Here is a 56,980-nt window from a genome sequence, read left to right on the forward strand (position 1 = left end):
CGGCGCGGCGGCGTCGCTCGAGAAGCTCGGCTCCTGGCGCACCAACGGCGCCTCGCCGGCGCGCATCAGCACGTCGTCGTGGTCGGACGAAAAGGCCCGTTCGACGCTCTTCTTGGCCTTGTGCTCCTGCCACTTGTTGTAGGAAAAAACGCCGACGATGAAAACGCCGCCGGCCGCCATTAAACTCAATTGGAGATCTGTCATGCTGCTTGTGCCTCGGAAGCGAAGTGGGCGGCGGACTCCATGTCCACCGCCACGATGCGCGATACGCCCTGCTCCTGCATCGTCACACCGATCAGTTGATTGGCCATCTCCATCGCAATCTTGTTGTGCGAGATGAAGAGGAATTGGGTATGTTCGGACATCCGTTTGACCATCCGACAAAAACGTTCTGTGTTGGCGTCGTCCAGCGGTGCGTCGACCTCGTCGAGCAGGCAGAACGGCGCCGGGTTCAGGCGGAACATGGAGAACACCAGCGCCGTCGCCGTCAGCGCCTTCTCGCCGCCGGACAGCAAATGGATGGTGGCGTTCTTCTTGCCCGGCGGTTGCGCCATGACCTGCACGCCGGAGTCGAGGATCTCGTCGCCGGTCATGATCAGGCGCGCCTGGCCGCCGCCGAAGAGGATCGGGAACAGCTCGGAAAAGTGGCCGTTGACGCGCTCGAAGGTGTCCTGCAACAGCTCGCGGGTCTCCTTATCGATCTTGTGGATCGCGTCCTGCAAGGTGTTGATCGCCTCGTTCAGGTCGGCGTTCTGGGCGTCGAGGAAGTTCTTCCGCTCGGACGCCTGCGACAGCTCGTCGAGCGCCGCCAGGTTGACCGCGCCCAGGCCGGCGATGGCGTTGCCCAGCCGGGTCACCTCGCCCTGCAGATAGGACGGTTTCAAATCGGGATGCAGCTTGCCGGCCAGCGCCGCCTCGTCGGCCGCCACCTCCAGCAACTGGGCGGCGAACTGCTCCTGGTTCAGGCGCGCGGCCTGCTCCTTGAGCTGCATCTCCATGATCTTGTCGCGCTGCGGTTGCAGGCTGCGCTCGGACTGCATGCGCGCCTCCTCGGCGCCGCGCAGCTGCTGGGTGATCTGGTCGAGTTCGTGGCGCGCGTCCGACAGCGCCGTCTCCTGCTCGGTGCGACGCTGCAGCAGGTCTTGCAGGCCGTCGGCGGCGGCGCCCGATTCCAGGTTGGCCAGCTCCTGCTGGCCGGCCAGCAGGCTGCCGGCCACTTGCGCCGCCTGGGTGGTGGCGGTGGCGATGCTGCGGCGCAGCTCGTCGATCTTGCTGCGCCCGCTCTTCTCGGCGAACTGCGCCTCCTGCGCCTTGCGTTCGAGCTCGCGCAGCGACTCGCGCGCGTCGGCCAGGCGCTGCTCCATTTGCAGGAACAGCGTTTGGCCGTCCTCGTGGGCGCCCTGCAAATCGCCGAGCGCCATGTCGAGCTGTTCGAACTTCTCCTCCGACTCCATCTTGGCCTGCATCTGCTCGGCCTCCTGGGCGGCGATTTCGGCCAGGTCGGCGGCGATCTGGCCGCTGCGCTGGTTGAAGCGGGCCTCGACCTCGGACAGCTTGACCACGTCGATCTGCAAGCTGTGCACGGCCTGGGTCAGGCTTTGGCTCTTGGCGCGCAGCTCGGCCAATTGGCGCGTGTTGTGCGACAGCGCCGCCTCGGCGCGCACCGAACGGGCGCGCGCCTCGTCGGCCAGCATCTGCTGGGCGCGCAACTGCTTGGTGAGGTTGTCGATGTCCTGCTGGCGACCGAGCATGCCGTCCTGCTCCGAGTCGGCGGCGTAGAAGCGCACGCTGGACTGGCTGATGACGTGGCCCTGGCGCGTGACGAAGCAGGCGCCGGCCGGCAGATTGCCGCGCTCGGCGAAGCCGGCGGCGGCATCCTCGGCCAGGTAGACGTTGTGCAGCCAGTCCTGCAGCAGGCCGCGCAGGCCGGGATCGTTCAGCTTCAACAGGGTCAAAAACGGCTTCAGGCCGGACGGCTCGGCGAGCGGCGCCGGCGCTGTGCTGGCCGGCGCGTACAGCGCCAGCTTGGCCGGCGGCGCGTCGTTGAAGAAGGCCTTGGCCCAGTCGATGTTCGACAATTGCAGCGCCGAGGTGCGCTCGCGCAGCACCGCCTCCAGCGCGGTCTCCCAGCCGGCCTCGATCTGCAGCTTCTGCCACAGGCGCGGCAGACCATCGAGCTCGTGTTTTTGCAGCCATGGCTGGACCTTGCCCTGGCTCTGCACCCGTTCCTGCATCTGGCGCAGCGCGTTCAGCCGCGCCTCCAGTTGCGCGTTGGCGGTCGTCTCGGCGTTGACCTGGGCCTGCGCCGCCTGGCGCTCCTGCTCCAGCAAGGGCTGCTGTTCCAGCGCCTCTTCCAAATGGTAGCCCTGCTCCTCCAGCGCCTGCTGTTTCTCCTCCAGTTGTAGCTTGAGGTTGGCCAGATGGCTGCTGTCGGGCAGGTTCAAACCGTTCTTTTCCTGCTGCAGGCGCTCGCGCCGCGTCGCCAGGCCGGACAGGATGTTCGAGGCGTTGCGCTGGTGCGCCGACTCCAGCTCAAGCTGCTGCTGCGCCTGCATGATGCGGCCGCGCGACTCGCTGCTGCGCTCCTGCCCGGCGCGCCAGGCGGCGTCCAGCGCCGGCAGCGACTCGGCCTTCTGCTCGGCCATCATCTGCGACTGCTCGACCTTGGCGGCCAGCTCCTCCAGATTGAACTCGGCCTCCTCGATCTGCTCGGCGTATTCCTGCGCCTGGTTCTGCCACTGGTCGCGCTGGGCGGCCAGGGTGGCCAGCTGGTTTTGCAGGCGGCTGCGCGACTCCAGCACGAACTTGATCTGCGCCTCCAGGCTGCCGATCTCGGCGTTGGTCTGGTACAGATGGCCCTGCGCCTGGTGCAGCCGGTCGCCGACGGCGAAGTGGGCCTGGCGCATCTGTTCGAGCGACAGCTCGACGTGGCGCAGCTTGGCGGTCTGCTCCTCCAGGTCGGTCTGGGCCTGCTCCATGTCGCGGAAGCAGCGCTTCTGCTCGCCCTCGGCCTCGTTCTTGCGCAGCAGCCAGAGCAGCTTCTGCTTCTCGTCCTGGTCGGCCTGCATGCTGTGGAATTTGTTGGCGACGACGGCCTGGGCTTCCAGCTTCTCCAGGTTGGCGTTCAGCTCGCGCAGGATGTCGTCGACCCGCAGCAGGTTCTCGCGCGTGTCGTTGAGCCGGTTCTCCGTCTCGCGGCGGCGCTCCTTGTACTTCGACACGCCGGCCGCCTCCTCCAGGAAGACGCGCAGCTCCTCCGGGCGCGACTCGATGATGCGCGAGATCATGCCCTGGCCGATGATGGCGTAGGCGCGCGGCCCCAGGCCGGTGCCGAGGAAGATGTCCTGGATGTCGCGCCGGCGCACCGGCTGGCCGTTGATGTAGTAGGTCGAGGTGCCGTCGCGCGTCAAGGTGCGCTTGACGGCGATCTCGGCGTACTGGCCCCACTGGCCGGCGGCCTTGCCGTCGTTGTTGTCGAACACCAGCTCGACCGAGGCGCGGCCGGCCGGCTTGCGGTGGGTCGAGCCGTTGAAGATGACGTCCTGCATCGACTCGCCGCGCAGCTCCGAGGCTTTCGACTCGCCCAGCACCCAGCGCACGGCATCGATGATGTTCGACTTGCCGCAGCCATTGGGACCGACCACGCCGACCAGCTGACCCGGCACCTGGAAATTGGTGGGATCGACGAAAGACTTAAATCCCGACAATTTGATGGAAGAGAGACGCACGTTGTTTAGGGTTCTACGCCAGGACTGGCCTTAGGGGAAAGAAAAGTGGCTAATCATACCATTTCATGGACCAAATCAGGCCAAAAACAGCCCAAACGCGCGCCCGGCCGGCGCCCCGCTCAGCGGCCGGCGTGGGTCAACTGCATCCGCCCCCACATGTGGCGCGTGAAGGGCTCGTCGCGGCCGGACAAATACAGCGCCAGGCCGGTCATCCACTCCTCGGTCGGCACCGGCTCCAGGCGCGGCGTCATCAACAGGATGGGCAGGCACAGCGCCACCAGCACCCGGCTCAGCGCCATCGACGGCACCAGGCTGGCCTGGCGGATGAAGACGGCGGCCACGGCCAGGCCGAGCAGGCTGCCGCTCACCACCTCGGACACCGAGTGGGCCCGCACCTCAAGCCGGGAGACGCCGATCAACAGCGCCAGCACCACGCCGGCCAGCACGGCCATGCGCTGCAGCGACGCGCCGGCGTGGCGCAGGGCCAGGTAGGCGGCCACCGGATAGACGGCGCCGGCGCGCATGGCGTGGCCACTGATGCCGCCGAACTCCAGCGACGCCGAGCCGATGCCCCAGCCGATGAAGGCCACCTTGGTCAGCACCACCATCGCCATGCCGAGGCCGAAGCAGCAGCACCAGGACAGCGTCAGGCGCCAGGATTTGCCGGCCAGCAGCCAGCCGGCGATGGCGATGCCCAAGGGACCGGTGACGGACAGGCCACCCAACACGCTCAAAAAATGCCACCAGTTCATAAGGTCCAGTAAGAAAATTGCCAACGGGCAGAAGATTGTCGATGCCGCCAAGCCGATTCCCGGCGTGTTTTTTGCGGCGCAGCATCATTGAACCACATCTTCCCGCATTTTACCGAATAGTGCGCGTGGGAAATGTTATTTTTGAAGGGCGACGGCGCCCCGGCCGCTCAGGCCGAACGGCGCGCGGCGGCCGGCTCGGCATCCGCATCGGCATCGGCGCCGGCATCGTTGCCGGCGACACCGGCCAGCGCCCGGCTCAGCGCCAGGCCGACCACGCCGTCGGCCCGCTGGACCTGCACGCCGTGCGCGCGGAAGCGCTCCTCCAGCGCCGCGCCGGCCATCGAAAACGCCTCCTGCCGCGTCGCGGTGGCGAAGATGTACAAGGTGCGCAGAGGGCTGATCCAGGCCAGCTTGACCTTGCGCCGGGTGCCGTCCGGCTGCTCGAAGGCCAGCCACATGCCGCGCGCCAGCGCCGCCACCTCGGCACTGGCCTCGGCCGCCAAGGCCGCCTCGGCGTCGGCCGCCGCCGTGTCGGCCGCCGCACCAAGCGGCGCGCCGCTCGACGCCGACGACGCGGACGATTCTGCCGATTCGGACGATGGCGACGCGCCCGACGAAGCCGACCAAGTCGCCGCTTGCGCCGCCGCTTGCGCCGACTCCTGCTCCGCCTGCCGCGCCGCGCGCCGCTCGGCCGACTGGCGCGCCGCCTGCATGGCCAGTTCGAGCTGGCGCTCGGCGCTGATGTCGAGCGGCGCGCGGACGATCGAGGCGTGGCACTCGGCCAGCTCGGCGAAGAACTGCAAGCGCTCGGCGTCGCGCCAATGAATGATGTCTAGCCATTTGTTGAGCGTGGCCAGCAGGTCGGGCAGCAGGCCGATCAGACGCTTGCGCTCGTCGGCGCCCAGCTTGGGCTTGACGCTCCAGATCAGCTGGTCCATCGCCAGGGTGGCGTTGCGCACCGCGCCCGGCTTGTCGTCCTCGACGCTGTAGGCGATGGTCAACACGTCGACCCATTTGTTTTCGAGGAATGCTTCGAGCACCGCCACCACTTCGCCGCTGCCCAGGCGCAGCGCCACCGCGCCCTTGGCCTGCTGGCCGGCCTGGGCCAGCTTCTCCTGCTTGAGCGCGGCGGCCACCGGCACCGCCAGCGCGCTGGCGGCGGCGCTCTCCTCGGCCCGCACCGAGGCCTCCAGCTCGTCGACGGCGGCGGCGAACACGGCACGCTCGTCGGCGTCGTCGCGGCCGACCCGGTCGACGCTGCGCCGCATCGCCTGGAACAGCGGATCGTCCGGACCACGGCGCCGCTCCCAACCGAGCCGCGACAACAGCTCGATCAGGCGCCGCGCCGGATGCTCCTCCTGGAAGAAGAAGTCGCGGTCGACCAGGGCCGCCTTCAACACGGGAATCTGCAGCAGGTGGATCAGGTCGCGGATCTCCTGGGCGATGTTCTGGTCGCCGAACACGGTTTCAAAGATCGCCGCCAGCAGGTCGATGGTGCTCTCGTCGGCGCGCGACAGGCTGCCGCGCGGCAGGCTGTCCTTGATGCCGGGCAGGTAGAACACCTTGGCCGAGCCGGCCTTGCGCTCGCTGCCGGCGGCGCCGGCGCTGGCGCCCGTTCCAGCGGCGCCGGCAGCGGCACCGTCCGCACCGTCCGCACCATCCGCACGATCCGCACAACCGGCACCACCGGCGCCGGCGACAAAGCCAGCGGCCGCCGGCAGCGGCATGGCGCGCTGCAGCTGCGCCAGATAACTGAGCAGCGGCCGCTTGGCGCCGGCCAGCGTCTGCCGTTGCGCGACGTGGTTGTCCTGGCCCGGATGGAAGCCCTCGGCGGCGCCCTGGCGCCACGGCCGGCCGCCGCCCGGAGGCAGGTTCGGCAGGTCGGGAATGCTCATGTCGAAGGCCTCGGCGAGGGCGTCGTCGTCGGCGCCGGCGGAGAAGAACTGGCGCAACTGCTGCGCCAACGCGGCCGGATTGGCGCGCGGCCGCGCCGCCGGACGGGCCGGCGCGTCGGTCTTGCGCTCGCGCGAGCCGTTCGCCGCGCCGGGCAACACGCCCTTGCGCTGCAACGCCAGGTTGAGGGCGTCGAGCATCGGCGCGAGTTCGAAGAACAGGCCGGGTTTGCACAGTGGCGTGAGCAGCTGGTTCAGATCGGCGTCGGGCGCGAACTCGGCCCAGCTGGCGTGCAGCGCCCGCATCAACACCTCGGGCCGGAACGGGTTCTGCCCGCCACGCAGGATGTCGCGCTCGAACAGGAAGGCCAGGCGCACGCTCAAGGTCTGCAAGGCGTCGGCGTGCAGCAGCTCGAAGGGCTTGCACAAGGTGCCCAGCGCCACCCGGTTGTCCATCTCCTCGTAGGGCACCAGGCCGAGCGGCTGGGCGCCCTGCTGGGCGCGCGCCGACGGCGCCGGCGCCAGCTGGGCCAGGTCCTGCCGCAGCGCGCGCTCGAGCGCGCCGTGGGCCAGGTGGAGGAAGGCGTAATTGCGGTTGCGCAGCAGGTTGCCGGCGCGGATGCGCTGCTGCAGCGTGCCCGGCTCGCCGTCGCGCGCGTCGATCAGGGCGCCGGCCAGCCGCGTCGCCAGCTCGGGCAGTTGGGCGTTGAGGTGGCTGGTGGCGATGCCGATCAACTCTTCGAGCAGGGCGTGGCGCGGCGAGACCGGTTTGGACGGCGTTGACGGCGCGATGCTCGGCGGGGAAGAAATCATGGTCGGCCTGGCGGCAGGTGAAGCGCCGCGTTCTGCTGGTTAAAGAAAAGACAAGGCGCGAAGGGAAAGCCGGACTGAGCCTTTATCGCTTCCCTCCATTTTCACACAGCGTTTCCACATGGCAATAGACAAAGTGAAACAATTGGCGAGATTTTGCCTTTTTTCTGCTTTGAAACACATTGCGCCAACACCGAACCACAGTTGACGCTGCACAAGAATCAAGCTTGCGCATTGCCTAAGATGACTAGCTGACAGTCCCTTTTCCTCTTTCCGATGAGGTCATCCATGCGTTTCCTGCACAATTTGAAAACCGCCCACAAGCTGCTCGCGGCGTTCGCCTTCGTCCTCAGTCTGATGGTCTTGCAGGGCGTCGGCTCGATGTCGCGCATGGCCGACCTCGACGAGGCCTCCGGCATCATTTCCGGCCGCTGGTTGCCGGCGATCATGACGGTGCTGTCGCTCAAGAACGACCTGCAGGAAGTGCGCAAATGGCAGTCGCAGCACATTCTGGCACGCAATGCCGAGGGCAGGGAAACCTACCGCGAGAAGCTGCGCGTCGGCATGCTCGCGCTGCGCGACAACAGCGCCCAGTTGACCTCCCAGCAGCAGGAGACCCAGACGCACGCCTACGCCGCCCGGCTGGAACAGCAGCTGGCCGAGATGTTGCAGGCGCAGACCACCTTGCTGGCCTTGTCGAACGAGGGTAAGACGGACGCCGCCGTCGAACTCTACAACGGCCCGATGCGACAAGTCTTCTTCGGCATCGCCGAGCAGATCGACAAGCTGGCCGCCTACAACCTCGACGGCAGCCAGCAGGCGGCGCGCAACGCCAGCGAACTCAGCAAGCAGGCCCATCTGATCACCACCGCCCTGCTGGTCGCCAGCACCGTGCTGGGCGCCGTGCTGGCGCTGTGGCTGGCCAGCTCCATCGTCGGCCCGCTGCGCGAGGCGGTGGCGATGGCGCGGCGCATCGCCGGCGGCGACCTGAGCACGCGCATCGGGCCGCAGCCGGGCAACGAGAGCGGCCAGCTGCTGCTGGCCATGCAGGAGATGAACGACAGCCTGCTGTCGCTGATCGGCGAAGTCGGCCGTGGCACCGGCGTGATCGGCGACGCCGCCGGCGAGATCGCCAGCGGCAACCAGGACCTGTCCGACCGCACCGAGCAACAGGCCGCCGCGCTGGAGCAAACCGCCGCCTCGATGGAACAGTTGACCGCCACCGTGCGGCAGAACGCCGAACACGCCGGCCAGGCCAGCGCGCTGGCCGACGCCGCCTCAACGGTGGCCCAGCGCGGCGGCGCCGACGTGCTGCAGATGGTCGGCACCATGGCCTCGATCAACACCGCCTCTAAGAAGATCGTCGAGATCATCGGCGTGATCGACGGCATCGCCTTCCAGACGAATATTTTGGCCCTGAACGCGGCGGTCGAGGCGGCCCGCGCCGGCGAGCAGGGCCGCGGCTTCGCCGTCGTCGCCGCCGAGGTGCGCGGCCTGGCCCAGCGCAGCGCGGCGGCGGCGCAGGAGATCAAGGTGTTGATCGACGATTCGGTCGGCCAGGTGGTGCACGGCACCGAGCTGGCCGACAAGGCGCGCGCCACCATGGAGCAGGTGGTCGGCGGCGTGCAGCGGGTCACCGCCATCGTCGGCGAGATCGCCCTGGCCAGCGCCGAGCAGACCGACGGGCTGGCCCAGGTGCACCAGGCGATTTCGGCGATGGACCAGACCACCCAGCAGAACGCCGTCCTGGTCAGGCAGGCGGCCGCCGCCGCCGGGGCCATGCGCGAGCAGACCGAGCGCCTGGGCGAGTTGATCGCCGTGTTCACCGTCGCCGACGGCGCGGCGCCGGCGCGGCGCCGGCCGGACGTGCCGCTGGCGCCACGGCGGCCGGCGGCGGACGGCCAAGCGGCGCCGGGCCGCCTGCTGCCGCCGCCCGGATGGGACACCGAGGGCGAAAGCCTGGGCCACGCCTGAGCGCCGGCGCCACGGCGCCACGGCGCCGCCCTCGGCGACCCAGGCCGACCTCAAATCGACCTCGAATCAACCTCAAATCAACCCCAGGTCGACCTCAAATAGCCGCCAGGTCGCGCTCAAACCGCAGTCAAATCGCCGTCAGATATTGGTGACGCGGATACCCTTGGGCGGCGTGAAATCCTTGACGGCGTCGATCAGCCCCACCCCCAGCGCCTCGGTGGCGGTCAGGTGCAGGTCGGAATAGGCGTGCACCCGCCAGTGCTCCTCGCTCAGTTGCACGTGCTCGCGCAGGATCTGCTCGGTGCGCGCGTCGTCAGCCTGCAGGCCTTCGACGATGATGCGCAGCGCGTCCGGCCGCGCGCCGTGCGGCGCGCTGGCGTGCGACTTGTGCACCATGAAACGCGCCGTGTCGCTGGCGTGGCGTTGCCCTCCGGCAAGATAAAGAATCACCGCGATCGACGCCACCGCGCCGGCGTTGTAGGTGACCACCTTCAGCGGCAGCTTGCTCAGGTAGTTGTACAGGCAGATGCCGTCGCTGACATAGCCGCCGTTCGACTGGATCAGGATGTGCGCCGTCTCGACGCGGTCCTCGCTCATGTCGGCGACGGCGTCGAAGACGCGCCGCACCATGTCGCTGTTGACGTCGCCCGCCAAGGTAAACCAACCCTGCCCCGCATATATCGCGTTCTCTTCGCCCATGGTGCCACCTACTTAATTGGATGAATCATTCTAGCAAAGAAGCGCGCCGCCGGCCGCCCCGGTGTGCCTGTACAGTGCGCTAGCGCGCCGCCTCAAGATTGACAGGATGGCCCTTCTGACATATATTCCCGAGTCTTGATCGGGAGAGGGCAAACTCGCGTTGCCGCCGAAGGGGCACTACCCAAAAACTCTCAGGCAAAAGGACCGATCAAGGGACCGGCGCGCATCGTTTGCGGTGCGCCATCCGGCTCAACTCTGGAGAGCGGCCGCGGCACACGCCGGCGGCCCACCGAAGGGGCGCACGGGATTCATCCCGTAATCTCTCAGGTACCAAGGACAGAGGGGTCTGCGATCATTGTGGAAAAGGCTGCTTCAGCTCTTCCTTGCATGTTCTGTTAACCCCTTTTACGTTTGGACCGAGGAATTATGACGCTCAAAGCCACCCCACTCAACAACGCCCACCGCGCCGCCGGCGCCCGCATGGTCGACTTCGGCGGCTGGGACATGCCGGTCAACTACGGTTCGCAGATCGAGGAGCACCACGCCGTGCGCAGCGACGTCGGCATGTTCGACGTCTCGCACATGTGCGTGGTCGACCTGGTCGGCGACAACGTCCGCCCCTTCCTGCGCGGCCTGCTGGCCAACAACGTCGACAAGCTGCAGGCCAGCGGCAAGGCGCTGTACTCCTGCATGTTGAATCAACAGGGCACCGTGATCGACGACCTGATCGTCTACTTCATCAACGAGAGCTGGTTCCGCCTGGTGGTCAACGCCGGCACCGCCGAAAAAGACATCGCCTGGATCGCCGCGCAAAACGCCGCCACCAACAGCGGCGTGAGCATCACCCAGCGCCGCGACGGCGCCATCGGCGACAGCATGGCGCTGATCGCCGTGCAGGGTCCGAACGCGCGCGCCAAGGTGTGGCAGGTGCTGCCCGAGACCCAGGCCGCCTCGGCCGAGATCAAACCCTTCAACGCCGTCATCGTCAAAGACACCGCCTTCGGCGAAGTGATGGTGGCGCGCACCGGCTACACCGGCGAGGACGGCTTCGAGCTGGCCTTCCCGGCGGCGCAGGCCGAGGCGCTGTGGAGCGCGCTGGTCGGCGCCGGCGTCAAGCCGGCCGGCCTGGGCGCACGCGACACGCTGCGCCTGGAAGCGGGCATGAACCTGTACGGCCAGGACATGGACGAAAGCGTCAACCCGCTCGACGCCGGCCTGGCCTGGACCATCGACCTGGTGTCGCCGCGCGACTTCATCGGCAAGGCCGCGCTGGTGGCGCTGGGCCAGAACGCCCAGTTCGTCGGCCTGATCCTGCGTGAAAAAGGCGGCGTGCTGCGCGCCCACCAGAAAGTCGTCGTCGCCGCTTCGGACGCCGTCGGCGAGATCACCAGCGGCACCTTCAGCCCGACCATGCAGCAGGCCATCGCGCTGGCCCGCGTGCCGCTGGGCGTGGTCGTCGGCGACACCGTCCAGGTCGAAATCCGCGACAAGAAGCTGGCCGCCTCGGTGGTCAAGCTGCCGTTCGTGCGCAACGGTAAAATCCTCGCCGTCTAAGCGTGCGGGAGACGCGCGGCCGCGGCGCGGCCGCATAAATACGCTGCATAGTCATGCCGTAGAAGTATCAATACAATTAATAATTAAGAACACTTACCCTCTGGAGCCACACATGAATATTCCTGCAGACCTGAAGTACACCGAATCCCACGAATGGGTACGTCTGGAAGCCGACGGCAGCGTCACCGTCGGCATCACCGAGTTCGCCCAGGACGCGCTGGGCGACATCGTCTTCGTCGAACTGCCGAAGGTCGGCCAGGACTACGCCGCCGGCGCCGACGCCGCCGTGGTCGAATCGGTCAAGGCCGCCAGCGACATCTACGCCCCGATCGCCGGCCAAGTCATCGCCGTCAACGAGGACGTCGCCGCCACCCCCGAGTCGATCAACGCCGACGCCTACTCGGCCTGGCTGTTCAAGCTCAAGCCGAGCGACGCCGGCGCCATCGACGGCCTGCTCGACGCGGCTGCCTACGGCAAGACCACCGCAGCGTAAGCACGCACCAGGCCAGCCTTCGCGCTGGCCTTTTTGCTGTACGCCCCCTCCCTGCCGAGCGCCCCGCGCGCCGGCGCAGCACTTTTTTGGCCCTGACAAATCATGACCCGCACCAGCCTGACCCAACTTGAAGCCCGCGATGCCTTCATCGCCCGCCACATCGGCCCCGACGCAGCAGAACAGGCGGCGATGCTGTCGACCCTCGGCTACGCCTCGCGCGCCGCGCTGATCGACGCCCTCGTCCCCGCCAACATCCGCAACCAGGGCGCGCTGCCGCTGGGCCAATACTCGCAGCCGATGCCGGAGCAGGAGGCGCTGGCCAAGCTGAAGGCCATCGCGTCGCAGAACAAGGTACTCAAATCGCTGATCGGCCAGGGCTACTACAACACCCACACGCCCGGCGTCATCCTGCGCAACATCTTCGAAAACCCGGCCTGGTACACCGCCTACACGCCGTACCAGCCGGAGATCTCGCAGGGCCGCCTGGAAGCCATTTTGAACTTCCAGCAGGTCGTCACCGACCTGACCGGCATGGGCATCGCCAACGCCTCGATGCTCGACGAGGGCACCGCCGCCGCCGAGGCGATGACGCTGATCCAGCGCGTCGGCAAGTCGAAGTCGCAGGTGTTCTACGTCGCCGACGACGTGCTGCCGCAAACCCGTGAAGTGGTGCAGACCCGCGCCGAACCGCTCGGCATCGTGGTGCGCACCTTCGCCCCGGCCGAACTGGCCGAGCTGCACGACTGCTTCGGCGTGCTGCTGCAATACCCCGGCGTGGACGGCGTGGTGCGCGACTACAAGGACGGCGTCGCCGCCGTCAAGGCCAAGGGCGCGATGGTGGTGGTCGCCGCCGACCTGCTGGCGCTGACCGTGCTGACCCCGCCGGGCGAATGGGGCGCCGACGTCGTCGTCGGCAACAGCCAGCGCTTCGGCGTGCCGCTCGGTTTCGGCGGCCCGCACGCCGGCTACCTGTCGACCCGCGACGAATTCAAGCGCAGCATGTCCGGCCGCCTGGTCGGCGTCACCATCGACGCCCAGGGCAACAAGGCCTACCGCCTGGCGCTGCAAACCCGCGAGCAGCACATCCGCCGCGAAAAAGCCACTTCCAACATCTGCACCGCGCAGGTGCTGCTGGCGGTGATGGCCTCGATGTACGCGGTCTACCACGGCCCGGCCGGCCTGAAACAGATCGCCCAGCGCGTGCACCGCTACACCGGCATCCTGGCCGCCAACCTGGCCACGCTCGGCTATGAGATCAGCAACGCCACCTTCTTCGACACGCTGACCGTCAAGACCGACAACGCCGAGGCGCTGCTGGCCACCGCCGTCGCCCACGGCGTCAACCTGCGCAAGGTCGACGCCCACCATGTCGGCGTCTCGCTCGACGAAACCACCAGCCGCGCCGACCTGGAACTGCTGTGGACCATCTTCGCCCACGGCGTCAAGGCCACCGCCAAGGCCGACTTCGACCAGGTCGAGGCCTCGGTGCGGCAGGCCTTCCCGGCCGCGCTGGAGCGCAGCAGCGCCTACCTGAGCCACCCGGTGTTCAACCGCTACCACTCCGAAACCGAAATGCTGCGCTACCTGCGCAGCCTGGCGGACAAGGACCTGGCGCTGGACCGCACCATGATCCCGCTCGGCTCCTGCACCATGAAGCTGAACGCCACCAGCGAGATGATCCCGGTCACCTGGCCCGAGTTCTCCAACATCCACCCGTTCGCACCGGACGCGCAAACCATCGGCTACCGCGAAATGATCGGCCAGCTGGAAGACATGCTGTGCGCGCTGACCGGCTACGCCGCCGTGTCCCTGCAGCCCAACGCCGGTTCGCAGGGCGAGTACGCCGGCCTGCTGGTCATCAAGGCCTACCACGAGTCGCGCGGCGAAGGCCACCGCAACATCTGCCTGATCCCGTCGTCGGCGCACGGCACCAACCCGGCATCGGCCAACATGGTCGGCATGCAGGTTGTCGTCACCGCCTGCGACGCCAGCGGCAACGTCGACCTGGCCGACCTGAAGGCCAAGGCCGAACTGCACGCCAAGAACCTGGCCTGCGTGATGGTCACCTACCCGTCGACCCACGGCGTGTTCGAGGAAGGCATCCAGGAGCTGTGCGCAATCATCCACAGCCACGGCGGCCAGGTCTACATCGACGGCGCCAACATGAACGCGCTGGTCGGCGTGGCGGCGCCGGGCAGCTTCGGCGGCGACGTCTCGCACCTGAACCTGCACAAGACCTTCTGCATCCCGCACGGCGGCGGCGGCCCCGGCGTCGGCCCGATCGGCGTTGGCGCCCACCTGGCCAAGTTCCTGCCCAACCAGCGCTCCAGCGGCTACCAACGCGACGTCGCCGGCATCGGCGCGGTCAGCGCCGCGCCGTACGGCTCGGCCAGCATCCTGCCGATCTCCTGGATGTACATCGCCATGATGGGCGCCGAAGGTTTGACCGCCGCCACCGAAACGGCGATCCTGGCGGCCAACTACATCGCCCGCCGCCTGTCGCCGCACTACCCGGTGCTGTACTCGGGCCACGACGGCCTGGTCGCCCACGAGTGCATCATCGACCTGCGTCCGCTGACCGATGCCACCGGCATCAGCAACGAGGACGTCGCCAAGCGTTTGATGGACTTCGGCTTCCACGCCCCGACCATGAGCTTCCCGGTGCCGGGCACGCTGATGATCGAGCCGACCGAGAGCGAATCGAAGGCCGAGATCGACCGCTTCATCGACGCCATGGTGGCCATCCGCATGGAGATCGCCAAGGTCGAAAACGGCGAGTTCGACCGCGAGGACAATCCGCTCAAGCACGCGCCGCACACCGCCGAGGTGCTCACCGCCGACAAATGGGAACGCAAGTACAGCCGCGAAGTGGCCGCCTTCCCGCTGCCGTCGCTGCGCAAGCAGAAGTACTGGCCGACGGTCGGCCGCGCCGACAACGTCTACGGCGACCGCAACCTGATGTGCGGTTGCGCGCCGATGAGCGATTACGAGTAAGCGGCGCCGAGACCACCCAACGGCAAACGCCGGGGTCAGACCCACCGCGCCAAGGCGGGGAGTCCGACCCCAGATTTACGCCGCTGGGGTTGCTTAACTTAGCGGCATTCGCCCCCCCAGTTTTTGCCGCTGGGTTTGGTCGGCGGCACTCAGCTCCGATTGGAAGCAAGACGCAGTCGCGCCGCCTGGCCGACTGCGTTTTTTTTCGTCCGGCCGTTGCCCAGCGCCGGGCCGCCCGGGGCGGGGTCGGGATCGCCGTCGTCGAGCTTGAAGTGCTCGACCGCCTGCGACAGGCTCAGCGCCTGTTCCTGTAGCCCCTGCGCCGCCGACGCCGCCTGCTCCACCAGCACCACGTTCTGCTGGGTCACCTGGTCCATCTGCACGATCGCCTCGTGCACGCCCTGCAGGCCGGCCGCCTGCTGCACGCTGGCCTGGCTGATCTGGCCAATCAACTCGCCCACCTGCAGCACCGAACCGACGATGTCGGCCATGCTGCTGCCGGCCTCCTCCACCGACCGGCTGCCGTGCTCGATCTCCGCCACCGAGCTGGCGATCAGCTGCTTGATCTCGCGCGCCGCCAGCGCCGAGCGCTGCGCCAGTTCGCGCACCTCGCCCGCCACCACGGCGAAGCCGGCGCCGTGCGGCCCGGCGCGGGCCGCCTCCACCGCCGCGTTCAGCGCCAGCAGATTGCTCTGCATGGCCAGGCCGTCGATCACCCCGACGATCTCGCCGACCTTGCGCGAGCTGCCGCGAATCGAGGCCATGGTCACCACCAGGCGCTGCACCACGCTGCCGCCGCGCTGGGCGAAGTCGCTGGCGCACAACGCCAGCTGGCGCGCCGTGCGGGCGTTGTCGGCGGTCTGGTTGACGGTCGCGCTGAGCTCCTGCATCGAGCTGCTGGTCTGCTCCAGCGTGCTGGCCGCCTGGCCGGTGCGGCTCGACAGGTCGGCGTTGCCCTGGGCGATCTCGCGCGAGGCGTCGTCGATCGCCTGGGCCGAACCGAGGATGTTCTTCAACGTGGTGTTCAGGTTGCGGATGCTGCTGTCGAGGGCGCGCGAGGTCTCGGCGATCTCGTCATTGCCGTAGACCCGCTCGCGCACCGTCAGATTGCCCTCGGCCAGATCGCGCGCCGCCGCGCCGATCTCGCTGACCTCCTTCAGCATGGCCTTGCGCACCGCCACCGTCACCAGCAACGACAGGGCGATCGACAAGGCCACCACCAACGGCATCAGCACCGAGATGGTCTTGAACTCGGCCTCGGCGCGGTGGTAGGCGGTTTCGCTGAGCTGCTGCTCCAGCGTGGACAGCTCCTGCAACCGCAGCGCCACCACCTCGAAGGCCCGCTCGGCCTTGGACATGGCGTTGGCCGCCATCGACTGGTCGACCATGCTCAGCTCGACCACGTCGGCCACCGCCTTGACATACTCGGCGTGGGCCGCCTGCGACTGGGCGACGAAGCGGCGCTCGGCGCCGTCGCTCTCGATGGCCATCTCCAACTGGGCGAACTGGCGGTCCAGCGCGGCGTGGCGCGCGCGCAGGTCGCGGATCAGCGCGTCGATGCGCGACGGTGAAAAGCTGGCGTTGATCCAGGTCAGCAGCTGGTAGCTCTCGGTGTGGGCGCGGTTGGCGCCAGCCACCAGGTCGTCGGCCGCCTTCATGCGCACGGCGCGCTGCTGCACCATGTTGTCGAGCCATTGATTCTGCCGCACCAGACCGACATAGGCGCCGACCGACAGCAGGATCAACAGCAGCAGCACCACGCCGGGCGCCAGCAGCAGTTTCGGACCTAACCTCAGTTTGCTCAGCATATCGTCCCGCCAGTGCTAGGTGGCCGGCCGCAGGGGTGGCGCGGCGGGCAAGCCGCCGCGCGCCGGCGCTAGTGCTTGTAGATACCCGCTTCGAGGGCGATGTCGTCGACCCGCAGCACATAGGTCGACTTGGCCTCCACCTTGCCGGTGGTCGGGTTGCGGAATTTGTAATCGACCCAGCCCTTGCCCTTGCCCTTGGCCGTCGCCACCAACTCCTGGCGGAAAGGCTTGCCGTCGGCATCCGGCACGTCGAGCAGGTTCTTGCCGATCAGCGCCGTGGTCGGATGGGCGACGGTGATGCCGTCCAGGTCGCGCATCGCCAGGTACAGGCTGCCTAGGTTGAATTCCGGGTCCTTGCTGTTGATGCGCTTGACCATTTCGGCCTTGCCATGCTGCCGCACGAACTGGGCGCCCCTCTCGGCCAGCGCGATGGCGTCCTTTTCGCTGGCCATGGCCGGCGTGGCCGCCGCCGGGGTGGCGGCCTGTGCCGGCGGGTAGCCCGAGCCAAGCGCCAGTGCCAGTGTTAGCACGATCCGAGTGTTCATATTTTCTCCTTGACGATGACGGCCCGTCGCGCCATGGTCCGGCTTGAGCAGGTATGATAGGCGGCACGGAAAATCCGCCCGCCGGGCACGATATGCCTAGGCGCAACCTTGCCTAAGCGCATGTTGTACTCTACGACGCCCGCCCGGCGCCAGCCTTGCGCTGGCGCAAACGGGCAAGCGGCCCGCCGCCAACCACCAGGACCACCAGGACCAATATGACACCATCGCTCAAGGCCGCACTCGTCAACGGTTTGCTGTTCCCCGGCCTCGGCCACCTGCTGCTGCGGCGCGCCGGGCGCGGCTGCCTGTTCCTGCTCCCCACGCTGCTGGCGGCGGTCTACCTGTTGCGGCGCATGATGCAACTGATCCTGCCGCTGGCCGAGCAGATCGCCAGCGGCGCCCTGCCCTTCGACCCCGAGCTGATCACGCAACGGGTCGAGGCGGCTGGCATCGCCGGCCCGGCCGGCACCTTGGCCGTGCTGGTGTTGCTGGGATGCTGGCTCGGCAGCGTCGGCGACGCGCTGTGGTTGGGCCGCCACAGCGGCCACTGAAACGGGGCCCGGCCCCGCCATCCACCCACGAAAAAGGAAATGCCATGATCGCAGCCGCCTTCAAGCCCGGCCTGATTGCCCTCCTGTTGCTGGCCAGCGCCAGCAGCACACTGGCGCAAAACGCCGGCCTGCGCCGCAGCGTGGTGCAGAAGCAGGATGTGTCGGTGGAGGGCCGCGAGGCGGTGGTGGCGCGGGTCGAGATCGATCCCGGCGTGCAGGCCGGTCGCCACTCCCATCCGGGCGACGAAATCAGCTACGTGCTGGAGGGCGAAGGCGAACTGCTGATCGACGGCGAGCCGCCGCGCCACCTGAAGGCCGGCGAGGCCTTCGTCATCCCGGCCGGCAAGGTGCACGACGCGCGCAACACCGGCGCCGCCGTGATGCGCCTGGTCGGCGTCTACGTGGTGGAAAAGGGCAAGCCGCTGGCCACGCCGGCCAAGTAAGCCCGCCGGGTCGGCGCGGCGCCCGCCCAACCCAAGGGCACATGCCAGGGTCGGACCCGCCGGGTCCGACCCTAGGTTTTGCCGCTGGGTTTTGAAGGGCCTTGCCGGCGCCTTGGCGTAAAAAAACCGCCCGGGCTGGCGCGCCGGGCGGTCTGTCGGCCGGCCGCGAGGCGGCCGACCTGTCCCGCGCAAGCCGGGACTTAGGCCAGCTTGGCCGAGTGCTCGCGCGTGGCGTGGAACTTCAGCTTCGGCCAGCGTTCCTCGGTCAGGCGCAGGTTGACGCCGGAGGTCGCCAGATAAGCCATGTTGCCGGCGGCGTCGTAGGCGACGTTGTGGCCGAGCGCGTTCTCGAAGTCGGCCAGCGCCTTCTTGTCGTCGCTGGAGATCCAGCGCGCGCTGCTGATGCTGGTGCCTTCGAAGACGGCGTCGACGCCGTACTCGTTGAGCAGGCGGCTCGCCACCACCTCGAACTGCAGCACGCCGACCGCGCCCAACACCAGCTCGCCGCCCTGCACCGGCTTGAAGACCTGCACCGCGCCCTCCTCGCCCAGCTGCTGCAAGCCCTTGTGCAGCTGCTTGATCTTCAGCGGATTGCGGATGCGCACCGAGCGGAAGAAGTCCGGCGCGAAGTACGGGATGCCGGTGAAGGTCAGCAGCTCGCCTTCGGAGAAGCTGTCGCCGATCTGCATATTGCCGTGGTTGGGCAGGCCGATGATGTCGCCGGCGTAGGCCTCTTCCACCTGTTCGCGCGACGAGGCCATGAAGGTCACCACCGACGACACCTTGATCTCGCGGCCCAAACGCAGGTGCTTGACCTTCATGCCGCGCTCGAAACGTCCCGAGCAAACGCGCAGGAAGGCGATGCGGTCGCGGTGGGCCGGGTCCATATTGGCCTGGATCTTGAAGACGAAACCGGTGAACGGCTGCTCGGCCGGATCGACCACGCGCACGGTGGCGTCGCGCGGACGCGGCGCCGGCGCCCAATCGACCAGCGCCGACAGGATCTCGCGCACGCCGAAGTTGTTGATGGCCGAGCCGAAGAACACCGGCGTCTGCACGCCCGACAGGAACTCGTCCAGCTTGAACGGGTGGGAGGCGCCGTGCACCAGTTCCACTTCCATCTTCAACTGGTCCATCTCCAGCGGGAACATCTCCTGCAGGCGCGGATTGTCGATGCCCTTGATGACCTCGAAGGCGCCGTCGGCCTTTTCCTCGCCGGCCTTGAACAGCATGATCTCGTCGTTCAGCAGGTGGTACACGCCGCGGAAGTTCTTGCCCATGCCGATAGGCCAGGTGACCGGCGCGCACTGGATCTTCAACACCGATTCGAGCTCGTCGAGCAGTTCCAGCGGATCGCGCGTTTCGCGGTCCATCTTGTTCATGAAGGTGACGATGGGCGTGTTGCGCATGCGGCAGACCGCCAGCAGCTTGATGGTCTGCGCCTCGACGCCCTTGGCCGCGTCGATCACCATCAGGGCCGAGTCGACCGCCGTCAGCACGCGGTAGGTGTCTTCCGAGAAGTCCTGGTGGCCCGGCGTGTCGAGCAGGTTGATGACGTGGTCGCGGTGCTCGAACTGCATCACCGAGGAGGCGACGGAAATGCCGCGCTGCTTCTCGATCTCCATCCAGTCGGAGGTGGCGTGGCGGCCGCTCTTGCGCGCCTTGACCGTGCCGGCCATCTGGATCGCGCCCGAGAACAGCAGCAGCTTTTCGGTCAGCGTGGTCTTACCCGCATCCGGGTGGGAAATGATGCCGAAGGTGCGGCGGCGCTGCACTTCGCGGGCGATCAGCGCCGGCGTTTTGGCGCTGCTGGCCGGGGCGGAATCGTCGTTCAATTCGGGTATTGTGTTTTCGGTATCGTTGGCCATAGTCGCGACCATATTATGGCCCCGCAAAAAACCTTCAATTTTACCGATAGTTGGGCCTTTCGTGTGAACTGTTTCCCCGTTTTCGGTCGTTGCGCCACCGGTGGGGAGACACAACCCAGCGCCGTAAAACTGGGGTCGGACCCAGCGGGTCCGACCCCGGCTCTCTGCCGCTGGGTGGGATTGGCGCCGCCAAGCTCCTCAATCGCCTTTCACGCGGCGCCAGCCGACCCGGTGGGCGGCGGCCGAATTCTGCTCGGCCAGCGACTTGGTGCGCATTTCGCCGGTGGCCATGGTGCTGATCATCTTCAGCTCGCCCTTGGGCAGGCGGATGATGATGAAGCCGACCGCCGCCGAGGTGTTCGACAAGGTGCTGCCGGCCGCCTGCCCGGCCACCGCGCTGCCGTCGCACACATCGACCTGGTAGCTGTTGCTGGAGCCGCCCACCGAGCAGGCCGACGACGAGGTCGGCATATTCGTCACCACGTTGGCGACGCCGCTGACGATCTGCGGGTCGAGGTTCATGCGCTCGCCGGCGTTGAGCTTCCAGTCGAAGAACCAGCCGCTCTTCAACCCCAGGTCGACCTTGTTGCTGGTGATGGCGTAGGTGTTGACGTTGCTGCTGGAGCCGGCCAGGCTGAGGGTCTGCTCGACCATGCCGGAGCCGCGCAGGTTGGCGATGGCGCTGCCGTTGTCCTTCAGCAGATACAGGCTTTGCACGTCGGTGTTGGAGGTGTCGGGCACGTCGAGCAGGCGGCCGGTGCCGAACAGGACGACCCGCTGCGCCGTCTCGGTGACGGTGGTGATGCCGGCCACGGTGGTGCTGGTGCTGACCGCGCACAGCGTCACGTCGGGCCGCGTGGTGACCGGCTGCAGCGCGCCGGCGTCGCCCATCTTCAGCACCGTCACGTTGCTGCTGTTCGGATCGCTCATGTCGAAGCGCCACATGCGGCCCTGGTTGTCGCCGCCGTAGATGTAGGTGGTGACCGGGTCGGTGCTCGGGTCGGCCGAGATCGAGGTGATCTTGGCCAGGCCGGACGGCGTCGTGGTGTCGCCGGCCAGGGTCGAGACCTTCTTCAGCACCGCGCCGGTGGCCACGTCGACGATGAACAGCACGCCCTGGCCGCTGCCGCCGGCCACGCCGTCGACGCCGGGCACGTTGTTGTAGCCGGAGGTGAGGAAGACCACCCATTTGCCCTGCCACATGCCGAACTGCGGATTGCCGAACGACAGGCCGAAGTCGGCGTCGCTGCGGTTGCAGACGGTGGCGTCGGCGCACAACTCCCACAGCGCCACCGGATGCGCCGGGTTGGTCACGTCGAGCGCGTAGTAGCCGCGCCCGCCGCCGTTCAGGCCGGCCACCAGCACGGTCTTCCAGACGCCGCCGATCTGCACGTCGGACAGTTCGGGCGAGCCGTCGGTGAAGAACTGGTGGTTGGTGCCGTAGGTGGTGCTGGCCAGCGCGAACAGCTTCTTCATGGTGATGCGCGGCGCGTAGGCCCACAACTCCTCGCCGCTGGCCGCGCTGAAGGCGTGCAGCATGCCGTCGTTGGCGGCGGTGAAGACGGTGCCGGCGCGGCCGGCGTTGGCGCTCTTGAAGCTGCTGTAGCCGCTGGTCAGATAGCTCTTGCGCGGGTCGCGCAGGTAGGCCGGCTTGGACGAGGCGATGTCGCCCAGCACGATGGGGATCGGCCCGGTCGAGCCGACCGGCGTGTTGGGCGTCAGCGTGTAGGCGCGGAACAACTGGTCGTCGGCGAACTGCTGCTGGCCGCGCAGCCAGTTGACCAGGTTGTTGCCGTCGTTGACCACGGCCTTGTCGGCGGCCGACAGCAGCGTGCACTGCGACAGCGCCGCGCACTTGTTGTCGAACCAGGCCTTTTCGGCGCCCGACATGGCGCCGTAGCTGAAGTTCTTCAACGCGCCGCCGCCGGCGTCGAGCATGTAGATGGTGCGCGTGTCGCTGGCGGCGGCCACCTTCTGGCCCACCTTGTCGGAGCTGATCCAGCTGGCCGTGCCGCCGACGACGCCGGTGGCCGGGTCGATCTTCTTGTCGGACAGTTCGCCATACCATTTGACGGTGGTGAAGGTGTCGGAAAAGATGTCGTTGTCCTGCTGCGAGATGTTCGGCGTCGACGTCGCGGCGGCCGACGCCGCGCCGGTCTTCACCTGCATGTTGGCCAACGCCGAGCTGAGGCCGTCGACCACCTCGCGCGGCTCCGAGGCGCTGAAATACTTGCCATGGCCGTTGACGGCGGCGTGCCACAGGTCGTCGACCCGCTCCTGCACCGTGCTGGCGGTGTTGGTCACGTCCGGGTCGGGCCAGACGTAGGCGCCGCCGCCGTTCCACGGACAGCCCGAGCTGGCGGCGGTGATCAGGTTGTAGAAGTCGCCGCCGACCTTGGGCGCCGAGTCGTAGTTGGCCTCGTAGCTCATCACGCCGTCGACCCCCAGGCCGAGCGTGTAGGTGTTCATGTGCAGGTGGGTGTTCTCGCCGCCGGCCGCCGGCACCGAGCCGGGCTTGCTCATGTCCGGCTCCAACGACGGCCGCAGCGACACCGTGCCGGTGCTGGAGCCGCCGTTGTACCAATGCAGCGCCACGTCGGCGATCGAGGGCTGGGTCTGCGGCCGCGTGTCGACGCAGCCGCGCGCCTGGCTGCAGAAGCGCGCCGGGTTCTCGACGTTGTCGTTGTTGACGACGTTGGCCGTCGAGCTGCCGTTCCAGTAACCGTCGGTGGTCAGGATCATGAAGTTTTGCTGGCAGGGATACTGCACCACCTCGCTGCCGGCGGCGTAGTTGTAGGGCGCCAGGTTGCCGAACATGCGGCCGACGTTGTCCATCGCCGTGCGGATCGGCGTCGAGCCGGTGGTGGTGGTGTTGTACAGCGCGGTGTACCAGGTGCTGCGCGCCGAGCCGGTGAAGTCGGCCGGCTTCATGTCGATGGCGCCGGCGGCGCCGGCGTTCGACAGCTTGACATAACCGACCTTGTAGTTGGCGGTGATCGGGGAGAAGGCGATGCCGACCGAGGTCTTCATCATTTGCAGCCGGGTCTTGTAGTAGGCGTACCAGTTGGCGAAGTTGACCATCTCCTCGGTGTAGTTGCAGACGCCGGCGCTGGCCACGCAGTCGGTGCGCTCGCTGGCCTTCGGATAGGTGGCGCCGGCGACGATGTCGACCCGGCTGAAGCTGCTCGGCGCGCTGGCGCCGGCCGACAAGGCCACCGTGGTCAGCGGAATGGCGTCGCTGGAGCTGGTGGCGTTGGCCGTGGTGAAGGCCAGCGTGCCGCCGTTGGTCAGGCTGCCGACCGAGGGCGCGGCGCCGTTGACGGTGGTGGTGGTGTCGATCAGGCACAGCGCGGTGGCGCTCTGCGCCTGGCACAACTTGGTCACGGCGTTGCCGCCGACGTAGGCGCGGATGGTGCCGGCAACGCCGATGGCGGCCTGCAGCTTGATCACCACGTCGCTGGCGGCGGTGCTCTTGCCCAGCGCGATGGCGCTGGCCAGCGTGGTCGCGCCCAGCTTGACCGAGGACAGGCTGGGCGTGCCCGAGCCGGAGGTGGTGCCGCTGGCGAACAGCAGCGCGGTGGGCGGCACGCCGGTGGTGGCCGGCGTCGGCGTGACGGCCGGCGCGGTCACGGTGATGCCCCAGCCGGCGCGGCTGCCGTCGTTGATCGGCAGGCAGTTGGCCAGCGAAACGGCGCCGCCGCACTGCACCGGCACGACGGCGACGATGTTGTCGGCCGCCAGTGTGATGCCGAAGGCGGTGGCGCAGGCCGGCACGCTGGGTTGGCCGATCGGCGTGCGCACGCAGGCGTAGTAAAGGTTGGTGTTGCTCTTGGCGACGGATTTGGCGATGATGTTGGCGGCCAGCGCGCTGGCCACGGTTTGCTGCTTGAGCGCGCTGTTGGTGCCGCTGGCGGCGGTCAAGGTGCCGTTGCTGATGGTGCGCGCCGTGCTCGGGTCGGGGATGGTGACGCTGCTGATGGTCATCGATGAACTCGACGCCGAGACGCCGATGGCGATGCTGCCGTAGGCCGCGTTGGAACCGATCGCCGCCGAGTAGCGCGGGTAGATGAACAGGCCGACGCGTTTGCCCTGGCAGGCCGTCAGCAAGGTGTTGCTGCACCAGCGCACCTTGACCGGCACCGGATAGCCGGCCGGCGCGGCCGCCCCCACCGAGGTCGACTTGCAGTTGGTCATGCTGTCGTCGGTGCAGTACTCGGCCACGCCGATGTTGTAGTAGTACGGCCCGCCGTTGATGGCGACGGCGCTGCGGAAGGTGTTGTCCGGATAGGTGTAGCTGGCGCTGTTGACCTGGCAGGAACTGGTGTTGTTGGGGTCGCACCATTTCAGGTCGGGGAAGCCGCTGACCAGGTTGATCGAATTGGCGTTGCTGCCGTACAGGTCGGTCTTGTGGGCGCCGAAGCCGTCGCTGGTGACGTTGCTCCAGGTGCCGGTGGCGCCCGAGGTCTGGTCCGGATAGTAGCTGCCGTCGGTCTTGATCGGCGCCTGGTAACGGATCTTCGGATTGTAGTACTGCTTGTTGAAGTCCGGGCTCATGAAGGGCGGATGGCCAACGTTGCAGGCGACCACCCCGGCGGACAACTGGGCCGCCGAGCGGCACAGATTGTCGTTGACGTAGTCCGGCGTGTAGGCCTGGTCCATCGAGCCGGAGTTGTCGAACAACAGCATCAGGTTCGGCTTGACGGTGCCGGTGCCGGTGATGTTGAGCAGCGGCACCTGGGCGATCTGGGTCTGGCCGGCCAGGGCGGCGTTGCCGGCCAACAGGCCGGCAAGGAAGGCGAGCGAGAGTGCTGAGTTCGGTTTCATGCTGGTTCCATCAAAAAAGGTGCGGGCACCGGCGGCGACCAACACCACCCAGCGGCGCGGAGCCGGGGTCGGACCCGCCGGGTCTGACCCCGGATTTTCGCCCGGGGGGGCTTAACATGGCGGCATGCCCCTCAAGGCCCCATCATCACCACGGACTGGTTGACGACATTGCCGCCGCGCGGTCCGTAGATGCGCGTGGTGACCACGTAATGCAGCTGCGGCTGCTCCTGATACTCCGGCGCGTCCGACGACAGGCTGCGCCCGATCGGCGTGGCCGACTTGACATTCGCCTTGGCCGAAGTCAGCACGCAGCTGTTCTGCGGGTTGGTCGAGTTGTACAGGCCGGCGAAGGTGCACATGCGGTGGATCACGTATTCGATCTGGTTGCCGGCCGTATCGACCAGCTTCACCGAGCCGTTCCAGAAGGCCGGCGTGTTGACCGTCTGCACCGGATTGAGCGTCGCCAGGTAGCCGCTGGCGGCCTGGTCGACCACCAGGGTCGACTTGTCGACGGCGGCCAGCCAAGCGAAGGCGCTGTGCACGCCCAGGTCGGCGGCCTTGCTCAGCGCCGAGTCGTAGGCCAGGTTGGCGGTGGTCAAGGTGGTCGAGGTGCTCGACTTAAGCAGGTAGATGCTGCTGATGAGCATAACGGTCAGCATGATCAGCATCACCGGCAGGGCCACGCCGGCCTGGCGCGCGGCGCCGCGCACGGTGTGGCGCACGGTGCGGCGCAGCGGCGCCGGCCGGCGCAAGGACGGACTCGGGGCGGGACGGCGCATCACGGCCTCCATTCGGCGTTGCGGATCGGTACGATGGCCTCGAACACGCGGTAGCGGTAGCACTTCCAGTCGAGTGGATCGCCGGCCACCGCCACCTCGACGGTGACGGGCGCGGCCGGCACCGTGGCCGGCGCCTGGCTGCTGAACAACACCGGCTTGGCGGTGCTCGCCGTGCACTGGCCGCTGGCGGCGTTGGGCTTCTCCGCGCTCTTGCTGCGCGCCACCACGGCCAAGCGCACCGCCGCCACGCGCAGGAAGTCGCCGGCGCCGCCGACCACGCCGTCGCCGTCGGCGTCGATCATCGGCCCGCTCCACTGCCCCACCTGCATGCCGTTCCGGCTCGGGCTGTAGTTGGCGATGGCGCGCGTCTCGAAGCCGTACTGCGCCTTGATCGCCACCACGTTGTCGATCACCGAGACCGGCTGCGCCGACGAGCCGGCCAGGTCGCTCGAGCGCAGCAGCAGGATGCCCCGGTTCACCGACCAGCTGTGCAGCGCCAGCTTGGCGCCCGGTCCCAGGTTGAAGATGCGGGCCTGGCCCGGCCCGTAGTTGTTGCCCAGCCCGCCGGCGCGGTTGTAGCGGTAGGCCGCGCCCGGCGTGATGTTGAGCTGGGCGCCGACCGGCGCGCCGGCCAACTGGGCCAAGGCGCAGTTGCCGCCGGCCGGTTCGGGCGCCACCACGATGACGTCGCCGTCGGCGAAACCGAAGGCGGCGTTGGTGTCGCTGGTCAGCGCCGGACCGCCGGCGTAATTGGCCAGCAGCTTGACCGAGCCGACCGCGCTGGCCGAGCTGCCGGTGTAGAAGCTGATGCGGTCGGAGTTGGCGCCGTTCGATTCGATGACCACCGGCGCCAGCGGCGTGATCGCCGCGCCGCCCCGGGTGGCCGGCGCCAGCGCGAAGCCGGCCGTGTCGCTGAAGATGCTGTTGCAGCCGGTGATCAGGTCGTCGTTCAGGCCCCAGCCCGACTGGGCCGCGTCGCCGTTCAGCGAGAACAGCGCCAGCATGCCGTTTTGCATGGCGTCCGAACCGCCCAGCGAGGTCGCCTTGTTCTGCTCGGCGCTGACGATCAGGCGGGTGGCGAACATCAGCGCCAGCAGGCCGACCACCACGCTGACCAGCAGCTCGACCAGCGAGAAGCCGGCGCGGCGCGCCGCGCGCGGGACGGGGAATTGGGGGCGGACGTCCATCTCAGTTCGACAGGTAGGAGGTGATTTGGTGGCGGTTTTCCACCCCGCCGGCCTTGCGCGTCCAGCGTATCGTGGCGTCGACGCGGAAGCGGCGCAGCTCCGGCGTCACCGCCACGACGATGCGCGCGCCGGGAATGTAGCCGCGCGTCTCGGCCACCCAGGGCGCCAGCGTGGCGTTGGGTGTGGCGCCGTCGACCAGCGCGTAGTTGGGGATGTTGGCGACGTCGTTGCTCATCACGCCCAACAGTTTTTCCACCGCCATGGTGGCCTCGGCGCGCATGCTGGCGTCCGACAGGGCCGAGTAGGCGCGCGCCTGCAGGCCGACCGTGCCGAGCAGGCCGATGCCGAGGATGACGGTGGCCAGCATCGCCTCCAGCAGGGCGACGCCGCGCTGGGCGGCGCTGCGCGGGGCTAAGCCGCGTTGGCTGCCGGCGCGGCGCGGCACGACGGCGCGCGGCGTGGCTTGCATGGCGGCCTTCATGGCGGCTTTCATGACGGGCTTCATGGCGGACAGCCGCGCGAATCGCCGGCCGGCACGGTCGGATCGCATTTGGTGGCCAGGCCGGCCAAGGTCACCACCAGCGCCACGGTCGGCACCTCGGCGGCCAGCTGGGTGCTCGGCGCCAGCTGCAAACGGCTCAGGCGCTGGGCGAAGCCGGTGTCGACCCAACCCAGTTCCGTGTAGTAGATCTCCGAACTGCCCTCCGGCGTCAGGGTCGGCACCAGCGCGTCGGACTGCGGCAGCGCGTCGGCGCCACGCAACACCGACTTGTAGCCGGCCGCGCCCTGCGGATCGTTGGGCGCCGCCGTGGCGGGCGTCGACCAGACGCCGCTGACTTGGCTGCACGGCGTGCCCGGCACCGGGAAGCACAGGTCGATCTGCCAATCCATCTGGCCGTTGCCGACATTCGGCGACAGCACGATGCGGCTGCGCGCGTTGTGCGCCACCGCCTCGCGCCGGGCGCGGGCGAAGCCGTCGACATAGAACTCGCTGGCCGAACGCGCCTTGCTGGCCAGTACCCACTTGCTCATGTTCGGCACGCCCAGCGCCAGCATGAAGGCGAACACCACCAGCGCGATCATCAACTCGACCATGGTGAAGCCGCCCTGCCCGGCGCGCAATTCGGCCCAGCCGCCGGCCCGCTCTAGTTGGAACATGAGCCCCCCTTGTGGTCGACCCAGCAGGTGGTGCTGGTGCCCCAGCCGGCCGGGCTGGCGGTGGTGGCGTGGCCGCCGTTCTGGTCGATGGTGTAGGCGAAACCGGCCATGCGGCCGACGCCGGTGCCGGTCACCGTGTAGGCCGAGGCCGAGGCACCGCTCAGGGCGTAGGTGAAGTTGGCACTGTTGGTCGGGAAGGTGGCGGCGCCCTCGAAGCCGACGTAGCTGCGCGAGTTGGACCAGAACTGCTCGGCCGCCGGCTGCGCCGCGCCGAGCGCGGTGAACACCTCGCTGAGGCGGCCGCGCGTCACGTAGTCGCTGTAGGCCGGCAGCGCCACGGCCATCAGCACGCCGACGATGGCCACCGAGATCATCACCTCGATCAACGTAAAACCTTGTTGCAGGCGTTTCATGGCGTCCCCTCCTGGTGTCGTCGACGGCGGCGGTGGCACGCTGCCGCCGCGTTGCTCGCAGTCATGATAGTAGCCCCCCAAGCTTGCATTTCCCTGAGGAAATCCTGACGAATTGCTGACAGCCGCGCAGCCTGCGTTTTCCGCTGCCCGGCGCCGCGACGGCGGGCGGCAATGGCGCGCCGTGCCGCTGCTTGTCCTGCTAATCTTGCATTGTCGTACAGCCATCCCGGCGCCGGCCGCGCGCCGCCCTTCCCCCCTGCGAAGTTGGAGGTAACCATGCCCAAGATCACCCCCTGCCTGTGGTTCGATGAACAGGCCGAAGAAGCCGTCGAGTTCTACACCGGTATTTTCCCCAACTCCAAGGTGCAGGCCGTGGCGCGCTACGGCGAGGCCGGCCAGGAGGTGCACCGCAAGCAGCCCGGCTCGGTGATGACCATCGCCTTCGAGCTCGACGGCCATCCCTTCACCGCCCTCAACGGCGGCCCGATGTTCCGCTTCAACGAGGCGATCTCCTTGCAGGTCGATTGCGCCGACCAGCAGGAGGTCGACAACTACTGGAGCAAACTGGGCGAGGGAGGCGATCCGGCCGCCCAGCAATGCGGCTGGCTCAAGGACAAATACGGCGTCTCCTGGCAGGTGGTGCCGAGGGTCTTGAGCGAGATGCTGCTCGACAGCGACGCCGAGCGCGCCCAGCGGGTGATGGGCGCCATGATGGGCATGCATAAACTCGACATCGCCCGCTTGCGCCGCGCCTACGACGGCCAAGTCTAGGGCCGGGCTCCCAGCTAAATCGTTTAGCCCGTTTTGGCCCGTTTTTCCCCGTTGAGCCGCTGCGGCGGCTCAGGCCGGGAAATGCACCGAGAACAGCGCGCCCCGGCCGCCCTGCGCCGTGGCGATGGCGAGCGTGGCAGCGTGCGCCAACGCGATGTCACGCACGATGGCCAGCCCCAGGCCGCTGCCGCTGCTCTTCTCGTCGAGCCGGACGAAGCGGCTGAACACCAGTTCGCGCTTGTCCGGCGCGATGCCGGGGCCGGAATCCTCCACCAGCAGCAGGCCGCCGGCGCCGTCCGGGCGGCAGCCGACCGTCACCCTGCCGCGCGGCGGCGTGTAGCGGATGGCGTTGTCGATCAGGTTGTCGATCAGGTCGCGCAACAAGAAGCGGTCGCCGCGCACTTGCGTCGGCAGCAGCTCGAAACCCAGGTCGATCCGCTTGAGCGCCGCCTGGTCGACGAAATGCTGGATCGCCTCCTCCACCAACGACTCCAGTGCCAACGGCTCCAGCCGCGTCTTGGCGAAGCGGCTCGGTTCGGCCCGCGCCAACGCCAGCAACTGGTTGGTCTGGCGGATCATCCGCTCGGTCGACGACAGCATCAGGCGGATCGACTGGGCCGTCTCGGCCTCGTCGTGGCGCTGCGCCAGCCACTCCAACTGGGTGCGCAAGCCGGCCAGCGGGGTGCGCAGTTGGTGCGCCACGTTGGCCAGGAAGTCATGCTGCGCCTGGGCACCGGCGCCGATTTTGTCGAGCAGGCCGTTGAAGGCGCCCACCACCGGCTCCAGTTCGTAGGGCACGGCGGACTGGTCGATCGGCGCCAGGTCGTCGCCGCCGCGCGCGTTCAGGTCGGCGCGCATGCGCTTCAACGGCAGCAGGCCGTTGGTGACGGAGAACCAGATCAAACCGACCGAGGCCAGCGTCAGCAACCCCTCCAACAACACCAGCGCGCGCACGATGGCCTGGCGCACCTGCAGCCGCTTGCGCAGCGTCTTGGCCACGCCGATGCTGGCGCTCGCGCCGTCGCGCTCCACCCGCAGCACCAGCAGGCGCACCGGCTCGCCGCGCATTACGCCGTCGTCGGCCTGGGCCGCGCGCAGCGGCGCGGCGGCGCGCGCGCCGGCGGTGGTTGTGGTTGTGCTGGTTGTGCCTGAGGCGGCGGCGACAGTGCCTGTGCCCCTTCCTGTGCCTGCGCCCATACCCGTGCCCGGGCCTGTGGCTGCGGAGACTGCAACGGTGCTAGTACCAGTGGCAGCGGTGACCGGTGGGAAATCGGCGTCGCCGGCCAGCAGCCGGCCGGCGCCGTCGCGCACGACGAAGTAGACGGCGTCGGCGGCGTCGTTGCGCAACACCTGCTCGGCCTGGCGCGGCAGGTCGATGCGCCAGCCGGCGCCCTGCCGGCCCAGCCGTGCCGCCAGCGCGCCGGCGGCGTCGGACAGGCTCTCGTCGAAGGCCAGCTGGGCCGGCATCCAGGCCAGCAGATAGGTCAGCGCGCCGCCCGCCAGGTTGATCAGCAGGATGGGGGCGATCAGCCATTTGAGCAGGCGCAGCCGGATGCTAGGCATGCTCGGGATCTTCTTCGAGCATATAGCCGAAGCCGCGGATGGTGCGGATGCTGACGCCGGCGTCGGCGATCTTCAGGCGCAGCCGCGAGATGTAAACCTCGACCGCGTTGAGCGTCAGGTCGTCGCCCCAGGGCAGGATGGCGTCGATGATCTGCTGCTTGGAGACCACCCGCGCGGCGTGCTGCAGCAGGTATTCCAGCACCGCCCATTCGCGCGCCGACAATTCGATCACCCGTTCGCCGACGCGGGCCCGCTTGGCCGAGGTGTCCAAGCTCAGCGCGCCCAGCGCCAGCAAGGCCGGCTTGGGGCCGTGGCGGCGCGCCAGCGCGCGGATCCGCGCCACCAGTTCGGCCGTGGCGAAGGGTTTGACCAGATAGTCGTCGGCGCCCAGTTCGAGGCCGCGCACGCGGTCCTCGATGGCGTCGCGCGCCGTCAGCAGCAGGATGGGGATGGCGCTGGCGCGCGCCCGCAGGCGGCGCACCACCTCGAAGCCGTCGATGCCGGGCAGGCCGATGTCGAGCACCAGCACCTCGGCGGCGGCGCCGCGCTGCAGCAGGGCGTCGGCCTGGCTGCCGTTGCCGACCACCTCGACCAGCATGCCGTGGCCGCCCAGCACGCGGGCCAGGCCGTCGGCCAGCACGGCGTCGTCTTCCACCACGAGTACATGCATGCGAGCCTCCCTTGCAAACAGGCTGGGCCGGGCGCGGCCGTCCCAAGTATTGCATCCCGGGAAATCCATGGCAAGCGAAAGCGGCCGGCGGCGGGTCGCCATCATCATGCAAGTAGGACTAGGCTTACATACACCCCTGTTGAGAGCCTACATGAGTGCGACTACTCGTCTTATGTTCGCCAGCGACATAGCTCGTTAAAGTGATAACAACACGACACGCTAAGTGAGGCGAGAACAGAAGCCCACCCGAACCCAGCGTCCGGCCCATGTCGTTACCCCGTACTTAAAGTCTGTGAGGAATAAAATGAACAATACTCAACTGAGCGCCACAACCAAGCAGTCGCTGTCGACGACCATGCCTGTTGGTTCCCGCGAATACAAAGTTGCGTCCCGGCCAGTTGTCAGCTACAGCGGTGCCCAGCAGAACGAATTGCTGGCGGCCCTCCCACGCGAAGTGCTGGAATCGCTGTTCGAGCATCTGGAACTGGTCGCCCTGCCCTTCGGCAAGGAACTGTTCGAGTTCGGTGACAAGCTTGAGAACGTCTATTTCCCCACCACCTCCATCATCTCGCTGCTGTACGTGATGGAGGACGGCGCCACCACCGAGATCGCCGTGGTCGGCCATGAGGGCGTGGTCGGCGTGTCGCTGTTCGCCGGCGAGCGCGCCATGTGCAGCGCCGTGGTGCAGAGCGCCGGCTACGGCTACCGTCTGAAGGCCCAGCATCTGCGCGACGCCTTCAACCAGGGCGGCGCCCTGCCCCAGCTGCTGATGCGCTACAACACCGCGCTGTTCGCCCAGATGGCGCAGAACGCCGTCGGCGGCCGCCACAGCTCGATCGAACAGAAACTCTGCCGCTGGCTGCTCGACCGCCTCGACCGCTCGCCATCGAACGAACTGAAGGTGACGCAGGAAATGATCTCCATCATGCTCGGCGTGCGCCGCGAGAGCATCACCGCCGCCGCCGGCAAGCTGCAGGAGGACGGCCTGATCACCTACCGTCGCGGCAACATCACTGTACTGGACCGCCAAGGTCTGGAGCAATATGCGGGAGAGTGCTATAAGGTGGCGAAGATTGAATATGACCGCCTGTTGTCGGATGTGGCACGCTGCTAAGCTCGTGGCGCGGCCCCTCGGCGACCACCGGGCCGCGCAGTGGAATATGCACTTCGATGCAGGTGCCGGCGTCGTTGCGGCCACGGCGGATCGCCAGTGTGCCGCCCAGCAGCAAGGCGCGTTCGCGCATCCCCAGCAGGCCGTGCGACATCGGTTTGACGATGGTGTTGGAAGCGATGCCGATGCCGTCGTCAATCACCCGCAGCACCAGTCCCTCCGGGCTGCGGCTCAGGCTGACGCTGACCTTGCTGGCCTTGGCGTATTTGCGGATGTTGGTCAGCGACTCCTGGACGATGCGGAACAGGGCGATCGACAGGTCGGCCGAGCGGCCCGCCTCGTTCTCGACGTCGGCGGCGATGTCGGTATCGCAGCGCACCTGGGCCAGGCGGCTGAATTCGTCGCAGTAGCTTTCGATGGCGGCGCACAGGCCGAGGTTGTCGAGCAGGCTGGGGCGCAGGTTCTCGACGATGCGCCGCTTCATTTCCACCGTTTCGACCAGGGTGGCGCGGGCACGCTTCAGTTGCAACGCCAGTTCGGGCTCGATCTTCTGCAGTTGCTGGGTGACGGCGGCGATGTCCATGCTGATCGAGGTCAGGTTGGCGCCCATTTCGTCGTGCAGCTCGCGCGACAGGCGCACCTTTTCCTCCTCGCTGATGCTGATCAAATGGCGCGACAGCACGGATAGCTGTTCGGTGCGCTGCGCCACGGTCGACTCCAGGTTTTCATTCGCGCTCTGCAGCGCGTGCTCGACCGCCGCGCGGTTCTGGAAACTGCGCCGCACCAGCTGGTAGAACATGATCAAGACCATGATGGCGATGGCGTTGATGCCCATGCCCAGCATCACGGCTTTTTGATATTCGTAATAGAAGGCGGCGCTGCGCGCGGCCAGCGTCTCGTTCTGCTCCTGCACCATGATGACCACCAGCAGGCGGATTTCGTCCATGCTGGAGCGGCCGTCGCTGAGCGTGGCGATCTTGACGATCTCGCTCAGGCCGCCCTCGCGGTAGACGTCCAGCCCCTGCCCCATGATCGACAGCTTGCGCCGCACCAAGGTGTGCAGCTGGGCCAGGTTCTTCAGTTGCGACGGGCTGTCGGCCAACAGGCGTTCGAGTTCCTTGAACTCGGCCTCGGTGGCGGCGACGGCCGTCTTGGTCGGCCCCAGATAGGAATCCTTGCCGGAGATGAAGTAGCCGCGCATGCTGCTTTCGGCGTCGAGCACCAGCACGTTGAGGTACTGCAACCGGTCGGCCACCCGCGAGCTCTGGCTCAGCAGGAAATTGGCCCCCTTCAACGATTGCAGATTGTGAAACAGGCTGATGCCGTTGACAATCAAAATCAGGGCGCAGGTGATGCACAAGACGGTCTTGTACAGGGGGAGACGGTGTTGGGGCGCCTGTTCGACGGTGAAATACATCCGGAATACATCCTTGGCTAGGTTGGGCGGCCTGCTGAGAGAAGCCGCGCCGGCCAATTATAGACCGTAAGACAAACTGCTGCGCCGCAGCAGCCCTAGCGTGCGCGCCCCTCCCGAGCGCGCGGGTGGCGTCGGCCCGGCCCGGCCATGGCGGCCCGGCCGATGGTCCAACTAGTCGAGCAGATTGTTTTTCATGGCGTAATAAGTCAGGTCGCTATTCGATTGCAGGCCCATCTTCTCCATCACGCGGGTGCGGTAGGTGCTGACCGTCTTGATGCTCAACGACAAGGCCACGCCGATGTCGGACACGGTGGCGCCGCGCGCCAAGCGCAGGAAGACCTGGAATTCGCGGTCCGACAGTTCGGTGTGCAGCGCCGTGTTGGGGTCGCGGTCGAAGCTCTGCGCCAGCAGCTCGCCCACCGTCGAGCTGACATAGCGCCGGCCCTGGTAGATGGTGCGCACGGCGGTGATCAGCTCGTCGGCCTCGCATTCCTTGTTCAAATAGCCGTTGGCGCCCATCTTGAACAGGTTCAACGCGTACTGCTGGGCCGGATAGCCGGACAGTATCAGCACCGGCAAGTCGGGCTGGCCCTGGCGTATGGTGCGCAGGGTGTCGATGCCGCTCTGGTCGGGCATGGCGATGTCCAGCAGCAACACGTCGCAGATCTCGCGACGGGCGATGTCGAGCGCTTCGCGCCCCGTGCCGGCTTCGGCCACCACGTCGAAGTCGCCCTCGGCGGAGAAGATCTGTTTGAATCCGGCTCGGACTATTTGGTGGTCGTCACATATAGCAACGCGTATCATCGTTTTCCCTCGTATTTTCCTGGCATGGGAAAGCAGTCCGGAACTTCACGCCGTCCTGCATCAGCGTATGCATTTTAGATAACAGTCTAGATATTAAATTAATAAAATTGATATTGCAACAGCAAAAAATTCACATTTCACGGCGCCCGCGGCGGCCGCCGGACGAAAAAAAAAGGCGCCCGGCGCGCCTTTCGCAGGGACCCCGCCGCGGCTACTTGAGCAGGCCGAGGATCGTCAGCAGTTCGCTGCGGATCATCTCGCGGTCCAAGGGCGGCAAGGCGGGCTCGGCCAGCAGCGCCGCGCGCTCCGTGCCGGCCGCGCCATCATACTCCGCTTGCGCCGGATCGTACGCACGGCTGTCGAGTTTATTCCGCGCGCCGCTGATGGTGAAGCCCTGCTCGTACAGCAGTTCGCGGATGCGGCGGATCAGCAGCACCTCGTGGTGCTGGTAGTAGCGCCGGTTGCCGCGCCGCTTGACCGGCTTGAGCTGGGTGAACTCCTGCTCCCAGTAACGCAGCACATGCGGCTTCACGCCGCACAGCTCGCTCACTTCCCCGATCGTGAAATAGCGCTTGGCCGGTATCGGCGGCAGGACGACGAGTTCAGTTTTACCGATGCGATCGTTCATCACGGGTCATGTCCCAGTCAGGCTCAGGCTGCGCGCGCCAGCGGATTAGTCTCTTCGACCATGCCCTTCAACTTCTGGCTGGCGTGGAAGGTCACGACGCGGCGCGCCGTGATGGGGATCTCTTCGCCGGTCTTGGGGTTGCGGCCGGGCCGCTGCGGCTTGTCGCGCAGCTGGAAATTGCCGAAGCCGGACAACTTGACCGCCTCGCCCCGTTCGAGCGCATTGCGGATCTCGTCGAAGAAGGTCTCGACCATGTCCTTCGCCTCGCGCTTGTTCAAGCCGACCTGTTCGAACAACAGCTCGGCCAGCTCGGCCTTGGTGAGCGTCGGCAAATCTTTTTCCGCTTCCTGGCGTACCTTGGCCACCAGCATGGCGCGATGCAAATCGGCGGCCAGGGCGGATTGGAGTACGGCGGAATCAACGTCGTTATTATTAATTTTCCTGCCCTGCCTTCTCTAAGAACGATTGAGTCCGGCCGCGCCGGACTCCAGAGTGGTACCGATATTGCTCCCTGCCAACGCCGAGGCGCCGCTCAGGAGCGCAGTTTGGCGCCGTCGATTTGCTTGGTCGCGTCGGCCAAAGCGGCCATCACGAGGTCGACGACATCGTCCTGCAAGGTGTTTTGAGTATCTTGCAAGCTAAAGCGGAAAGCAAGCGATTTTTCGTCCGCCTCCAGTCCTTTTCCACGATATTCATCAAACAAAACAATGGCTTGCACAATTTTGCCTTGCGGAATCGATTGCGCCGCGGCATGGAAAGCGTCCAGCAAAGCCTGCGCCGGCACGGCCTGCTTGAGCACCACCGCCAAGTCGCGGGTGGCGCCGGGAAACTTGGAGATTTCCTCGTATTTTGGCACGATTCGTTGCTGAGTGGCAACCGCATCGACCTCGAACACGACCGGCGCCAGCGGCAGGTCGTATTTTTGTTGCCAGCGCGGGTGCAGCTCGCCGATGAAGCCGATCGCCTTGCCGTCCAGCTCGACGCTGGCCGAGCGGCCCGGGTGCAGCGCCGGGTGGGCGGTTTTGACGAAGCGCAGCTGGCGCGGCGCGAACAGCGCCTCCAGGTCGGCCTTCAGGTCGAAGAAGTCGACGTTGCGGGCGGCCTGGCCCCATTGCTCGTCGGCCGCGCCGCCGTAGGCCATCGCGGCGACGCGCTTGGGCTGGTGGTAGCCGGCCACGGTCAACGGGCCGTCGGCCACGCCGGCGTCGCGCTGGTAGATGGCGCCGATCTCGAAGACGCGGACCCGGTTGCTCTTGCGGTTCAGGTTGTAGCGCACATTGGCCAGCAGGCTGCCGACCAGGGTCGAGCGCATCACGCCCATCTGGCTGGCGATCGGGTTCTGCAGCTTGATCGGCGCGGCGTTGTCGGCGAAGTCCTGCTCCCAGACCGTCTCGACGAAGCTCATGTTGACCACTTCCTGGAAGCCCAGGTCGGCCAGCTGGTGGCGCACGGCGAACAGCGAACGGGTGTTTTCCGGCGCCAGGATCATGCTGTTGGCGGCCACCGGCGCCACCGTCGGGATGTTCTCGAAGCCGTAGACGCGGGCCACTTCCTCGATCAGGTCTTCCTCGATTTCGATGTCGAAGCGGTAGCTCGGCGCGGTCACCGAGAACACGCCCGCTTCCAGCGTGAACGGCAGCGCCAGACGGGTGAAGATGTCGGCGATGACGGCGTCGCTCAGCACCACGCCGATGACCTTCTGGGCGCGGGCGGTGCGCAGCTTGACCGGGGCGCGCTGCGGCAGGTTGACGACATGGTCGTCGACCGGGCCGACCTGGGTCTGCGGCGTGCCGCAGATCTCGACGATCAGCGCGGTGATGCGCTCGATGTGCTCGACCGTGGTGGCGTAGTCGACGCCGCGCTCGAAGCGGTGCGCCGCGTCGGTCGAGAAGTTGAAGCGGCGGGCGCGGCCCTGGATGGCGCTGGGCCACCAGAACGCCGCTTCCAGGTAAATGCTGTCGGTGTCCAGCGAGACGGCGCTGGCGTCGCCGCCCATGATGCCGGCCAGCGACTCGATTTCCTTGTCGTCGGCGATCACGCCGACCCAGTCGTCGACGGCGACGGTGTTGCCGTTCAACAGCTTGAGCGATTCACCGGCCTTGCCCCAGCGCACATTCAAGCCGCCGTGGATTTTCGCTAAATCGAACACGTGGCTGGGACGGCCCAGTTCCAGCATGACGTAGTTGGAGATGTCGACCAGGGCCGACAGCGAACGCTGGCCGCTGCGCTCGAGGCGCTGCTTCATCCAGTCCGGCGTCGCCGCCTTGGCGTTCAGGTTGCGGATGACGCGGCCGGAGAAACGGCCGCACAGGTCCGGCGCCGACACCTTGACCGGCAACACTTCGGCGCTGTTGACGGCCACCGTGCGGTATTGCGGCTGGTGCAGCGGGGTGCCGGTCAGCGCCGACACTTCGCGCGCCACGCCCAGCACGGACAGGCAATCGGCCTTGTTCGGCGTCAGCTTGATGGTGAATTTCAGGTCGTTGAGGGCGTAGTAGTCGCGGAAATTCTGGCCGACGGGGGCGTCGTCCGGCAATTCCAGCAGGCCGGCGTTCTCTTCAGACAGCTTCAGCTCGCGCGCCGAACACAGCATGCCCTGCGACTCGACGCCGCGCAGCTGGCCGACCTTGATCTCGAAGGGCTTGCCGTCGGCGCCGGGCGGCAGGATGGCGCCGGCCATGGCGCAGACCACCTTCAGGCCCGGGCGCACATTGGGCGCGCCGCAGACGATGTTGAGCAGGGTGCCGGTGCCGACGTCGACCTGGCAAACGTTCAGGCGGTCGGCGTTGGGATGCTTGTTCATCTCGCGCACCAGGCCGACGACGACGTTGGAAAATGGCGGCGCGACCGCTTCGACCTCTTCGACCTCGAGGCCGGACATCGTCAGCAGATGGGCCAGCTCGTCCGAAGTCATCTTCGGATCGACCATGGTACGGAGCCAGTTTTCGGAAAATTGCATAATCAAGCCTTCAAAGATTGTCCAAGGCGGGAGCGCGTGGCGCTCGACCGCACAGTTGTATCAAGGAGTTAACCTCAACGATCTAAACCGTTTTTTAGTTGAACTGCTTCAGGAAGCGCAGGTCGCCCTCGTAGAACAGGCGCAGGTCGCTGATGCCGTAGCGCAGCATGGTCAGCCGCTCGAGGCCGGAGCCGAAGGCGAAACCGATGAAGCGCTCGGGATCGAGGCCGAAGTTGCGCACCACGCTGGGGTGCACCTGGCCGGAGCCGGACACTTCCAGCCAGCGGCCCTTGAGCGGACCGGAGCCGAAGGCGATGTCGATCTCGGCCGACGGTTCGGTGAACGGGAAATAGGACGGGCGGAAGCGCACCTGCAGGTCGTCGGTCTCGAAGAAGGCCTTGACGAAGTTCAGGTAGACGCCCTTCAGGTCGGCGAAGCTGATGTCCTCGGCGATCCACAGGCCCTCGACCTGGTGGAACATCGGCGAGTGGGTGGCGTCGCTGTCGACGCGGTAGGTGCGGCCGGGCGCGATCACCTTGATCGGCGGCGTGTGGCTGCGCGCGTAGCGCACCTGCATCGGGCTGGTGTGGGTGCGCAGCAGCAGCGGCTTGCCGTCGCTGTCGTCGCCCTCGATGTAGAAGGTGTCCTGCATCGAACGGGCGGGATGGTTTTCCGGGCTGTTGAGCGCCGTGAAGTTGGTCCAGTCGTTCTCGATTTCGGGGCCGTCGGCCACGTCGAAACCGATCGAGCGGAAGATCTCTTCGACCCGTTCCCAGGTACGCATCACCGGGTGCAGTCCGCCGCCGGCGCGGCCGCGGCCTGGCAGCGAGACGTCGATCGCCTCGGCGTTCAAACGGGTTTGCATCTGGGCGTCGGCCAGCGCGTCGCGCCGGGCCGTCAACGCCGCTTCGATCTGCCCTTTGGCGGCGTTGATCAGGGCGCCCTGCGCCTTGCGCTGTTCCGGGTCGAGCTTGCCCAGACCCTTCATCAATTCGGTGATCTGGCCGGTCTTGCCCAGGTATTTGGCTTTGGCGTTTTCCAGTGCGGCGGCGTCATCTTGCGCGGCCATGAAGTCCTGCACTGCGGAGGCGACGAGTTGTTCCAGGGAGTCCATGCGTTTTTGTTTTCCTCAATCAAAAACGGGGCACAGGTATACACCTCTGCCCCGTTCTTTTAGTCACCACCCGAAGGCGGCGCTGACAAAATCAATGCTTACGCAGCGATTTTTGCTTTCACAGCGTTGACAATCGCAGCGAACGCTGGCTTGTCCATCACTGCCATATCGGCCAGGACTTTACGGTCCAGTTCGATCGAAGCTTTTTTCAGACCGTTCATGAATACGCTGTACGTCACGCCATGCTCACGGGAAGCGGCGTTGATACGGGCGATCCACAGGCGGCGGAAGACGCGCTTCTTGTTACGACGGTCGCGGTAAGCGTATTGACCAGCGCGCATGACTGCTTGCTTGGCAACACGGTATACCTTACTGCGACGACCGCGGTAACCCTTGGCCATGTTTAATACTTTTTTATGACGGGCACGAGCTGTAACCCCACGTTTTACTCTAGGCATAGTAACTCCTTAGTGTGAGATTAAGCGGTTGGCATCATGCGCATGACGGATTTCACGTCAGCCGCATCAACGTTCGTGATACCGCGCAGTTGGCGCTTCGACTTGGTGGTTTTCTTGGTCAGAATGTGGCGCTTGAAAGCGTGACCACTCTTAACAGTTCCACCCGGACGCACGCGAAAACGTTTTTTCGCGGAGCTTTTGGTCTTCATTTTTGGCATAGCAATCTGCCCTTTTACGGGCAGCTCCATTTATAAACAGGATTGCAGGTGGCAACACGACGTCGCGCTTAGATGCCTGCTTTCACATGTTTTGCAGCGGATGCGAGTCCGCTACAGTGCAACAGCCGGACATTATAGACCAACTGCCGCAATTCTGCACTGGAAAAGCGGCGGGCGCCAAGAATGGCGCCCAGCCCGGCAGTTCACAGTTCGAACGACTTACTTTTTCTTCTTGGGCGACAGGACCATGATCATCTGACGGCCTTCCATCTTCGGGAACTGCTCGACCTGGCCGTACGGCTCCAGATCGGCCTTCAGACGTTCCAGCATGCGGAAACCAATATCCTGGTGCGCCATTTCACGACCGCGGAAACGCAGCGTGATCTTGGTTTTGTCGCCTTCATCGAGGAACTTGATGAGGTTACGCAGCTTGATATTGTAGTCGCCGTCATCGGTGCCCGGACGGAACTTGACTTCCTTCACGGCGATGATCTTCTGCTTCAATTTCGCTTCGTGAGCCTTCTTCTGCTCCGAATACTTGAATTTGCCGTAGTCCATCAAACGGCAGACCGGTGGTTGCGCGGTAGGCGCGATTTCCACCAGGTCGACGTTTGCCTCTTCCGCCAGGCGGAAGGCTTCGGCCAAAGTCACGATACCGAGAGCCTCGTTATCGACCCCACTTAAACGCATTTCAGGGGCAGTGATTTCGCCATTGATGCGATGCGACTTGTCAGTAGCTATGGTGTTTCCTTTTAAAATCTAATGAATGAGCCATGCTGCGAGTCACCTCGTCAGGCTTTGTTTGCGACGTCTTGTTGGAGTCGTTCCACCAGGGCCTCGATGGACATTACGCCCAGATCGAGATTGCCCCGTGCCCGCACGGCCACGGTGTTGGCATCCCGTTCTTTATCGCCCACCACTAGAATGTAGGGCAGTTTTTGTACGGAATGTTCGCGTATTTTATACGTTATCTTCTCGTTGCGCAAATCGGTCTGCACGCGGAACCCGCATTGGCGCAGCTTTTGCGCCACTTGTTGCACATATTCGGCCTGCGCGTCGGAGATGTTCAGCACCGAGATCTGCACCGGCGCCAACCACATCGGCAGAGCGCCGGCATGGTTCTCGATCAGGATGCCGATGAAGCGCTCGAGCGAGCCGACGATGGCCCGGTGCAGCATGACCGGCACCTTGCGGGTGTTGTCAATCGCCACATATTCGGCGCCCAGACGGCCCGGCATGGAGAAGTCGACCTGCATCGTGCCGACCTGCCAAGGGCGGCCCAGCGAATCCTTCAGGTGGTACTCGATCTTCGGACCATAGAAGGCGCCCTCGCCCGGCAGCTCGGTCCAGCTGACGCCACAGGCGCGCAGCGCCGAACGCAGCGATTCCTCGGCCAGGTCCCACACCTCGTCGGAGCCGATGCGGTTGTCCGGACGCAGCGCCAGCTTGACGTCGATGTTCTCGAAACCGAAATCGTCGTACACCTCCATCGCCTGGGCGTGGAAGGCGGTCACTTCGGCCTCGACCTGCTCTTCGGTGCAGAAGATGTGGCCGTCGTCCTGGGTGAAGCCGCGCACGCGCATGATGCCGTGCAGCGCGCCGGACGGCTCGTTGCGGTGGCACTGGCCGAACTCGCCGAAGCGCAGCGGCAGGTCGCGGTAGCTCTTCATGCCGGAGTTGTAGATCTGCACGTGGCCCGGGCAGTTCATCGGCTTCAGCGCGTAGGAACGGTTCTCCGACTCGGTGGAGAACATGTTCTCGCGGTAGTTTTCCCAGTGGCCGGTCTTCTCCCACAGCGTGCGGTCGAGGATCTGCGGCGCCTTCACTTCCTGGTAACCGTTGACCTGGTACTTATGGCGCATGTATTGCTCGACGGCCTGCCAGATGGCCCAGCCCTTCGGGTGCCAGAACACCAGGCCCGGCGCCTCGTCCTGGAAGTGGAAGAAGTCGAGCTGTTTGCCCAGCTTGCGGTGGTCGCGCTTCTCGGCTTCCTCCAGCACGTGCAGGTATTGCTCCTGATCTTCCTTCTTGGCCCAGGCGGTGCCGTAGACGCGCTGCAGCATCTCGTTCTTGTTGTCGCCGCGCCAGTAGGCGCCGGCCAGCTTCATCAGCTTGAACACTTTCAGCTTGCCGGTCGACGGCACGTGGGGACCACGGCACAGGTCGGTGAAATTGCCTTCGCTATACAGCGAGACATCCTGGTCGGCCGGGATAGATTCGATGATCTCGGCCTTGTAGGCTTCGCCGATGGACTTGAAGTAGGCGACGGCCTCGTCGCGCGGCAGCACCTTGCGGGTGACTTGCTCGTCCTTCTTGGCCAGCTCGGTCATTTTCTTTTCGATCAACACCAGATCGTCCGGCGTGAACGGGCGCTTGTACGAGAAGTCGTAGTAGAAACCGTTTTCGATCACCGGGCCGATGGTCACTTGCGCCTCGGGGAACAATTCCTTGACGGCGTGGGCCAGCAAGTGGGCGGTCGAGTGACGAATCACTTCCAGACCGTCGGCGTCCTTGTCGGTGATGATGGCCAGATCGGAATCTTTTTCGATCAGGAAGGAGGTATCAACCAGCTTGCCGTCGACCTTGCCGGCCAAGGCGGCCTTGGCCAGGCCGGTGCCGATGCTGGCCGCCACTTGCGCGACGGTGACGGGGCCGTCGAATTCACGGGCGGAGCCATCTGGAAGGCGGACTGAAAGCATATTGATCTCCATAGTGGCGCGGACGCCGGTAATTGGTACAAAAAAGTTTACAACGAAAATGCGGACGAAAAAAAACGCGGGCTAGCCGCGTTTTTTCACTTTTTAACAAGCAAAGAAAATCCGATCGACTAGCGTCACTCCCAAATCTTGGTAGTAGTTCGCGGTGTCATAACCGGTTTTGCCTTTCTCGCTCTTACATATATTCTGGTGGGCGGTGAGGAATTCGAATCCCCGACCCCTTGGATGTCGACCAAGTATTCTAACCAGCTGAACTAACCGCCCTCGGCCTGCACATTTTACTGCACCTGCGTTTTATTACTCTTTACCGCTGCCATTACCCTACTAGCGTACCGCGTATTCTGGTGGGCGGTGAGGAATTCGAATCCCCGACCCCTTGGATGTCGACCAAGTATTCTAACCAGCTGAACTAACCGCCCTGTGCCGCGCATTATACCGCGCCTGCCTTGTTTCTACTACCCTGCTACTACCGTATTACTTGTTCTGGTGGGCGGTGAGGAATTCGAATCCCCGACCCCTTGGATGTCGACCAAGTATTCTAACCAGCTGAACTAACCGCCCGAAGCACAGAATTATAGAGAGCCAAGCCGACAATTACAAGGGCTTTTCATAGGAAAGATTAATGAAAAGCACCGAACACTGGCAAAGCGCTTGTTGCGGCGCGCCCACGGCGGGTCGGCGGGCGGCGCATCCAGCCGCCGCCGATCAATACCCGGCACTAGGCGCGCCGCGCTTCCTGCACGCCGCCCACCTCGGCGATCGAGGTCAGCGCCTTTTGCAACTGCGCCGTGGCGCCGATCTCCGCCGTGAAGGTCATGCGCGCCTGCCCCTTGGCGCTTTGCGTGTTGACGCCGATGACGTTGATCTTCTCGCGCGAGAAGATCTCCGAGATGTCGCGCAACAAACCCTGGCGGTCGCCGGCCAGGATGAAGATGTCGACCGGGTAGACCGTGTCCGACTGGGCGCGGCCCCATTCGGTGAAGATGACCCGCTCCGGCGCCTTGCTGCGCATCTCGGCGAAGTTCTTGCAGGTGGCGCGGTGGATCGAGACGCCCTTGCCGCGCGTGACGAAGCCGACGATGCCGTCCGGCGGCGCCGGCTTGCAACACTTGGCCAGCGCCGTCATCAGGCCGTCGGTGCCGACCACCAGCACACCGGACTTGGCGCCCTGCTCGACGCTGGAGGCGCGGCTCTTGCCGAGGACGACGGCGTCCTCCGGCTCGGCCACCTCGCCGGTGTCGTGCAGCGCCTGCTCGACGTGGCGCAGGCTGAACTCGTCCTTGCCGACCGAGAGGAACAAATCGTCGACCTTGGCGAAGCCGAGCTTGTGCGCCAGCGACTCCAGGTTGACGGCGGTCTTGCCCTCGCGCTGCAAGGATTTTTCCACCAGCGCGCGGCCGTTCGACAGCGTCTCCTGCATGTCGATGGCGTGGAACCAGGCGCGGATCTTCGAGCGGGTGCGGGTGCTGACCGTGTAGTCGTTGCCCAGCCAGTCGCGCGACGGGCCGGCGGTGCCGGGCGCGCCCTTGGCGGTGATGATCTCGCAGGTCTGGCCGTTCTTCAGCGGCGTGTTGAGCGGCACCATGACGCCGTCGACGCGGGCGCCACGGCAGCGGTGGCCGACATCGCTGTGCAGATGGTAGGCGAAGTCGACCGCCGTGGCGCCGACCGGCAGCTCAAGCACGCGGGCCTGCGGCGTCAGCACGAAGATGCGGTCGTCCAGCGCGGCCGACTTGAGCTTCTCGACCCACTCGCGCTGGATGTCCTCCTGGCCGACCACGGCGTCGGCGACGTCGGACTTCCAGGCCAGCAGCTGGCGCAGCCAGGCGATCTTCTCGTCGTACTTCTGGCCGGAGAAGTTGGAACCGCCCTCCTCCTTGTAGCGCCAGTGCGCCGCCACGCCGTATTCGGCGAAGCTGTGCATCTCCTGGGTGCGGATCTGCACCTCCAGCGGCCGGCCGTCCTCCGCCGTCACCACCGTGTGCAGCGACTGGTAGCCGTTCGGCTTCGGCCGCGAGATGTAATCGTCGAATTCCTTCGGGATCGGGGTCCAGATGTTGTGCACCACGCCGAGCACGGTGTAGCAGGTCTTGACGTCGCCGACGATGACGCGGAAGGCGCGCACGTCGTACAGGTCGGTGAAGTCGAGCTCCTTGCCGCGCATCTTGCTCCAGATGCTGTAGATGTGCTTGGGCCGGCCGAACACCTCGGCCTGGATGCCGGCCGCCGCCATCTCGGTCTGCAGGCGCAGGATGGACGAGGCGACGAAGCCCTCGCGCATCATGCGCTTCTCTTCGAGCATCTTGGCGATGCGCTTGTAGGCCTCCGGCTCGATGAAGCGGAACGACAAGTCCTCCAGCTCCCACTTGAGCTGCCAGATGCCCAGGCGGTTGGCCAGCGGCGCGTACAAATCCAAGGTCTCGCGGCCGTAGGCGCGGGTGATCTCGTCGAAGCGCTTGCTGTCGGCGAAGTAGCGCAAGGTGGTGACGCAGGACGCCAGGCGCACCAGCACCACGCGCATGTCCGAGGCCATCGCCAGCAGCATCTTGCGCAGCGTTTCGACCTGGGCCACGGCCAGCTGGGCGGCGTTCCGGCCGCGCCCGCCGGCGCCGTGCTGGCCGACGGTCAGCTCGCGCAGGCGGATCAGCTGGCGCACGCCGCCGGCCAGGTCGCAGACCTCCTGGCCGAAGCGCGGCTCGATGGTCGGCACCTGGGTCGGGTCGAGCAGGGTCAGCTCGAACATCAGGCCGGCGATGCGGGTCTCGGCGTCGGAACGCAGGAAGGCCAGGGTGCTGGCCACGCCGACGGAAAAGTCGAAGGCGCTCTGGCCGTGGCTGCTGACGGTGGCGCCGTACACCTCGCTGGCGTAGTCGAGCGCGGCGAGCACCCGCGCGCCGTCCTCGGCCGTGAGGCCCTGCACCAGCTGGTCCGAGGTCGCGCTATTGAGCGCCGCGATGGAAACCATCGTCGCTAGCGCTGCGCGGCGACGATGACGATCTCGACCAGCACGGCCGGATCGGCCAGCTTGGCCTCGACGGTGGCGCGCGGCGGCGTGTGGCCGCTCGGCACCCAGTTGTCCCACTCCTCGTTCATGCCGGCGAAGTGCGCCAGGTCGGCGATGTAGATCTGGCAGCTGAGCACGCAGGTCTTGTCGCTGCCCGCTTCGGCCAGCAGGCGGTCGACATGGCCCAGCACCTCGCGGGTCTGGCCCTGGATGTCTTGCGTGGTGTCCTCGGCGATCTGGCCGGCCAGATAGACCGTGCTGTTGTGGATGGCCACTTCGGACAGGCGCTTGCCTACATACAGTCGTTTGATTTCCATGCTATTTACTCTCAATCTTGGTTCTAAAACAGTGAAGCGAATACGGTGCTGCAAACAACGGTAGATGCGGCCGCGCGTCTACTTATTCAACAGGAATTTGCGCACGATGGCGATCTGCTCGTCGTGGATGAAGGTCGGCGCGTGGCCGACGCCGGCGATCTCGACCAGCTCGGCGCGCGGGCCGCGTTGGGTCATGCCCAGCGCCGTCTCGCGCGACAGCAGGTCGGAGTCGGCGCCGCGCACCAGCAAGGTCGGGCAGACGATGGCGTCGTAGGCGCTCCACAGCGCCGCCTCGTCGGCCTGGGCCGACTCCGGCGTGGCCGAGCGGAACGGCTGCGCCAGTCCCATATCGTAGTGGCGCACCCACATGCCGTCCTTGTCCTGGCGCAGCACGTCGGCCGCCAGCTTGTGCCACTCGGCCTCGCTGTGCGGACCGAACGGCAGCGACACGTCGCGGATGAACTTGGCCGCCTCGTCGAAGGTGTGGAAGCGCAGGTCCTGGCCGATGTAGTCGCCGATGCGCTGCAGCGCCGTCGGATCGAGCACCGGGCCGATGTCGTTGAGGATCAGTTTGCCGACCGGGCTGTCCGCCAGCGCCGCCATGCCCAGGCCGATCAAGCCGCCCATCGAGGTGCCGAACCAGTCGACCGTCTGGCGCTCGCCGTTGGCCAGCACGCGCGCCAGCAGGGTCACCATGTCGCTGACATATTGCGGGATGCGGTAGAGCTGCGGGTTGCGCAGGCGGCCGGAGCGGCCGCGACCGACCACGTCGGGGCAGACCACGCGGTAGTCGGCGGCCAGGGCGCGCGCCATGCTGTCGAAGTCGTCGGCGACGCGGGTCACGCCATGCACGCACACCAATACCTTCGGGTTGTCGGCGTCGCCCCATTCCTTGTACGCCATCTGGTGCAGACCAGCCATCGACAAACACTGAACCGACTTTATTTTTGCTTCGAGCATGCCACTTCCTTGTCTGATGCGGATTCGTCGCCAAATGGCCGCATGGGGATTTTTATGTAATGTTGTCCAGAGATGACATTTTACCGGTCGTTGCGCTTAAAATCTTACCGCAGTGTAGCGCAGCGGCGCCCATACCACCAACCCAACATCTTTTACCACAGGGGAAACCATGGCAAGCACTAACGCAGGCAAGCTCTTGAGCGGCAAAACGGCACTCGTCACCGGCTCCACCTCGGGCATCGGCCTGGGCATGGCGCGCGCGCTGGCCGGCAGCGGCGCCAACATCCTGTTCAACGGCTTCGGCGACGCCGGCGAGATCGAACAATTGCAACGCGACGTGGCCCAGGAGTTCGGCGTGCAAACCGCCTACCACAACGCCGACATGTCCAAGCCGGCCGAGATCGAGTCGATGATCGCCTTCGCCGACGACAAGTTCGGCGGCGTCGACGTGCTGGTCAACAACGCCGGGATTCAATATGTCGCCAACATCGAGGACTTCCCCACCGAGAAGTGGGACGCCATCATCGCCATCAACCTGAGCTCGGCCTTCCACACCTCGCGCCTGGTGCTGCCGCGCATGCGCGCCAAGAACTGGGGCCGCATCATCAACCTGGCCTCGACCCACGGCCTGGTCGGCTCGGCGCAAAAGTCGGCCTATGTGGCGGCCAAGCACGGCCTGATCGGCCTGACCAAGGTCGGCGCGCTGGAGACGGCCACCACCGGCGTGACCGTCAACGCCATCTGCCCCGGCTTCGTGCTGACGCCGCTGGTGCAAAAGCAGGTCGACGCGCGCGCCGGCAAGGACGGCATCAGCAACGAGGCCGCCAAGCAAGCCCTGCTGGCCGACAAGCAACCGTCCGGCGAGTTCGTCACGCCCGAGGAGCTGGGCGCGCTGGCGGTGTTCCTCTGCAGCGACGCCGCCAAGCAGGTGCGCGGCGTGGCCTGGAACATGGACGGCGGCTGGGTCGCCCAGTAGGCGGCGCGGCACAAGTGGGGGGCGCCGATGGCGCCAAAACCACCCGAAGGCGGAGAGCCGGGGTCAGACCCCGCGGGGTCTGACCCCAGTTTGCGCCGCTGGGTTTGTGCCTCGCCCCCCCCCTGATTCGCGCCTGTGGGCCGGCCGCCACAGCCAGATATCACCAACCGTGATTTGCGGTTAACCACAATGGTGATATCTGGCGGCTTGATCCATCATGAACTCCTCAAATATCCCATCGCTTCCCGAGGAGCTTCCGTGAAAAAGCCTTTCTACAAAATTCTCTACATCCAGGTGCTGTTCGCCATCGCCTGCGGTATCTTGCTCGGGGAATTCTTCCCCAAAGACGCGGTGGCGATGAAGCCGCTGGGTGACGGTTTCATCAAACTGATCAAAATGATCATCGCGCCGGTGATCTTCTGCACCGTCGTGTCCGGCATCGCCGGCATGCAGGACATCAAGAAGATCGGCCGCGTCGGCGGCAAGGCCCTGTTGTACTTCGAGGTGGTGTCCACCTTCGCGCTGGTGATCGGCCTGTTCGTCGCCAACATCCTGCGCCCGGGCGCCGGCTTCAACGCCGACCCGGCCACGCTCGACACCAAGGCGATCGCCGAGTACACCGCCAAGGCCAAGGGCCAGTCGACCATCGACTTCGTCATGAACATCATCCCCAACACCGTGGTCGACGCCTTCGCCAAGGGCGAGATCCTGCAGGTGCTGCTGGTCGCCATCCTGTTCGGTTTCGCCCTGTCGCTGCTGGGCGAGCGCGGCAAGCCGGTCACCAAGCTGATCGACGACCTGTCGGCCGCCATCTTCGCCGTCGTCGGCATCATCATGAAAGCCGCCCCGGTCGGCGCCTTCGGCGCCATGGCCTTCACCATCGGCAAGTACGGTATCGCCTCGCTGAAGCCGCTGGCGGCGCTGATGGGCTCCTTCTACCTGACCTGCGGCCTGTTCATCTTCATCGTGCTCGGCGCCATCTGCAAATACACCGGCTTCTCGATCGGCCGCTTCATCCTCTACATCAAGGAAGAACTGCTGATCGTGCTGGGCACCAGCTCGTCGGAAAGCGCCCTGCCCTCGCTGATGACCAAACTGGAGCGTCTGGGCTGCTCGAAATCGGTGGTCGGCCTGGTGGTTCCCACCGGCTACTCGTTCAACCTGGACGGCACCAACATCTACATGACCATGGCCGCCCTGTTCGTCGCCCAGGCCACCAACACCGACCTGACGCTGACCCAGGAACTGACCATCCTCGGCGTGGCGATGTTGACCTCGAAGGGCGCCTCCGGCATCACCGGCGCCGGCTTCATCACCCTGGCGGCGACCCTGGCCGTGGTGCCGACCATTCCGGTGGCCGGCATGGCGCTGATCCTCGGCATCGACCGCTTCATGAGCGAATGTCGCGCCCTGACCAACTTCATCGGCAACGGTGTGGCCACGGTGGTGGTGTCGAACTGGGAAAAGGAATTGAACCACGACACGCTGAAACGTGAACTGGCCAACCCGGGCTCGACGGTGACCGATCCCGACCTGATCCCGGTGACCCGCGCGCACCACGCCTAAACCGGGCGCTGCGGCGAAAAAAATCCCCGCACATCGCTGTGCGGGGATTTTTTTATTGGCCGGCCGTTGTTACTGGAAGGCTTTGACCAGCGCGTCGAACTTGACCTTCAGCGAGTGGTCGTGGGCGTGCACAGGCGGCACTTCGCGCTCGACATTGAGCAGCTGATAGACCGCCATCTGCGCCGCCCGCACCGAGTATTCGACGGTGAAGACGACGTCGTCGGCGACCTCGACGAACTGGCTGACGAAGGCCAGGTTGCGGGTCTGGAGCGGCACCGGCAGCGGCCGGTCGCTCTTAACGCGCGGCATGAACATGCTGGTGATGTAGGGCATGCGGCAGGGAATGCAGTTGGCCTTGGCCATCACTTCGTAGTCGAAGTTCAGGTGGCCGCACAGCTCGCGCAGGATTTCCTCGCCGCTGCAGTCGGCCATCGGTTTGGCGACGAAGTTGCCGATGCGGTCGGGATGCAACGCATAGCCCCAGAACACTTGCACGCCCTCTGGCTGGCCGGCGAAGTGCGGCTGGTGCGCCAGCACAATCGACATGAACCAGTTGGAATCCTTGAAGGTGACCAGGCCGCCGGTGCCGGCGGTATTGCCGCTGAATTTCTCCATGCGGTCGAAGAAGGTGCTGTCGTGCAGGGTAACGGTGAACGACTCCCACCACGATTCGGGAATGCTGGAATTGAAGGCGGCCGGATTGCCGAATTGCGGCCGGCCCTGCGCCATTTTCTCCCACAGGGTCCAGCCGCCACTGTCGCGCTTGGTCAGCTTGGGCGGCGCGCTGTCCATCGAACCGTAGCTGGCGGCGTCCGTCATCGAGCCGTTCTGGAAGAACAGCAGGTCGTCGGGGCCGAGTTCGATACGCTCGCCGACGCCGTCGCGCAGACATTGCAGCGCCGTCGCCATGGTCAGGCCGTCCTGCTCCTTGAGTTCGATATCCTCGACCTTGCAGCCGGTTTGCACGCGCACGCCCTGCTGCTGCAACCAGTGCTGCAAGGGGCGCACCAGCGAATCGTACTGGTTGTAGACGGTGCGCTTGACGCCGGCCAGCGTTTCGATGCGCGAGAACTCCATCATGAAGCGGTGCAGATAGCGCTTGAACTCGACCGCGCTGTGCCAGGGTTGGAAGGCGAAGGTGGTGGCCCACATGAACCAGAACTTGGTCTCGAAGAAGGCCGGCGACAGCCAGTCGGTGATGGCGGTGCCGTCCAGCGTCTCCTCGCTGGCTTCGCTCAAGCGCAACAATTCCATGCGGTCGCTCATCGAGAAGCCCATCGATTTGACGTCCAGCTTGAAGCGGTTGCGGTCGACCAGCCGCGCCATCGAGTGCGACACGTGTTTCTCGTTGAAGGCGATGGTCTCGTCGTAGACGCTGCGGCCGGGATGCTCCAGCGAGGGAATCGACTTGAACAGATCCCAGGTGCATTCGTAGTTGTCGGTGGTCAGCATGCGGCCGCCGCGCAAGGTGTAGCCGTCGGTCGGATTGCCGCCGCCGTCGAGGCTGCCGCCGGCGACGTCCATGGCCTCCAGGATGGTGATGTCGGCGCCGTGGACGCCGCCGTCGCGGATCATGAAGGCGGCGGCGGCGAGCGAACCGATGCCGCCTCCGACCAGATAGGCTTTGATTGGGGTATGCATTTTATCCTTGTGGTATGAATTGCAATGATTGTATGTTGGACAAATCATCAAGTCCGTGCGCTACCCCACGCAGAGCGAAGCGGCCGGTCGCGCGCCGGCGCCGGTCTGTGAAGAAAACCCAGCGGCAGGGACTGGGGTCGGACCCCGCGGGTCCGACCCCGGCGGTCCGCCTTTGGGTTCGAGAGCCGCCGGCGCCTCAACGAGGTCACGGCCGCATGCCCTTGCCCTTGCCCTTGCCCTTGTATGCCGGCGTAAACGGCAACGGCACGCCGGAGGGGCGTGCCGTTGTGTGCTTCAGTGCGGGCGCAAGCTTACACGGCGGACACGTCCAGCTCGGCGCCGGTGGCGGCCTTGACCTGGTCCTTGCTGACGCCGGGCGCCAGTTCGATCAGCTTGAGGCCCTGCGGCGTCACTTCGATCACGCCGAGGTCGGTGATGATCAGGTCGACCACGCCGACGCCGGTCAGCGGCAGGTCGCATTTCGTCAGCAGCTTGTGCGAGGTCGAGCCGTCCTTGGCGGTGGCGACGTGCTCCATCAGCACGACGACGCGCTTGACGCCGGCCACCAGGTCCATCGCGCCGCCCATGCCCTTGACCATTTTGCCCGGGATCATCCAGTTGGCCAGGTCGCCCTGTTGCGACACCTGCATCGCGCCGAGGATGGCCAGGTTGATCTTGCCGCCGCGGATCATGCCGAAGGAATCGGCCGAGCTGAAGTAGGCCGAACCGGGCAGCGCCGTCACGGTCTGCTTGCCGGCGTTGATGAGGTCGGCGTCGACCTCGGCGTCGGTCGGGAAGGGGCCGATGCCCAGCAGGCCGTTTTCCGACTGCAGGAACACCTCGATGTCCTGCGGCACATAGTTGGCCACCAGGGTGGGCAGGCCGATGCCCAGGTTCACATAAAAACCGTCCTGCAATTCTTTCGCCGCGCGGGCGGCCATTTCGTCACGAGTCCATGCCATAGTAATCTCCGTCGTTCTTTGTTCTGGGGGCGCTGCCGGGGGGGTAAGCGGCTAAGCGGCGGCGCGCACGGTGCGCTGCTCGATGCGTTTTTCCGGCGTGGCGTTGACCACGATGCGGTGCACGAAGATGCTCGGCAGGTGGACCTGGTCGGGATCGATCTCGCCGACCTCGACCAGCTCCTCGACCTCGGCGATGGTGATCTTGCCGGCCATCGCCACGTTCGGGTTGAAGTTGCGCGCGGTCTTGCGGAACACCAGGTTGCCGGCCTTGTCGGCCTTCCAGGCCTTGACCAGCGACACGTCCGACACCAGGCTGCGCTCCATCACGTACTGCTCGCCGTCGAACTCGCGGATCTCCTTGCCCTCGGCGACGATGGTGCCGACGCCGGTCTTGGTGAAGAAGGCCGGGATGCCGGCGCCGCCGGCGCGCAGTTTTTCCGCCAGCGTGCCCTGCGGGGTGAATTCGAGCTCCAGCTCGCCGGCCAGGTATTGGCGGGCGAACTCCTTGTTCTCGCCGACGTAGGAGGCGATCATCTTCTTGATCTGGCGGGTCTCGAGCAACTGGCCGAGGCCGAAGCCGTCGACGCCGGCGTTGTTGGAGATGGCGGTCAGCCCGGTCACGCCGGAGTCGCGCAGCGCCAGGATCAGGGCCTCGGGGATGCCGCACAGGCCGAAGCCGCCGACGGCGATGGTTTGACCATTTTGGACCACGCCAGCCAGGGCTGAGGCGGCGTCCGGATACACTTTGTTCATACGCGTCCCTTATCTTTTGTTAAGCTGTGTCGCTTTGTTTTGTTGATATCGCATGCAGCGCAACGTCTCAGCATAAAATACACAAAACAAAAGCACAATACCGTAGAACTACCTGCATTCTTTCCCTCGACCAGAATTGAAACCGCGCCAGATGAATGCACCGCAAGCCATCGATTACGAAACCATTTTCCTGCACGCGCCGGTCGGCATGTGCATCTCCGAGAACCGCGTCATCCAGTCCTGCAACGAGGCGCTGGCGGCGATGTTCGGCTACAGCCGGGCCATGCTCGAAGGCCTGTCGTTCCAGGTGCTCTACCCCACCGTCGACGAATTCCTGCGCACCGGCGACCGCATCATCCCGATCATGAACGCGCGCGGCCGCTATTCGGACGAGCGGATCATGCGGCGGGCCAACCAGGAACTGTTCTGGTGCCACGTCAGCGGCCACGCGCTCAAACTCAACGAGCCGCTCGGGCCGGGCATCTGGACTTTCGAGGACGTCAGCGAGAAACGTCCGGTGACCGCCGAGCTGACCCCGCGCGAGCGCGAAATCGCCGCCCTGCTGGTCGAAGGCAAGACCAGCAAGATCATCGCGCGGCAGATCGACCTGTCGCCGCGCACGGTGGAGATGCACCGGGCCAAGCTGATGCGCAAATTCTCCGCCGCCACCTCGTCCGAGCTGGTCCACAAACTGGTCGGCCTGCACCTCTAGCGCCCGGTCAAAAACCACCCAACGGCAGAGAGCCGGGGCCGGACCCGGCGCGCCAAGGCGGGGAGTCCAACCCCGGATTTCGCCGCTGGGTTCGCTTGACTCACCGCGCCCGCCGCGCGCGGCCCGTCCTCACATCGCCAGCATGCCGTCGTCGGCCGAGATGATGGCGCCGTTGATGAAGTGCGAATCCTCGCCGGCCAGCAACAGCAGCAAACCGTCGAGGTCCTCCGGCTTGCCGGCACGCTTGCGCGGCAGCATGTCGACCAGTTTCTGGCCCTGTTCGCTGGCGAAATACTCTTCGTTGATCTCGGTCGAGATATAGCCCGGGCAGATGGCGTTGGTGTTGATGTTGTACTTGCCCCACTCGACCGCCATGGCCTTGGTCATCTGCACCACGCCGGCCTTGCTCATGCAGTAGACGCCGATCTGCGGCAGCACGCGCAGGCCGGCCACCGAGGCGATGTTGATGATGCGGTGTTGTTTTTTGGGATCGCCCTTGGCGCGCGCGATCATCCGCTTGGCGGTCTGCTGGGCGACGAAAAAGGCGCCGCGCAGATTGGTGTCCATGACGAAGGCGTAGTCCTCCGGCGAGACGTCGACCAGGCGCTGGGTGTTGGACACGCCGGAGTTGTTGACCAGGATGTCGATCGGTCCGGCCTCCGTCTCGGCGTGGGCGATGGCCGACTTGATGCTGGCGAAATCGGTCACGTCCAGGCTGACCACGTGGGCCGCGCCGCCGTCGGCTTCGATCTCGGCGCGCAGCTCCTTGAGGCGTTCGGTGCGGCGCGAGGCCAGCACCACTTGCGCGCCGGCCTGGGCCAGCACCTTGGCGAAGCGCGCGCCCAGGCCGCTGGAGGCGCCGGTGATCAGCGCGATTTTTCCCTCAAAATTGACTTCTATGCCCACGAGCTACTCCCTTACTTGGAACTATCTGATTGTCTGGTGATCCATTGTAGACGCGCGGCGCGCATGCCTGCGCTATCTAAACGCAATCATTACACAAATCGCCAGTATTAGATTGCGGCATCTAATAATGTCCCTCAAAATGGCGCCAAAGTTGCAATCCGCAGCAAAAAGAAGCACACTCGTGCTTAAATTTTTCTCCACTATAAAAAAACACCATGACACAGCCTAATAATCTAGTTGAACAGTACGGCCCACGCGACGCGATGGAATACGACGTCGTGATCGTCGGCGGTGGCCCTGCGGGCTTGTCGGCGGCGATCAAGATCAAGCAGTTGGCGGCCGAGAAGGGCCAGGAAGTCTCCGTCGTCGTGCTGGAAAAAGGCGGCGAGCTGGGCGCGCACATCCTGTCGGGCGCGGTGATGGACCCGAAGGCCTTGACCGAACTGATCCCCAACTGGAAGGAACTGGGCGCGCCGCTGCACACCGAGGTGAGCGAAGACCGCGTGCTGTTCCTGACCGAGACCAAGGCCTTCAAGACGCCGAACTTCGCCCTGCCGGCCTGTTTTGAAAACCACGGCAACTATGTCATTTCGCTGGGCAACGTGGTGCGCTGGCTGGGCCAGCAGGCCGAGGCGCTGGGCGTCGAGGTGTTCCCCGGCTTCGCCGCCGCCGAGATCCTGTACAACGACGACGGCTCGGTCAAGGGCGTGGCCACCGGCAACATGGGCGTCAAGCGCGACGGCGAGCCCGGCCCCGACTTCCAGATCGGCATGGAGCTGCACGGCAAGTACACCCTGTTCGCCGAGGGCGCCCGCGGCCACCTGGGCAAACAGTTGATGGCCAAGTACGACCTGAACAAGGGCAAGGACCCGCAATCCTACGGCATCGGCATCAAGGAACTGTGGGAGATCGACCCGGCCAAGCACCAACCCGGCCTGGTGGTGCACACCACCGGCTGGCCGCTCGACAGCAAGACCTACGGCGGCTCCTTCCTCTACCACTTGGAAAACAACCAGGTGATGGTCGGCTACGTGGTCGGCCTGAGCTACGAGAACCCCTACCTGTCGCCGTATGAGGAGTTCCAGCGCTACAAGACCCACCCGGCCATCCGTGGCTTCTTCGAGGGCGGCAAGCGGATCTCCTACGGCGCCCGCGCCATCACCGCCGGCGGCCTGCAGTCGCTGCCGAAGCTGGTGTTCCCGGGCGGCGCGCTGATCGGTTGCGACGCCGGCTTCCTCAACATGAGCCGCATCAAGGGCAGCCACGCCGCCATCAAGAGCGGCATGCTGGTCGCCGAGGCGGTGTTCGGCGCGCTGGGCGAGCAACGCCAGCACGACGAGCTGAGCGCCTTCCCGGCCGCCTTCGAGCAATCCTGGCTGCACGAGGAGCTGCACGTGGCGCGCAACGTCAAGCCATGGCTGAGCAAGGGCCTGTACCTGGGCTCCGTGATGACCGTCATCGACCAGTTGATCCTGCGCGGCAAGGCGCCGTGGACCTTGCGCCACAGCTACGCCGACCACGAGTGCCTGAAGCCGGCGGCCCAATGCACCCCCATCGTCTATCCCAAGCCGGATGGCAAGCTGACCTTCGACCGTCTGTCGTCGGTGTTCATCTCCAACACCAACCACGCCGAGGACCAGCCGATCCACCTGACCCTGAAGAACGCCAGCGTGCCGGTCGACGTCAACCTGGCCCAGTTCGCCGGTCCGGAAGCGCGCTACTGCCCGGCCGGGGTGTACGAGTTCGTCAAGACCGACGAGGGCGCCGACCGCCTGCAGATCAACGCGCAGAACTGCGTGCACTGCAAGACCTGCGACATCAAGGACCCGACCCAGAACATCGTCTGGATCACGCCGGAGGGCGGCGGCGGACCGAACTATCCAAACATGTAAATATGCAAACCCTTGGTCCGGCCCGCCGGACTAGGCGGGAAAGCAACAAAACAGCGCGCGGTGAGCCCCACCCCGCGCTGTTTTTTCTTTTCCAAACGTAATTTCCCGCGCCAGAACGGCGGAAACGGCCCATAATCCGCAGGTGGAAACGCCGCGAACGGCAGGCCTGGCGGGTGTTTTAAGGGCTGAAGTAATTTATTTTCGAAAATTTCCACAAAGCATTTAATGCCCACCCCACATTGGTCGTCTTGTACTTGGGAGAGCATCAAAACGTTGCTCCGAACTGAACCCACCTACCAGGAGTTATTTCATGCTGAGTCTTCACACCAACGCTGCGGCCCTTTCCGCACAAAACTCGATCGGTCGCACCCAGTCCAGCCTGTCGACTT

46 protein-coding genes, 3 tRNA genes, 1 pseudogene and 2 riboswitches (1 of these 52 only partly in view) are annotated in these 56,980 nt (G+C 65.9%); of the genes and pseudogenes, 13 read left to right on the forward strand and 37 right to left on the reverse strand.

What is annotated here, in order from left to right:
• The 4 genes and pseudogenes from H7U20_RS10510 to H7U20_RS10525 all read right to left on the reverse strand — a co-directional run.
• Positions 1-204: pseudogene (locus H7U20_RS10510) on the reverse strand (cell division protein ZipA C-terminal FtsZ-binding domain-containing protein); the annotation flags it as partial.
• On the reverse strand, positions 201-3,728 hold the full coding sequence (gene smc, locus H7U20_RS10515) for a chromosome segregation protein SMC (protein ID WP_199759107.1): 3,528 nt from the start codon (positions 3,726-3,728) through the stop codon (positions 201-203). The pseudogene H7U20_RS10510 and the gene smc, both read right to left, overlap by 4 nt.
• Before the next feature lie 119 nt (positions 3,729-3,847).
• Complete coding sequence (locus tag H7U20_RS10520) at positions 3,848-4,480, reverse strand: phosphatase PAP2 family protein (RefSeq protein WP_199759108.1); 633 nt, start codon at positions 4,478-4,480, stop codon at positions 3,848-3,850.
• 167 nt (positions 4,481-4,647) lie between these two features.
• Positions 4,648-7,185 carry a DUF1631 family protein gene (locus H7U20_RS10525; RefSeq protein WP_199759109.1) on the reverse strand — a complete coding sequence of 846 codons (2,538 nt, stop codon included), beginning with the start codon at positions 7,183-7,185 and terminating at the stop codon, positions 4,648-4,650.
• Positions 7,186-7,470: 285 nt separating this feature from the next.
• Between H7U20_RS10525 and H7U20_RS30750 the strand changes: the two genes are divergently transcribed.
• On the forward strand, positions 7,471-9,156 hold the full coding sequence (locus H7U20_RS30750) for a methyl-accepting chemotaxis protein (protein ID WP_199759110.1): 1,686 nt from the start codon (positions 7,471-7,473) through the stop codon (positions 9,154-9,156).
• A 138-nt stretch (positions 9,157-9,294) separates the two neighbouring features.
• On the opposite strand, the gene H7U20_RS10535 is transcribed toward H7U20_RS30750, so the two are convergent.
• Entirely contained in the window at positions 9,295-9,855 is a 561-nt protein-coding gene (locus H7U20_RS10535; protein ID WP_199759111.1) for a ClpP family protease, read from the reverse strand.
• Between the two features lie 130 nt (positions 9,856-9,985).
• Positions 9,986-10,072, forward strand: a riboswitch (glycine riboswitch).
• 28 nt (positions 10,073-10,100) lie between these two features.
• A riboswitch (glycine riboswitch) is annotated at positions 10,101-10,205 on the forward strand.
• Positions 10,206-10,281: 76 nt separating this feature from the next.
• Here H7U20_RS10535 and gcvT point away from each other — a divergent pair.
• From gcvT to gcvP, 3 genes are all read left to right on the forward strand, one after another.
• Positions 10,282-11,409: a glycine cleavage system aminomethyltransferase GcvT gene (gene gcvT, locus H7U20_RS10540; RefSeq protein WP_199759112.1), complete on the forward strand. Its 1,128-nt coding sequence runs from the start codon at positions 10,282-10,284 to the stop codon at positions 11,407-11,409.
• 112 nt (positions 11,410-11,521) lie between these two features.
• Positions 11,522-11,902 carry a glycine cleavage system protein GcvH gene (gene gcvH, locus H7U20_RS10545; protein ID WP_199759113.1) on the forward strand — a complete coding sequence of 127 codons (381 nt, stop codon included), beginning with the start codon at positions 11,522-11,524 and terminating at the stop codon, positions 11,900-11,902.
• Between the two features lie 102 nt (positions 11,903-12,004).
• Positions 12,005-14,896, forward strand: a complete 2,892-nt coding sequence (gene gcvP / locus H7U20_RS10550) for an aminomethyl-transferring glycine dehydrogenase (protein WP_199759114.1) — start codon at positions 12,005-12,007, stop codon at positions 14,894-14,896.
• A 149-nt stretch (positions 14,897-15,045) separates the two neighbouring features.
• Here the strand turns inward: gcvP and H7U20_RS10555 are convergent, their stop codons facing one another.
• Both H7U20_RS10555 and H7U20_RS10560 read right to left on the reverse strand, forming a co-directional pair.
• The gene (locus H7U20_RS10555; protein ID WP_199759115.1) at positions 15,046-16,704 is read right to left on the reverse strand and encodes a methyl-accepting chemotaxis protein; all 1,659 of its coding nucleotides are present in this window, start codon (positions 16,702-16,704) and stop codon (positions 15,046-15,048) included.
• 68 nt (positions 16,705-16,772) lie between these two features.
• Positions 16,773-17,249, reverse strand: a complete 477-nt coding sequence (locus H7U20_RS10560) for a cache domain-containing protein (protein WP_199759116.1) — start codon at positions 17,247-17,249, stop codon at positions 16,773-16,775.
• A gap of 215 nt (positions 17,250-17,464) precedes the next feature.
• Between H7U20_RS10560 and H7U20_RS10565 the strand changes: the two genes are divergently transcribed.
• A complete protein-coding gene (locus H7U20_RS10565) occupies positions 17,465-17,800 on the forward strand; it encodes a DUF6677 family protein (protein WP_199759117.1) in 336 nt (111 codons plus the stop codon).
• A gap of 44 nt (positions 17,801-17,844) precedes the next feature.
• The gene (locus H7U20_RS10570; RefSeq protein ID WP_199759118.1) at positions 17,845-18,243 is read left to right on the forward strand and encodes a cupin domain-containing protein; all 399 of its coding nucleotides are present in this window, start codon (positions 17,845-17,847) and stop codon (positions 18,241-18,243) included.
• 200 nt (positions 18,244-18,443) lie between these two features.
• Here the strand turns inward: H7U20_RS10570 and H7U20_RS10575 are convergent, their stop codons facing one another.
• From H7U20_RS10575 to H7U20_RS10605, 7 genes are all read right to left on the reverse strand, one after another.
• Positions 18,444-20,111, reverse strand: a complete 1,668-nt coding sequence (locus H7U20_RS10575; protein WP_199759198.1) for a peptide chain release factor 3 — start codon at positions 20,109-20,111, stop codon at positions 18,444-18,446.
• Between the two features lie 198 nt (positions 20,112-20,309).
• Positions 20,310-24,935 carry a pilus assembly protein gene (locus tag H7U20_RS10580; RefSeq protein WP_199759119.1) on the reverse strand — a complete coding sequence of 1,542 codons (4,626 nt, stop codon included), beginning with the start codon at positions 24,933-24,935 and terminating at the stop codon, positions 20,310-20,312.
• 131 nt (positions 24,936-25,066) lie between these two features.
• Positions 25,067-25,714, reverse strand: a complete 648-nt coding sequence (locus tag H7U20_RS10585; protein ID WP_233410651.1) for a pilus assembly PilX family protein — start codon at positions 25,712-25,714, stop codon at positions 25,067-25,069.
• Positions 25,714-26,901: a PilW family protein gene (locus tag H7U20_RS10590; protein ID WP_199759120.1), complete on the reverse strand. Its 1,188-nt coding sequence runs from the start codon at positions 26,899-26,901 to the stop codon at positions 25,714-25,716. Before H7U20_RS10590 ends, H7U20_RS10585 begins: the two co-directional genes overlap by 1 nt.
• Position 26,902: 1 nt before the next feature.
• The gene (locus tag H7U20_RS10595; protein WP_233410652.1) at positions 26,903-27,394 is read right to left on the reverse strand and encodes a type IV pilus modification PilV family protein; all 492 of its coding nucleotides are present in this window, start codon (positions 27,392-27,394) and stop codon (positions 26,903-26,905) included.
• 8 nt (positions 27,395-27,402) lie between these two features.
• The gene (locus H7U20_RS10600; protein ID WP_199759121.1) at positions 27,403-28,059 is read right to left on the reverse strand and encodes a pilus assembly FimT family protein; all 657 of its coding nucleotides are present in this window, start codon (positions 28,057-28,059) and stop codon (positions 27,403-27,405) included.
• The gene (locus H7U20_RS10605) at positions 28,047-28,472 is read right to left on the reverse strand and encodes a type IV pilin protein (RefSeq protein ID WP_199759122.1); all 426 of its coding nucleotides are present in this window, start codon (positions 28,470-28,472) and stop codon (positions 28,047-28,049) included. The genes H7U20_RS10600 and H7U20_RS10605 overlap by 13 nt, the downstream gene beginning before the upstream one ends.
• A gap of 276 nt (positions 28,473-28,748) precedes the next feature.
• Between H7U20_RS10605 and H7U20_RS10610 the strand changes: the two genes are divergently transcribed.
• Complete coding sequence (locus tag H7U20_RS10610; protein WP_199759123.1) at positions 28,749-29,243, forward strand: VOC family protein; 495 nt, start codon at positions 28,749-28,751, stop codon at positions 29,241-29,243.
• A gap of 69 nt (positions 29,244-29,312) precedes the next feature.
• Here H7U20_RS10610 and H7U20_RS10615 read toward each other — a convergent pair whose 3' ends face one another.
• Positions 29,313-30,806 carry a sensor histidine kinase gene (locus tag H7U20_RS10615; protein ID WP_199759124.1) on the reverse strand — a complete coding sequence of 498 codons (1,494 nt, stop codon included), beginning with the start codon at positions 30,804-30,806 and terminating at the stop codon, positions 29,313-29,315.
• Positions 30,799-31,476 carry a response regulator transcription factor gene (locus H7U20_RS10620; RefSeq protein ID WP_199759125.1) on the reverse strand — a complete coding sequence of 226 codons (678 nt, stop codon included), beginning with the start codon at positions 31,474-31,476 and terminating at the stop codon, positions 30,799-30,801. The genes H7U20_RS10615 and H7U20_RS10620 overlap by 8 nt, the downstream gene beginning before the upstream one ends.
• 304 nt (positions 31,477-31,780) lie before the next feature.
• On the opposite strand from H7U20_RS10620, the gene H7U20_RS10625 reads away from it, so the two are divergent.
• Complete coding sequence (locus H7U20_RS10625) at positions 31,781-32,590, forward strand: Crp/Fnr family transcriptional regulator (RefSeq protein WP_199759126.1); 810 nt, start codon at positions 31,781-31,783, stop codon at positions 32,588-32,590.
• Here H7U20_RS10625 and H7U20_RS10630 read toward each other — a convergent pair.
• The 16 genes from H7U20_RS10630 to H7U20_RS10705 all read right to left on the reverse strand — a co-directional run bounded on the left by H7U20_RS10630 (position 32,487) and on the right by H7U20_RS10705 (position 47,183).
• Positions 32,487-34,004, reverse strand: coding sequence for a CHASE3 domain-containing protein (locus H7U20_RS10630; RefSeq protein ID WP_199759127.1), 1,518 nt, complete (start codon positions 34,002-34,004; stop codon positions 32,487-32,489). The genes H7U20_RS10625 and H7U20_RS10630 overlap by 104 nt on opposite strands.
• A 171-nt stretch (positions 34,005-34,175) precedes the next feature.
• Positions 34,176-34,808: a response regulator gene (locus H7U20_RS10635; RefSeq protein ID WP_093383762.1), complete on the reverse strand. Its 633-nt coding sequence runs from the start codon at positions 34,806-34,808 to the stop codon at positions 34,176-34,178.
• A 211-nt stretch (positions 34,809-35,019) separates the two neighbouring features.
• Entirely contained in the window at positions 35,020-35,436 is a 417-nt protein-coding gene (locus tag H7U20_RS10640) for a MerR family transcriptional regulator (RefSeq protein WP_199759128.1), read from the reverse strand.
• A gap of 23 nt (positions 35,437-35,459) precedes the next feature.
• The gene (locus tag H7U20_RS10645; RefSeq protein ID WP_017875098.1) at positions 35,460-35,807 is read right to left on the reverse strand and encodes an integration host factor subunit alpha; all 348 of its coding nucleotides are present in this window, start codon (positions 35,805-35,807) and stop codon (positions 35,460-35,462) included.
• A gap of 161 nt (positions 35,808-35,968) precedes the next feature.
• The gene (gene pheT, locus H7U20_RS10650) at positions 35,969-38,395 is read right to left on the reverse strand and encodes a phenylalanine--tRNA ligase subunit beta (RefSeq protein ID WP_199759129.1); all 2,427 of its coding nucleotides are present in this window, start codon (positions 38,393-38,395) and stop codon (positions 35,969-35,971) included.
• Between the two features lie 94 nt (positions 38,396-38,489).
• Positions 38,490-39,509, reverse strand: a complete 1,020-nt coding sequence (gene pheS / locus H7U20_RS10655; RefSeq protein ID WP_199759130.1) for a phenylalanine--tRNA ligase subunit alpha — start codon at positions 39,507-39,509, stop codon at positions 38,490-38,492.
• A 98-nt stretch (positions 39,510-39,607) separates the two neighbouring features.
• Positions 39,608-39,967, reverse strand: coding sequence for a 50S ribosomal protein L20 (rplT, locus tag H7U20_RS10660; RefSeq protein ID WP_026334467.1), 360 nt, complete (start codon positions 39,965-39,967; stop codon positions 39,608-39,610).
• A gap of 20 nt (positions 39,968-39,987) precedes the next feature.
• Positions 39,988-40,185 carry a 50S ribosomal protein L35 gene (gene rpmI / locus H7U20_RS10665; RefSeq protein WP_099416965.1) on the reverse strand — a complete coding sequence of 66 codons (198 nt, stop codon included), beginning with the start codon at positions 40,183-40,185 and terminating at the stop codon, positions 39,988-39,990.
• Positions 40,186-40,404: 219 nt separating this feature from the next.
• Positions 40,405-40,944 carry a translation initiation factor IF-3 gene (gene infC / locus H7U20_RS10670; RefSeq protein WP_370593133.1) on the reverse strand — a complete coding sequence of 180 codons (540 nt, stop codon included), beginning with the start codon at positions 40,942-40,944 and terminating at the stop codon, positions 40,405-40,407.
• A 32-nt stretch (positions 40,945-40,976) separates the two neighbouring features.
• Positions 40,977-42,884, reverse strand: a complete 1,908-nt coding sequence (gene thrS, locus H7U20_RS10675) for a threonine--tRNA ligase (RefSeq protein WP_199759131.1) — start codon at positions 42,882-42,884, stop codon at positions 40,977-40,979.
• 205 nt (positions 42,885-43,089) lie between these two features.
• Positions 43,090-43,166: transfer RNA gene (locus H7U20_RS10680), tRNA-Val, on the reverse strand.
• 78 nt (positions 43,167-43,244) lie between these two features.
• A tRNA-Val gene (locus H7U20_RS10685) sits at positions 43,245-43,321 on the reverse strand.
• Positions 43,322-43,386: 65 nt separating this feature from the next.
• A tRNA-Val gene (locus tag H7U20_RS10690) sits at positions 43,387-43,463 on the reverse strand.
• A 157-nt stretch (positions 43,464-43,620) separates the two neighbouring features.
• Positions 43,621-45,867 (reverse strand): RelA/SpoT family protein, encoded by a 2,247-nt coding sequence (locus H7U20_RS10695; RefSeq protein WP_199759132.1) that lies wholly within the window; start codon positions 45,865-45,867, stop codon positions 43,621-43,623.
• A 5-nt stretch (positions 45,868-45,872) separates the two neighbouring features.
• Entirely contained in the window at positions 45,873-46,223 is a 351-nt protein-coding gene (locus tag H7U20_RS10700) for a RidA family protein (protein ID WP_199759133.1), read from the reverse strand.
• 78 nt (positions 46,224-46,301) lie between these two features.
• Entirely contained in the window at positions 46,302-47,183 is an 882-nt protein-coding gene (locus tag H7U20_RS10705; RefSeq protein ID WP_199759134.1) for an alpha/beta fold hydrolase, read from the reverse strand.
• A gap of 169 nt (positions 47,184-47,352) precedes the next feature.
• Here H7U20_RS10705 and H7U20_RS10710 point away from each other — a divergent pair, with 169 nt between their 5' ends.
• Positions 47,353-48,159 carry a 3-hydroxybutyrate dehydrogenase gene (locus H7U20_RS10710; RefSeq protein WP_199759135.1) on the forward strand — a complete coding sequence of 269 codons (807 nt, stop codon included), beginning with the start codon at positions 47,353-47,355 and terminating at the stop codon, positions 48,157-48,159.
• Between the two features lie 258 nt (positions 48,160-48,417).
• A complete protein-coding gene (locus tag H7U20_RS10715) occupies positions 48,418-49,725 on the forward strand; it encodes a dicarboxylate/amino acid:cation symporter (RefSeq protein ID WP_199759136.1) in 1,308 nt (435 codons plus the stop codon).
• A gap of 69 nt (positions 49,726-49,794) precedes the next feature.
• Here H7U20_RS10715 and H7U20_RS10720 read toward each other — a convergent pair whose 3' ends face one another.
• From H7U20_RS10720 to H7U20_RS10730, 3 genes are all read right to left on the reverse strand, one after another.
• Positions 49,795-51,366 (reverse strand): oleate hydratase, encoded by a 1,572-nt coding sequence (locus tag H7U20_RS10720; RefSeq protein ID WP_233410654.1) that lies wholly within the window; start codon positions 51,364-51,366, stop codon positions 49,795-49,797.
• Positions 51,367-51,677: 311 nt separating this feature from the next.
• Positions 51,678-52,328 carry a CoA transferase subunit B gene (locus H7U20_RS10725; RefSeq protein WP_199759138.1) on the reverse strand — a complete coding sequence of 217 codons (651 nt, stop codon included), beginning with the start codon at positions 52,326-52,328 and terminating at the stop codon, positions 51,678-51,680.
• Between the two features lie 51 nt (positions 52,329-52,379).
• Complete coding sequence (locus H7U20_RS10730; protein ID WP_199759139.1) at positions 52,380-53,081, reverse strand: CoA transferase subunit A; 702 nt, start codon at positions 53,079-53,081, stop codon at positions 52,380-52,382.
• 151 nt (positions 53,082-53,232) lie between these two features.
• Here H7U20_RS10730 and H7U20_RS10735 point away from each other — a divergent pair, with 151 nt between their 5' ends.
• Positions 53,233-53,793 (forward strand): LuxR C-terminal-related transcriptional regulator, encoded by a 561-nt coding sequence (locus H7U20_RS10735; RefSeq protein WP_199759140.1) that lies wholly within the window; start codon positions 53,233-53,235, stop codon positions 53,791-53,793.
• 129 nt (positions 53,794-53,922) lie between these two features.
• Here H7U20_RS10735 and H7U20_RS10740 read toward each other — a convergent pair whose 3' ends face one another.
• Entirely contained in the window at positions 53,923-54,699 is a 777-nt protein-coding gene (locus H7U20_RS10740; protein WP_199759141.1) for an SDR family oxidoreductase, read from the reverse strand.
• A gap of 263 nt (positions 54,700-54,962) precedes the next feature.
• Between H7U20_RS10740 and H7U20_RS10745 the strand changes: the two genes are divergently transcribed.
• Positions 54,963-56,591: an electron transfer flavoprotein-ubiquinone oxidoreductase gene (locus H7U20_RS10745; protein ID WP_370593134.1), complete on the forward strand. Its 1,629-nt coding sequence runs from the start codon at positions 54,963-54,965 to the stop codon at positions 56,589-56,591.
• Here H7U20_RS10745 and H7U20_RS10750 read toward each other — a convergent pair.
• Positions 56,576-56,860 carry a hypothetical protein gene (locus H7U20_RS10750; protein WP_199759143.1) on the reverse strand — a complete coding sequence of 95 codons (285 nt, stop codon included), beginning with the start codon at positions 56,858-56,860 and terminating at the stop codon, positions 56,576-56,578. The genes H7U20_RS10745 and H7U20_RS10750 overlap by 16 nt on opposite strands.
• Positions 56,861-56,901: 41 nt before the next feature.
• Here H7U20_RS10750 and H7U20_RS10755 point away from each other — a divergent pair, with 41 nt between their 5' ends.
• Positions 56,902-56,980 carry the beginning of a flagellin N-terminal helical domain-containing protein gene (locus tag H7U20_RS10755; RefSeq protein WP_199759144.1) on the forward strand. The gene runs 806 nt beyond the window's last position, so the window shows 79 of its 885 coding nt (coding positions 1-79); the start codon lies at positions 56,902-56,904; its stop codon lies beyond the right edge, outside the window.

The sequence above is a fragment of the Rugamonas violacea genome (assembly GCF_016461825.1).
Classification (GTDB): Bacteria; Pseudomonadota; Gammaproteobacteria; order Burkholderiales; family Burkholderiaceae_D; genus Rugamonas.

Excerpts from the sequence above, each read along its gene's own strand:
- H7U20_RS10520 (WP_199759108.1), bottom strand. The coding sequence starts at position 4,480 with ATGAACTGGTGGCATTTTTTGAGCGTGTTGGGTGGCCTGTCCGTCACC.
- H7U20_RS10525 (WP_199759109.1), bottom strand. The coding sequence starts at position 7,185 with ATGATTTCTTCCCCGCCGAGCATCGCGCCGTCAACGCCGTCCAAACCG.
- H7U20_RS30750 (WP_199759110.1), top strand. The coding sequence starts at position 7,471 with ATGCGTTTCCTGCACAATTTGAAAACCGCCCACAAGCTGCTCGCGGCG.
- H7U20_RS10535 (WP_199759111.1), bottom strand. The coding sequence starts at position 9,855 with ATGGGCGAAGAGAACGCGATATATGCGGGGCAGGGTTGGTTTACCTTG.
- gcvT (WP_199759112.1), top strand. The coding sequence starts at position 10,282 with ATGACGCTCAAAGCCACCCCACTCAACAACGCCCACCGCGCCGCCGGC.
- gcvH (WP_199759113.1), top strand. The coding sequence starts at position 11,522 with ATGAATATTCCTGCAGACCTGAAGTACACCGAATCCCACGAATGGGTA.
- gcvP (WP_199759114.1), top strand. The coding sequence starts at position 12,005 with ATGACCCGCACCAGCCTGACCCAACTTGAAGCCCGCGATGCCTTCATC.
- H7U20_RS10555 (WP_199759115.1), bottom strand. The coding sequence starts at position 16,704 with ATGCTGAGCAAACTGAGGTTAGGTCCGAAACTGCTGCTGGCGCCCGGC.
- H7U20_RS10560 (WP_199759116.1), bottom strand. The coding sequence starts at position 17,249 with ATGAACACTCGGATCGTGCTAACACTGGCACTGGCGCTTGGCTCGGGC.
- H7U20_RS10565 (WP_199759117.1), top strand. The coding sequence starts at position 17,465 with ATGACACCATCGCTCAAGGCCGCACTCGTCAACGGTTTGCTGTTCCCC.
- H7U20_RS10570 (WP_199759118.1), top strand. The coding sequence starts at position 17,845 with ATGATCGCAGCCGCCTTCAAGCCCGGCCTGATTGCCCTCCTGTTGCTG.
- H7U20_RS10575 (WP_199759198.1), bottom strand. The coding sequence starts at position 20,111 with ATGGCCAACGATACCGAAAACACAATACCCGAATTGAACGACGATTCC.
- H7U20_RS10580 (WP_199759119.1), bottom strand. The coding sequence starts at position 24,935 with ATGAAACCGAACTCAGCACTCTCGCTCGCCTTCCTTGCCGGCCTGTTG.
- H7U20_RS10585 (WP_233410651.1), bottom strand. The coding sequence starts at position 25,714 with ATGCGCCGTCCCGCCCCGAGTCCGTCCTTGCGCCGGCCGGCGCCGCTG.
- H7U20_RS10590 (WP_199759120.1), bottom strand. The coding sequence starts at position 26,901 with ATGGACGTCCGCCCCCAATTCCCCGTCCCGCGCGCGGCGCGCCGCGCC.
- H7U20_RS10595 (WP_233410652.1), bottom strand. The coding sequence starts at position 27,394 with ATGAAAGCCGCCATGAAGGCCGCCATGCAAGCCACGCCGCGCGCCGTC.
- H7U20_RS10600 (WP_199759121.1), bottom strand. The coding sequence starts at position 28,059 with ATGTTCCAACTAGAGCGGGCCGGCGGCTGGGCCGAATTGCGCGCCGGG.
- H7U20_RS10605 (WP_199759122.1), bottom strand. The coding sequence starts at position 28,472 with ATGAAACGCCTGCAACAAGGTTTTACGTTGATCGAGGTGATGATCTCG.
- H7U20_RS10610 (WP_199759123.1), top strand. The coding sequence starts at position 28,749 with ATGCCCAAGATCACCCCCTGCCTGTGGTTCGATGAACAGGCCGAAGAA.
- H7U20_RS10615 (WP_199759124.1), bottom strand. The coding sequence starts at position 30,806 with ATGCCTAGCATCCGGCTGCGCCTGCTCAAATGGCTGATCGCCCCCATC.
- H7U20_RS10620 (WP_199759125.1), bottom strand. The coding sequence starts at position 31,476 with ATGCATGTACTCGTGGTGGAAGACGACGCCGTGCTGGCCGACGGCCTG.
- H7U20_RS10625 (WP_199759126.1), top strand. The coding sequence starts at position 31,781 with ATGAACAATACTCAACTGAGCGCCACAACCAAGCAGTCGCTGTCGACG.
- H7U20_RS10630 (WP_199759127.1), bottom strand. The coding sequence starts at position 34,004 with ATGTATTTCACCGTCGAACAGGCGCCCCAACACCGTCTCCCCCTGTAC.
- H7U20_RS10635 (WP_093383762.1), bottom strand. The coding sequence starts at position 34,808 with ATGATACGCGTTGCTATATGTGACGACCACCAAATAGTCCGAGCCGGA.
- H7U20_RS10640 (WP_199759128.1), bottom strand. The coding sequence starts at position 35,436 with ATGAACGATCGCATCGGTAAAACTGAACTCGTCGTCCTGCCGCCGATA.
- H7U20_RS10645 (WP_017875098.1), bottom strand. The coding sequence starts at position 35,807 with ATGCTGGTGGCCAAGGTACGCCAGGAAGCGGAAAAAGATTTGCCGACG.
- pheT (WP_199759129.1), bottom strand. The coding sequence starts at position 38,395 with ATGCAATTTTCCGAAAACTGGCTCCGTACCATGGTCGATCCGAAGATG.
- pheS (WP_199759130.1), bottom strand. The coding sequence starts at position 39,509 with ATGGACTCCCTGGAACAACTCGTCGCCTCCGCAGTGCAGGACTTCATG.
- rplT (WP_026334467.1), bottom strand. The coding sequence starts at position 39,967 with ATGCCTAGAGTAAAACGTGGGGTTACAGCTCGTGCCCGTCATAAAAAA.
- rpmI (WP_099416965.1), bottom strand. The coding sequence starts at position 40,185 with ATGCCAAAAATGAAGACCAAAAGCTCCGCGAAAAAACGTTTTCGCGTG.
- thrS (WP_199759131.1), bottom strand. The coding sequence starts at position 42,884 with ATGCTTTCAGTCCGCCTTCCAGATGGCTCCGCCCGTGAATTCGACGGC.
- H7U20_RS10695 (WP_199759132.1), bottom strand. The coding sequence starts at position 45,867 with ATGGTTTCCATCGCGGCGCTCAATAGCGCGACCTCGGACCAGCTGGTG.
- H7U20_RS10700 (WP_199759133.1), bottom strand. The coding sequence starts at position 46,223 with ATGGAAATCAAACGACTGTATGTAGGCAAGCGCCTGTCCGAAGTGGCC.
- H7U20_RS10705 (WP_199759134.1), bottom strand. The coding sequence starts at position 47,183 with ATGCTCGAAGCAAAAATAAAGTCGGTTCAGTGTTTGTCGATGGCTGGT.
- H7U20_RS10710 (WP_199759135.1), top strand. The coding sequence starts at position 47,353 with ATGGCAAGCACTAACGCAGGCAAGCTCTTGAGCGGCAAAACGGCACTC.
- H7U20_RS10720 (WP_233410654.1), bottom strand. The coding sequence starts at position 51,366 with ATGCATACCCCAATCAAAGCCTATCTGGTCGGAGGCGGCATCGGTTCG.
- H7U20_RS10725 (WP_199759138.1), bottom strand. The coding sequence starts at position 52,328 with ATGGCATGGACTCGTGACGAAATGGCCGCCCGCGCGGCGAAAGAATTG.
- H7U20_RS10730 (WP_199759139.1), bottom strand. The coding sequence starts at position 53,081 with ATGAACAAAGTGTATCCGGACGCCGCCTCAGCCCTGGCTGGCGTGGTC.
- H7U20_RS10735 (WP_199759140.1), top strand. The coding sequence starts at position 53,233 with ATGAATGCACCGCAAGCCATCGATTACGAAACCATTTTCCTGCACGCG.
- H7U20_RS10745 (WP_370593134.1), top strand. The coding sequence starts at position 54,963 with ATGGAATACGACGTCGTGATCGTCGGCGGTGGCCCTGCGGGCTTGTCG.